The 57,671-nt window shown below is 33.6% G+C and carries 57 protein-coding genes (1 of these 57 running past the window's edge); 17 read left to right on the forward strand and 40 right to left on the reverse strand.

The annotated features are described in order from the left end of the window. Positions 1-222 precede the first annotated feature (222 nt). The 5 genes from ACFFLS_RS07090 to ACFFLS_RS07110 form a co-directional block, all read right to left on the reverse strand. Positions 223-864: a hypothetical protein gene (locus ACFFLS_RS07090; RefSeq protein ID WP_379685837.1), complete on the reverse strand. Its 642-nt coding sequence runs from the start codon at positions 862-864 to the stop codon at positions 223-225. 384 nt (positions 865-1,248) lie between these two features. Beyond that, positions 1,249-1,761 (reverse strand): phage tail-like protein, encoded by a 513-nt coding sequence (locus ACFFLS_RS07095; protein WP_379685838.1) that lies wholly within the window; start codon positions 1,759-1,761, stop codon positions 1,249-1,251. Between the two features lie 138 nt (positions 1,762-1,899). Beyond that, positions 1,900-3,999 carry an NIDO-like domain-containing protein gene (locus tag ACFFLS_RS07100; protein WP_379685839.1) on the reverse strand — a complete coding sequence of 700 codons (2,100 nt, stop codon included), beginning with the start codon at positions 3,997-3,999 and terminating at the stop codon, positions 1,900-1,902. Between the two features lie 48 nt (positions 4,000-4,047). Next, positions 4,048-4,848, reverse strand: coding sequence for a hypothetical protein (locus ACFFLS_RS07105; protein ID WP_379685840.1), 801 nt, complete (start codon positions 4,846-4,848; stop codon positions 4,048-4,050). Positions 4,849-5,067: 219 nt separating this feature from the next. Further along, positions 5,068-5,262, reverse strand: coding sequence for a hypothetical protein (locus tag ACFFLS_RS07110; RefSeq protein WP_379685841.1), 195 nt, complete (start codon positions 5,260-5,262; stop codon positions 5,068-5,070). A gap of 351 nt (positions 5,263-5,613) precedes the next feature. Between ACFFLS_RS07110 and ACFFLS_RS07115 the strand changes: the two genes are divergently transcribed. Next, the gene (locus tag ACFFLS_RS07115) at positions 5,614-6,000 is read left to right on the forward strand and encodes a helix-turn-helix domain-containing protein (RefSeq protein WP_379685842.1); all 387 of its coding nucleotides are present in this window, start codon (positions 5,614-5,616) and stop codon (positions 5,998-6,000) included. 183 nt (positions 6,001-6,183) lie between these two features. On the opposite strand, the gene ACFFLS_RS07120 is transcribed toward ACFFLS_RS07115, so the two are convergent. The 13 genes from ACFFLS_RS07120 to ACFFLS_RS07180 all read right to left on the reverse strand — a co-directional run bounded on the left by ACFFLS_RS07120 (position 6,184) and on the right by ACFFLS_RS07180 (position 17,983). Further along, positions 6,184-6,693, reverse strand: coding sequence for a hypothetical protein (locus ACFFLS_RS07120; protein WP_379685843.1), 510 nt, complete (start codon positions 6,691-6,693; stop codon positions 6,184-6,186). 122 nt (positions 6,694-6,815) lie between these two features. After that, the gene (locus tag ACFFLS_RS07125) at positions 6,816-9,953 is read right to left on the reverse strand and encodes a metallophosphoesterase (protein WP_379685844.1); all 3,138 of its coding nucleotides are present in this window, start codon (positions 9,951-9,953) and stop codon (positions 6,816-6,818) included. 190 nt (positions 9,954-10,143) lie between these two features. Continuing rightward, positions 10,144-10,698: a hypothetical protein gene (locus ACFFLS_RS07130; protein ID WP_379685845.1), complete on the reverse strand. Its 555-nt coding sequence runs from the start codon at positions 10,696-10,698 to the stop codon at positions 10,144-10,146. An 81-nt stretch (positions 10,699-10,779) separates the two neighbouring features. Continuing rightward, the gene (locus ACFFLS_RS07135) at positions 10,780-11,220 is read right to left on the reverse strand and encodes a hypothetical protein (protein ID WP_379685846.1); all 441 of its coding nucleotides are present in this window, start codon (positions 11,218-11,220) and stop codon (positions 10,780-10,782) included. A 355-nt stretch (positions 11,221-11,575) separates the two neighbouring features. Next, complete coding sequence (locus ACFFLS_RS07140) at positions 11,576-12,247, reverse strand: hypothetical protein (protein ID WP_379685847.1); 672 nt, start codon at positions 12,245-12,247, stop codon at positions 11,576-11,578. 4 nt (positions 12,248-12,251) lie between these two features. Next, complete coding sequence (locus ACFFLS_RS07145; protein WP_379685848.1) at positions 12,252-12,977, reverse strand: hypothetical protein; 726 nt, start codon at positions 12,975-12,977, stop codon at positions 12,252-12,254. After that, positions 12,968-13,132, reverse strand: a complete 165-nt coding sequence (locus ACFFLS_RS07150) for a hypothetical protein (RefSeq protein ID WP_379685849.1) — start codon at positions 13,130-13,132, stop codon at positions 12,968-12,970. The genes ACFFLS_RS07145 and ACFFLS_RS07150 overlap by 10 nt, the downstream gene beginning before the upstream one ends. Positions 13,133-13,297: 165 nt before the next feature. Then, complete coding sequence (locus ACFFLS_RS07155) at positions 13,298-13,522, reverse strand: hypothetical protein (RefSeq protein WP_379685850.1); 225 nt, start codon at positions 13,520-13,522, stop codon at positions 13,298-13,300. A gap of 234 nt (positions 13,523-13,756) precedes the next feature. Further along, positions 13,757-14,425 (reverse strand): hypothetical protein, encoded by a 669-nt coding sequence (locus tag ACFFLS_RS07160; protein WP_379685851.1) that lies wholly within the window; start codon positions 14,423-14,425, stop codon positions 13,757-13,759. Beyond that, positions 14,425-15,309, reverse strand: coding sequence for a hypothetical protein (locus ACFFLS_RS07165; protein WP_379685852.1), 885 nt, complete (start codon positions 15,307-15,309; stop codon positions 14,425-14,427). Before ACFFLS_RS07165 ends, ACFFLS_RS07160 begins: the two co-directional genes overlap by 1 nt. Beyond that, complete coding sequence (locus ACFFLS_RS07170) at positions 15,293-15,463, reverse strand: hypothetical protein (RefSeq protein WP_257683924.1); 171 nt, start codon at positions 15,461-15,463, stop codon at positions 15,293-15,295. The genes ACFFLS_RS07165 and ACFFLS_RS07170 overlap by 17 nt, the downstream gene beginning before the upstream one ends. An 11-nt stretch (positions 15,464-15,474) precedes the next feature. Beyond that, the gene (locus ACFFLS_RS07175; RefSeq protein WP_379685853.1) at positions 15,475-17,277 is read right to left on the reverse strand and encodes a type VI secretion system Vgr family protein; all 1,803 of its coding nucleotides are present in this window, start codon (positions 17,275-17,277) and stop codon (positions 15,475-15,477) included. Positions 17,278-17,293: 16 nt separating this feature from the next. After that, entirely contained in the window at positions 17,294-17,983 is a 690-nt protein-coding gene (locus ACFFLS_RS07180) for a hypothetical protein (RefSeq protein WP_379685854.1), read from the reverse strand. Positions 17,984-17,999: 16 nt separating this feature from the next. On the opposite strand from ACFFLS_RS07180, the gene prfA reads away from it, so the two are divergent. Then, positions 18,000-19,076 carry a peptide chain release factor 1 gene (gene prfA / locus ACFFLS_RS07185; protein WP_379685855.1) on the forward strand — a complete coding sequence of 359 codons (1,077 nt, stop codon included), beginning with the start codon at positions 18,000-18,002 and terminating at the stop codon, positions 19,074-19,076. A gap of 343 nt (positions 19,077-19,419) precedes the next feature. Beyond that, the gene (locus ACFFLS_RS07190) at positions 19,420-20,751 is read left to right on the forward strand and encodes a DUF5723 family protein (RefSeq protein ID WP_379685856.1); all 1,332 of its coding nucleotides are present in this window, start codon (positions 19,420-19,422) and stop codon (positions 20,749-20,751) included. A gap of 773 nt (positions 20,752-21,524) precedes the next feature. Here ACFFLS_RS07190 and ACFFLS_RS07195 read toward each other — a convergent pair. From ACFFLS_RS07195 to ACFFLS_RS07245, 11 genes are all read right to left on the reverse strand, one after another. Beyond that, positions 21,525-21,896 (reverse strand): hypothetical protein, encoded by a 372-nt coding sequence (locus tag ACFFLS_RS07195; protein WP_379685857.1) that lies wholly within the window; start codon positions 21,894-21,896, stop codon positions 21,525-21,527. A gap of 26 nt (positions 21,897-21,922) precedes the next feature. Beyond that, positions 21,923-22,282, reverse strand: coding sequence for a hypothetical protein (locus ACFFLS_RS07200; RefSeq protein ID WP_379685858.1), 360 nt, complete (start codon positions 22,280-22,282; stop codon positions 21,923-21,925). Positions 22,283-22,320: 38 nt separating this feature from the next. Continuing rightward, a complete protein-coding gene (locus ACFFLS_RS07205; RefSeq protein ID WP_379685859.1) occupies positions 22,321-22,605 on the reverse strand; it encodes a YtxH domain-containing protein in 285 nt (94 codons plus the stop codon). Positions 22,606-22,653: 48 nt separating this feature from the next. Beyond that, a complete protein-coding gene (locus ACFFLS_RS07210; protein ID WP_125719162.1) occupies positions 22,654-22,806 on the reverse strand; it encodes a lmo0937 family membrane protein in 153 nt (50 codons plus the stop codon). Between the two features lie 44 nt (positions 22,807-22,850). Then, entirely contained in the window at positions 22,851-23,495 is a 645-nt protein-coding gene (locus ACFFLS_RS07215) for a porin family protein (RefSeq protein ID WP_379685860.1), read from the reverse strand. Positions 23,496-23,514: 19 nt separating this feature from the next. Beyond that, entirely contained in the window at positions 23,515-24,093 is a 579-nt protein-coding gene (locus ACFFLS_RS07220) for a DUF4142 domain-containing protein (RefSeq protein WP_379685861.1), read from the reverse strand. A 133-nt stretch (positions 24,094-24,226) separates the two neighbouring features. Beyond that, positions 24,227-26,011 carry a CHASE3 domain-containing protein gene (locus ACFFLS_RS07225; RefSeq protein WP_379685862.1) on the reverse strand — a complete coding sequence of 595 codons (1,785 nt, stop codon included), beginning with the start codon at positions 26,009-26,011 and terminating at the stop codon, positions 24,227-24,229. Positions 26,012-26,021: 10 nt separating this feature from the next. Further along, positions 26,022-26,471: a response regulator gene (locus ACFFLS_RS07230; protein ID WP_379685863.1), complete on the reverse strand. Its 450-nt coding sequence runs from the start codon at positions 26,469-26,471 to the stop codon at positions 26,022-26,024. Between the two features lie 18 nt (positions 26,472-26,489). Continuing rightward, on the reverse strand, positions 26,490-27,041 hold the full coding sequence (locus ACFFLS_RS07235; RefSeq protein ID WP_379685864.1) for a helix-turn-helix domain-containing protein: 552 nt from the start codon (positions 27,039-27,041) through the stop codon (positions 26,490-26,492). A gap of 156 nt (positions 27,042-27,197) precedes the next feature. Continuing rightward, positions 27,198-27,383 (reverse strand): CsbD family protein, encoded by a 186-nt coding sequence (locus ACFFLS_RS07240; RefSeq protein ID WP_071636919.1) that lies wholly within the window; start codon positions 27,381-27,383, stop codon positions 27,198-27,200. 165 nt (positions 27,384-27,548) lie between these two features. Continuing rightward, on the reverse strand, positions 27,549-28,019 hold the full coding sequence (locus ACFFLS_RS07245) for a Dps family protein (RefSeq protein WP_379685865.1): 471 nt from the start codon (positions 28,017-28,019) through the stop codon (positions 27,549-27,551). A gap of 156 nt (positions 28,020-28,175) precedes the next feature. Here ACFFLS_RS07245 and pyrF point away from each other — a divergent pair, with 156 nt between their 5' ends. From pyrF to ACFFLS_RS07260, 3 genes are all read left to right on the forward strand, one after another. Further along, positions 28,176-29,003, forward strand: a complete 828-nt coding sequence (pyrF, locus tag ACFFLS_RS07250) for an orotidine-5'-phosphate decarboxylase (RefSeq protein ID WP_379685866.1) — start codon at positions 28,176-28,178, stop codon at positions 29,001-29,003. A gap of 126 nt (positions 29,004-29,129) precedes the next feature. After that, positions 29,130-29,930, forward strand: a complete 801-nt coding sequence (locus tag ACFFLS_RS07255; RefSeq protein ID WP_379685867.1) for an ABC transporter substrate-binding protein — start codon at positions 29,130-29,132, stop codon at positions 29,928-29,930. A gap of 763 nt (positions 29,931-30,693) precedes the next feature. Next, entirely contained in the window at positions 30,694-32,187 is a 1,494-nt protein-coding gene (locus ACFFLS_RS07260) for a catalase (protein ID WP_379689257.1), read from the forward strand. A gap of 156 nt (positions 32,188-32,343) precedes the next feature. On the opposite strand, the gene purU is transcribed toward ACFFLS_RS07260, so the two are convergent. From purU to ACFFLS_RS07280, 4 genes are all read right to left on the reverse strand, one after another. After that, positions 32,344-33,198 (reverse strand): formyltetrahydrofolate deformylase, encoded by an 855-nt coding sequence (gene purU / locus ACFFLS_RS07265; protein WP_379685868.1) that lies wholly within the window; start codon positions 33,196-33,198, stop codon positions 32,344-32,346. A gap of 104 nt (positions 33,199-33,302) precedes the next feature. Further along, positions 33,303-34,019, reverse strand: coding sequence for a DUF4197 domain-containing protein (locus ACFFLS_RS07270; protein WP_379689260.1), 717 nt, complete (start codon positions 34,017-34,019; stop codon positions 33,303-33,305). A gap of 195 nt (positions 34,020-34,214) precedes the next feature. Beyond that, the gene (locus ACFFLS_RS07275) at positions 34,215-34,631 is read right to left on the reverse strand and encodes a cytochrome c oxidase assembly factor Coa1 family protein (RefSeq protein ID WP_379685869.1); all 417 of its coding nucleotides are present in this window, start codon (positions 34,629-34,631) and stop codon (positions 34,215-34,217) included. Between the two features lie 123 nt (positions 34,632-34,754). Then, entirely contained in the window at positions 34,755-36,317 is a 1,563-nt protein-coding gene (locus ACFFLS_RS07280; RefSeq protein WP_379685870.1) for a L,D-transpeptidase family protein, read from the reverse strand. Between the two features lie 310 nt (positions 36,318-36,627). Here ACFFLS_RS07280 and ACFFLS_RS07285 point away from each other — a divergent pair, with 310 nt between their 5' ends. The 5 genes from ACFFLS_RS07285 to ACFFLS_RS07305 all read left to right on the forward strand — a co-directional run bounded on the left by ACFFLS_RS07285 (position 36,628) and on the right by ACFFLS_RS07305 (position 43,743). After that, positions 36,628-40,068: a methylmalonyl-CoA mutase family protein gene (locus ACFFLS_RS07285; RefSeq protein WP_379689262.1), complete on the forward strand. Its 3,441-nt coding sequence runs from the start codon at positions 36,628-36,630 to the stop codon at positions 40,066-40,068. A gap of 390 nt (positions 40,069-40,458) precedes the next feature. Continuing rightward, positions 40,459-41,085 carry a hypothetical protein gene (locus ACFFLS_RS07290; protein WP_379685872.1) on the forward strand — a complete coding sequence of 209 codons (627 nt, stop codon included), beginning with the start codon at positions 40,459-40,461 and terminating at the stop codon, positions 41,083-41,085. 178 nt (positions 41,086-41,263) lie between these two features. Beyond that, positions 41,264-42,229, forward strand: coding sequence for a hypothetical protein (locus ACFFLS_RS07295; protein WP_379685873.1), 966 nt, complete (start codon positions 41,264-41,266; stop codon positions 42,227-42,229). Positions 42,230-42,819: 590 nt separating this feature from the next. Beyond that, the gene (locus tag ACFFLS_RS07300; protein ID WP_379685874.1) at positions 42,820-43,230 is read left to right on the forward strand and encodes a hypothetical protein; all 411 of its coding nucleotides are present in this window, start codon (positions 42,820-42,822) and stop codon (positions 43,228-43,230) included. Between the two features lie 111 nt (positions 43,231-43,341). Then, the gene (locus ACFFLS_RS07305; protein WP_379685875.1) at positions 43,342-43,743 is read left to right on the forward strand and encodes a hypothetical protein; all 402 of its coding nucleotides are present in this window, start codon (positions 43,342-43,344) and stop codon (positions 43,741-43,743) included. 60 nt (positions 43,744-43,803) lie between these two features. Here the strand turns inward: ACFFLS_RS07305 and ACFFLS_RS07310 are convergent, their stop codons facing one another. The 4 genes from ACFFLS_RS07310 to ACFFLS_RS07325 form a co-directional block, all read right to left on the reverse strand. Beyond that, complete coding sequence (locus ACFFLS_RS07310; protein ID WP_379685876.1) at positions 43,804-44,181, reverse strand: secretion protein; 378 nt, start codon at positions 44,179-44,181, stop codon at positions 43,804-43,806. Between the two features lie 372 nt (positions 44,182-44,553). After that, positions 44,554-44,958: a T9SS type A sorting domain-containing protein gene (locus tag ACFFLS_RS07315; RefSeq protein WP_379685877.1), complete on the reverse strand. Its 405-nt coding sequence runs from the start codon at positions 44,956-44,958 to the stop codon at positions 44,554-44,556. Positions 44,959-45,510: 552 nt separating this feature from the next. Next, positions 45,511-45,876, reverse strand: coding sequence for a T9SS type A sorting domain-containing protein (locus ACFFLS_RS07320; RefSeq protein WP_379685878.1), 366 nt, complete (start codon positions 45,874-45,876; stop codon positions 45,511-45,513). An 841-nt stretch (positions 45,877-46,717) separates the two neighbouring features. Beyond that, on the reverse strand, positions 46,718-47,083 hold the full coding sequence (locus ACFFLS_RS07325) for a T9SS type A sorting domain-containing protein (protein ID WP_379685878.1): 366 nt from the start codon (positions 47,081-47,083) through the stop codon (positions 46,718-46,720). Positions 47,084-47,533: 450 nt separating this feature from the next. Between ACFFLS_RS07325 and ACFFLS_RS07330 the strand changes: the two genes are divergently transcribed. The 3 genes from ACFFLS_RS07330 to ACFFLS_RS07340 all read left to right on the forward strand — a co-directional run bounded on the left by ACFFLS_RS07330 (position 47,534) and on the right by ACFFLS_RS07340 (position 50,253). Then, positions 47,534-48,406, forward strand: coding sequence for an AraC family transcriptional regulator (locus ACFFLS_RS07330; protein ID WP_379685879.1), 873 nt, complete (start codon positions 47,534-47,536; stop codon positions 48,404-48,406). Between the two features lie 354 nt (positions 48,407-48,760). Further along, positions 48,761-49,627, forward strand: a complete 867-nt coding sequence (locus ACFFLS_RS07335; protein WP_379685880.1) for an alpha/beta hydrolase — start codon at positions 48,761-48,763, stop codon at positions 49,625-49,627. Between the two features lie 95 nt (positions 49,628-49,722). Further along, entirely contained in the window at positions 49,723-50,253 is a 531-nt protein-coding gene (locus tag ACFFLS_RS07340; protein WP_379685881.1) for a hypothetical protein, read from the forward strand. Positions 50,254-50,322: 69 nt separating this feature from the next. Here ACFFLS_RS07340 and ACFFLS_RS07345 read toward each other — a convergent pair whose 3' ends face one another. Continuing rightward, on the reverse strand, positions 50,323-51,288 hold the full coding sequence (locus tag ACFFLS_RS07345; RefSeq protein WP_379685882.1) for a TerC family protein: 966 nt from the start codon (positions 51,286-51,288) through the stop codon (positions 50,323-50,325). A gap of 123 nt (positions 51,289-51,411) precedes the next feature. After that, a complete protein-coding gene (locus ACFFLS_RS07350) occupies positions 51,412-52,428 on the reverse strand; it encodes a glutamine synthetase beta-grasp domain-containing protein (RefSeq protein ID WP_379685883.1) in 1,017 nt (338 codons plus the stop codon). Positions 52,429-52,857: 429 nt separating this feature from the next. Here ACFFLS_RS07350 and ACFFLS_RS07355 point away from each other — a divergent pair, with 429 nt between their 5' ends. The 3 genes from ACFFLS_RS07355 (at position 52,858) to ACFFLS_RS07365 (ending at position 56,910) form a co-directional block, all read left to right on the forward strand. Then, the gene (locus ACFFLS_RS07355) at positions 52,858-55,047 is read left to right on the forward strand and encodes a glutamine synthetase III family protein (protein WP_379685884.1); all 2,190 of its coding nucleotides are present in this window, start codon (positions 52,858-52,860) and stop codon (positions 55,045-55,047) included. A 217-nt stretch (positions 55,048-55,264) separates the two neighbouring features. Continuing rightward, positions 55,265-56,443 carry an AIR synthase related protein gene (locus ACFFLS_RS07360; RefSeq protein WP_379685885.1) on the forward strand — a complete coding sequence of 393 codons (1,179 nt, stop codon included), beginning with the start codon at positions 55,265-55,267 and terminating at the stop codon, positions 56,441-56,443. Between the two features lie 110 nt (positions 56,444-56,553). Beyond that, positions 56,554-56,910 (forward strand): hypothetical protein, encoded by a 357-nt coding sequence (locus ACFFLS_RS07365; RefSeq protein ID WP_379685886.1) that lies wholly within the window; start codon positions 56,554-56,556, stop codon positions 56,908-56,910. Between the two features lie 54 nt (positions 56,911-56,964). Here the strand turns inward: ACFFLS_RS07365 and ACFFLS_RS07370 are convergent, their stop codons facing one another. After that, positions 56,965-57,671, reverse strand: the 3' end of a protein-coding gene (locus ACFFLS_RS07370; protein WP_379685887.1) for a M16 family metallopeptidase. Its footprint extends 2,134 nt past the window's final position; 707 of the gene's 2,841 nt are visible here — the last part of the coding sequence; its start codon lies beyond the right edge, outside the window — the gene reads right to left on this strand; its stop codon occupies positions 56,965-56,967.

Below are 57,671 nucleotides of genomic sequence, written 5' to 3' on the forward strand. Positions count from 1 at the left end.
CGTGCACGTATAGTTTTTAAAATTGATTTAGATAGCGTTCACGAGCGAGACGCTCGCGCTAGCGGGGGATCCACAAAAGCCTTTTCCCACAGCTAGCGCGAGCGTCTCGCTCGTGCACGTATAGTTTTTAAAATTGATTTAGATAGTGTTCACGAGCGAGACGCTCGCGCTAGCGGGGTTAATTTGTAAACAAACACGACACTAAGTAGAAACATCTAAAACTTAGCAAGGAAACCACCAATGCATATAATATAATTTTCCGTTTTTAATAAATACTTTGACATGTCCATCAGAGATATTATTTTCGTCTTCTCTTAACTGAATTACTTGTAAAGTTCCTTCGCCGTAAACATCTAAGTTCCCCATGTTTTTAATCGCATTTGGAAAGAGTTTTTGAAGAACCGCTATGGTTGAATTGCCGTCTAGTTTTTTTCCTTTAAATAAAATAAAATTGTTTTTTGTGAATCTGAATTCATCAACAGCAACTTTGTCTTCTGTGTTTTCAAATCGCGAACCGTCTTTATAAAGATATTTGTCTTCAAGATTTTTACTGCCGTCTTCGTTTTCAAAAATATAGGAGCAAGGTTCTTCTTCAGACATTAATTTAATACTGTCGGTTTTTCCCAAGGCATTTTCAAATTCTTTTAGAGTGAAATATCTTTTTAGTTTTCCATTAAAAAGAATATCCTCTTCTTTCATGACTTCGTTTTTCGAATCTTTTACAACGATGCTGTCCGATTTAGGTTGATTTTCAGAAATTGTTTCCGTTTCTTTTGGCTGATCCGATTTTTCAACGGTTTTGGTAGTGTTGTTGTGGCAGGAAAAGGAGCATACAATAATAGATAAAAGGATTAATTTTTTCATTCGTTTGAGCTTTTATATTGATCTGCTTGTCTTGATAATACAGCGTAACCATTTGGATACGGATTTCCTAAAAAATAGATTCTGTTGGGTGTATTCATGTCTTTTGGTTTTCTACGACTAAAGATAGAAACAAAACGGATTCTTACAAATTTTTGTGGAATTGCAATTGCGTTTTCTTGTTTAAGATTTGTAACCGATAGCGCGGATTTTTACTTTGTGTCCCACGCTAGCGCCAGCCGTGGGCAAACATAGCCCGTGGTTTCAACCACGGGAACGCAATGGGTATCATCATACCGTTTCCTGCGGTTGAAACCGCAGGCTATATTTTATTGCGTTAGCAATGTTCCCCGCTAGCGGATAAACCAGAACGTTTTTACATTTATATTACTTCCAAAACGTCCATTCAGTACCATTGTAAACGCAGAGCAGTTTTTTTACTGTATCATAACAAATTGTTCCTGCCATTGGTTTTATAATGTTTAAGTGAGGCGAGGCGACTTTAGGCAGGATCAACGCTTTGTTGGAAGACTCCAAAACCAATACACCGTCTACAGCGCTGCTTTGCGCTCCTATTACCGTTCCTTTTGCATTGGTTTCGGGTACTGAGGTTTGGATAGACAAATCTACCGCACCTGTCTTGGTTGACAAATCTACCCAGCTCGTTTCATTATAATACATTACCTTTTTTAAGTTCGCATTATAAATCATGACGCCTCCTGCCAAAGCCGTTCCTGTTGGCAATGATGTAACCCACGGCAATACGATGCCCGCTTTGCCGCCTGCATTAAAGTCCAGAATTCCTGAACCTCCTGGCGGTGTGTTTTTGCCAATGCTCGATTGGGCATTTGCCCACGGCATCGCAAAAATGGCTAAAATCATAAATAGTATATTTTTCATACGTTTTTTTTGTTTTAAAAATTTGGTATTAAGCGTTAGACCTAATGGGTGGAAATGAATTAGTTGTTTTTATATCACATAACCCTTAACGCATAACTCATAACACATAACCCATAACTCATAACTTTTACCCCCCCCCTAATCTGGACAAGATTGTACTAAAACACGCCATACAGTACCATTATACATTTTGAGCACTTTAGCGACTGTATCGTACACCAGCATTCCTTCTACAGGAGTGGTGATAGCAGTTTCTGGTGAGGCAATTCTAGTGAGTACAAATCCTTTTGTGCTAGATTCGAGTATAAGGCTTCCGGCTCTTGGGTCTGACATATTGCGCGGTACAGCAACTCTATCGAGTGAAGAAATTATAGTTTTTATAGGTTCTGTCGTGCCTGCTGTAACACCTGTTTTGAAACAGCAGGTCGCATCATTACTTATAGTAATTGAAGCCGTAGAAGAAGCACAACCATAATCTGCCGCATAATAACTTACAGTGTATTTTCCTGTAGCCGTGACATTTGTCGGATCTGGCACAATGACTCCCGATGCATTTTTCCATTGCAGTATTGTTTCTGCTGGGGGCGTAGAGGTTACAAAGTTATTTAAATTAAATGTTGCTCCCGTGCATATTTTTGCCGTAGTACCCGTCAAAATTGGTGCTGTATCCCCAGCAGGACATGCATACACTAACATATTACTACTAGTAAAAGTACCAGGTGTCGAACCAAAATTCATTGATATACCAATACCATTGTCTATATTATTAGTTGGGTCAATTGTATTATTAAAAGCCATCCACGGATTTGGAGTTGTGCTGCCCAAATCACTACTTAGAGGTAAGGTTCTGGCAGAATAATAACCTGACCATGGTACACCATCAAGATAATGAAAGGCCTCATACTGTGAAGATATAGTTGCACCCACAGTAAAATATGGCGCAGTTCCTGCTACAAATCCTGGACAACGATCAGGCATAGAAGGGTCATAAGCATGGGCAAGGCGTACATTTTCGGTATTACTGTCAGGTATAGTTACTTTATAATCGATACGAAATTTTGAATCTGGATAAATATAGGTATAGGTAACTTCAAGTATATAATTCATGCCGTTTTTTACAGCCAATAATTTTATGACATTAGTATACGTATTGCCATTTTGAATATCAGATTGCTTTGTATTACTGATAATATTTAATCTTTGATCGAGAGTATTAGGATACAATTCTCCTCCCGCAAAAGTCGTACTTCCTACAGAAAGTACTAAACCATGAATTGTACCTGGTGTAAGATAAGGATCCGATGTACCTGTTGGGAGAATATCACCAGCATAGTAGACCTGACCTACATTTTTTCTATAAACCTGCATATTTCCTGCTCCGGTTAATATAATTTTCAATCCATCAGAACCATTTGTTAACACACCGCCATTTGGGTTTATCACTGTCCGCCCATAATAAAAGGTCCCTGCTGAATTGAGTTTAAAGCGATAAAGCTGTCCGCTTGCCGGGCGATCTATAATGGGAAGAACCAATGCTTCAGATTTTCCTGGATTTGATCCTGAGTCTGTAAGCCAAAGTTGCTTATAAATACGATTATAATTAAAATAAAGGCCAATAGCCGCCTCATAACCTGCTGATTTCACAACAGCATTGGCTTCCTGATTATAGACATATTCAATAGTATTGGTTCCTTCGTAAAGCTTTACTTGAAAACTGATTACAGCTGCTGTGGCTGTATAATCCCATTTCCAATTTTTCCATTCGGCAGTTAATACTCGATTAGGAGCTGTGCCGGTAGTCTTGTATGAAAAAGATCCTGTCGTTGCACCATTAAGGTCTGCCCATAAAGGAGCTAAAAGAGCTCTACCACTATTTACTGCTGCAAGCGCAGTTGCACTAGCAGTTGAATATGTGGTGCTTATAGAGCCGCCTAGAGTGATGTAACCATTTGAACTCGCATAAAAAGTGCTGTAATTTGCAGTTCCGATAGTAAAGTTAAAACCTATAGGCAATGAACCTTTTCCTGCATTATCTGCATTCACTGCACTTACCGCTGTACCTCCTGTTAAGGGTACAAATGTGCTGCTTTCAGCTTCATGTGTATAATACCAGAGAGGATCGTATTGTGTTGCTTGAGCTTCCTGCGCCTGTATTTTTGCAGGAAACCAAAATAGCATAACCAATAAAAGAGCGAAACAAAACCCTGTTTTTCCGGTTTTATTAAAATTTTGTATCATCTAAAAAATATTTGAAATAATTTATTCGGCTAAAAACTAGGGTTTTGCCTATTGTGCTAAGAGTTGCTTTACCAGTTTTTCAAGAGTTTCAACGCGGCTGTTCATCTCGCTGATCGTTTTTTGGTCGGCTTCGATTTGTTTGTTCTGCTCTATAAGGTGCAGGTACAATTCTTCGATTTTCTCCAAAGACTGAATCGACAGCTCGTTCATATTAAAAATGTATTGCCCTTTTTCGTTTCTTGCTAAATCTTTAATTCCTGTTACTCCAGGAAGATGTTTGTTTTGGAGAATAAACTGTTCAACTTCGGTCAAGGTCTTAAATTTGTATGCCGCCTTAATGTTAGATTGACCGTCTAAATAATCTTCAAAAACATAATCAGCATAATAGGAAGACGGAAGAATAATAGTGCCGTTTACGGCCAGTTTTACATTGGCGTCTACCGTGCCCAGCATATTGTTGGTACCAATGCCCACCTGACCCATCTGAAAGATATTATCGGTATTAGAGCCTGCTTTTGTGGTGGTCGATTTAATCTGCCAAGGCTCCAACTGCAAGGTCGATGCGGCTACCTTTTTTAAAATGCCGCTGGCATCTGTCACTAAAATATCATCTGCAGCAGCTCCTGTGCTTAAACCAGTAAAAGCCAGTGTATTTGTTGAAGAAGTCGTCAATTGTGCAGGACCGCTCAAAGTGCCTCCTAATTCTATAGAACCGTTATTGGCTGTTAATCCGTTGCCGATATTGGGGTTTATGGTCACTTTTTCTCCAAATTGGGTTACGACTGTTTTGGTTTGTGCCATGATAATCCCACTCTGAATTACCAATAGCATAAGTGTAATTTTCTTCATTTTACATGAATTTTTAAAAATTAATAATTGTACTAGTGTGGTATTTTTTTGAGGAGGAAATTTGTTTTCTGGGGCGTTGGGCTTGTAAGTGCTGTGTTTAAAAAATAATCAAGCTTATTAAGGATCAAAAGTGAGACTTAATAACGCAACGATTTATTATTTTGTCCCAATTCTGGTACAGGAAATAGCTAATTGTAAGGCGTAAAGGCTATAAATAATTTATAGTTTTTGAGACTCGATGAGAATTGTTTTTTTGACTTGATCGGTCAGTTTTTCGTATTCTGTCTTCATTCTGTCGGGAATCATACCGGTGCGGTCGCCGCGTATGGCTTTTCGGATATAATCAAAAGAAAAACCGTATTTTTCTTTTATCATAACTAATATCTCTTTGTTATAGTTTTGTTTTGCTTTCATTTTGCATAAACGATTTGTGTTTGTTTTCTAGAAAAGTGTGGAGCGTTTTATTCTGCTTGATTTTTTGGCTGTAATTCTCCTATTTATATGGTTTGGGCATTGCCAAACAGCAACAGGTATTTGTGACCAGCGCTTTAGTATTGCTGATCCAATTAGCTGTTTTAACACCCGAAGTGGTATTGGTGTTAATTTTTAATGGATTTTTGTCTTGGAAAGATTAATTTTACAAATCAGTTGCAAAGCAAGTAAAAGATTACAGGGTGCAGAACTAAACGGACTTGTATCGTACCAATTAATTTTGTTTTTTACCAATGGTCTTTTTGCATTACGAAATTTAAATATCTTTGATCAATGAGTACAACAGCAAAAACAAGACATATCGGACGTAATATCAATCGTATTAGAGAGCTCAAAGGCATAAAACAAGAGGCCTTGGCACTTGCTATTGGCGTAAGTCAGCAAACCATTTCTAACTTGGAAGCCAGCGAAAACATCGACGAGGAAAAACTCCTTGAAATCGCCAAAGCACTTGAAGTAAGCGTAGAAGCTATCAAAAATTTTTCGGAAGAAAATGTGATCAATTACTTTAATACTTTTAATGATTCTGATAATAATTTTAATAATTATAATGCCTGTACTTTTAATCCTATGGATAAAGTTGTTGAGCTGTACGAACGTTTGATCGCGGCAGAGAAGGAGAAGATTGCTTATTTGGAGAAGTTGTTGGGAGGGAAGTAGAGGTTTTATTTATGATATAATAATGGAAAATGCGCAAAAAGGGTTTTTTGCGCATTTTTTTGTTTTGATTAGCCTGTTGCTGGCGCGAGCGTCTCGATTGTGTACGTGTAGTTTTTAAAAATTGATTTAGATTGTGTTCGTGAGTGGGACGCTCGCTACAGTGGGGTAGAGCGGGTACTTCAATTACCTTTTTGGTACTATTTCGGATAATTTTACGATTCTATACCCTTTTCCGTCATAAAATGATTGAGATATCACAAAGTAAATTTGACCATCTTTATTTTTGAAATATGTTTCTACTCTTAAACCTTTCATATTGTCATATTCAATAACCAAATGTTTAAACTCAGAAAATGTTATAGAACTCCAGTCAATATTAAAAGATTTACCAGTTTCTTTAATATCATTAAAATCTCTTATTGAAGTATCTGTAAACGCTTCCTCTGATACAGATTCGAATTTGCTTTTTACAATTTCACCAAGTTTAGCATTTGGGTTATTGGCCAAATCTTTAAACTCCTGATAGGTCATTACTTCTTGCAGGAATTCTTCGTTAGTTTTTTTATCAATATTTTTAAGAACTTCGAATGTGTGGGCAGCCACTTTTTCGGGAGTTTCAAATGATTTGTCTACTTTTTTGCAGGATAAAAATGTTAAGAATGCAAAGAAAAATAAGGTTTTTATGATTTTCATTTTGGGTTGTTTTTGTTTGATTTTTTTTCAGTATGATAAATATATAATAAAAGCTGTATAAATTATACAGCTTTTATCATAGTATTTCTATTGTGTCTTATTGTTGCGGGCACGGATTGATACTAATCTAACAGGAATTTAGTAAACTGATTTTTCTTTTCTTTTAAATCCTTTATTATTGTATCTTTCATTCTTTTCGGCAATTTTTGTGTACGAATTTTCAAATCCGAAATAAGGTCAAGATATAATTCTTCATTCGGAGAATCTGGCTTTGAACGGCGATGTAAGTAATCTGTTAATTTAAATAATAAATAGTTCTGGGTTGGAACCGTAGAAGCAGATTTTACGAATTTTCGTAAATAAACATTAAAATTCTCTCCCTGTATGTCTGAATAAAGAGCTATTGATAGAAATTTTTCTATTTCAGTACAGTCTTTTGAATATTTAATACCATCACTAATAATTTTTTCTAAAATTACAGTACCAAGTTTTTGTGTGCCTAAATGTGTATAAATAGAATATTGAATATGATATGGCATATTTTTTAGAATTGATTCTAAAGATACATTTTGAGAAATTGATGGAGGAAGTTTTTCATTTTCCTGTATGTATCTGATAACAACTTGGGTATATAGAATAGAATATGTTAGGTTGTGCTTTATTATGTCTCTGTACGCTCTTTTTTTTAAATCAAGATCTTCTAATCCTTCAGAATTTCTTAATACGTTGCACATTATTAGCATCATTCTGTCAAAGTCTATATGTTTTTTTCCCTTAACTTCTTGTTTTTGATTAGATATTTTATCCAACTGCTCATCATATTGCTTTTCAATTTGTTCGTCTGTAGGTCTACTATCCTTAATTTTTGCAATTTCGATATTTCGAGCTATTGGTTCGTCGCTAATTTTTTGTCCTCCCTTTTCTATCTTAATATCAAAATAGTCATCTGGAGACAAATTTTTTAAAATAAAATTCATTGGATCAAAAAGCTTTTTAAACCTTTCATATATTGTTATAAAGGTTTCTCTGTCACTACGAACTAATCCTGTATAATAATCAATTTCTTTAGGATAGTTAAAGTATCTGCACTCATCTAAAATAAATTCTTTAAACATTGGATTGTCTTGCATTCTTCTTGCAGTAAAAAAATGCCTAAAACATACATGAGAAAATTTTACTTCATTGGCATTATTTTTAGTGAAAATTTTTCTTTCAAATAAGTAATTAATTACAATATTTACATCAAAATTAAATCCAACTTTATTTTTTAAATAATCCTCAATTGTTTTATAGAATTCAGTGTATGATAGATAATAAGTGTTATCTTCTTTTTCTATTATTTTTTCAGCTATCATTGAAATTAACTGAACCTTATTTTTAAAATCAAAACTACTTCTATAAATATTGTCAGTACTAAGTTTTTCTAAAATTAATTCGATATATATTTCCATCAAAACGGCCTGATTAATTGGCTTTGTATGACTTTCCAGACTCCATAAATAAAGATGTACTGACAATGCATTGTTAGGAAGATGATATGAGGAAAAAGTGTTAACTAATTTTTCGAGATTTTCTTCATTTTTTAGGACATCATCTGATGGCAACCATTGAGTCATTATTTGCTTTATCTCTTTTGTTTTCATTCCTCTTATATATTGATACGAAAAAGGAATTTTACAATGAGTAAATATTTCTGTTGGAAGCATTTCTAAGTTATCATGTGTATAACTAGTAATAATCCTATTTTTTGGATAATCGCTGTGAAATACATTAAGACGATTTATCTGAACTCCCAAGTTTTTTGACTCATGACAATTTAAATTATCTAGCAAAAGTACGAATTTCCCTTTTTCTAATAATATTTTTACTTTATCGGTGCTTAATCTTGTATATTCTTTGATTAATGTAATAAATTCTTTGTTTTTAATTTCATTGAAATCTATGAATACAGGAACCAGAGTATAAATATCAAATTCATCCACAAATTCGACAACTAATCTATATAATAAACTTGTTTTTCCTATCTCTTGTGGTCCCAAAAATATCATGTTTTCATGTGAGTTTAGGATATCGTTAAAATTAGTATTTGTTTGATTTTCATCGTAAAAACTTTTTCCATTATCGATTGGAGGAAAAATAAAAGCAGTTTTAACAGATAATTGAACATCTTGATTTTTTCCTTTAATAAAATGTAAATCCATGTCGGAGTAATGATCCTCTTTAATGTTTTCTATTGCATCTCGATAAATAGTTAATTCATCTTCAGACTCCGTTTGAGGTCTTAGAAATTTTTTTATTCCTTTCTCCACTACGTCTGTATTGTCTACAAATTTTTGCTGAGCATGATTATATTTTAAATAATGACAAGTTATAGAATCATTGTAATCAACTAATGTAAATCCGTTCTGAAACAGAGTTTTGTCACTTCGAATTTGATTTAATCCTGACGGTGAAACATTGTGAAAACATGACCCAGTAAAGCCAGTATGCATACTTGACATATGTTCATGAACATGACCTGAAAAGACAATGTCAAAATTTTTGTTGATATGTGAATGAATTGTTTGTTTTTCTACTTGCGATAACCAATCCAATTGGTGATGAACAATTGCAATTTTTAAATGACAATCCTTGATAAATTTAAAATTATTATTAACCTGATTTTCACCTATAAAAAGGTTGCCAAAATCATTATCATCATAACATCTCCATGAAGAGTTTAGAGAACTTATACCAACACTTTTTCCTGCTATGTTTTTAAAACGTAAGGAAAACTGAAATAGTGAATGTAATTTTTCATCTGCTACACTTTCATATAATGAAAATTCAAAATTTTTATATTCTTTAATTCTTTCTATGTGACGATAAGTTCCAGATTTTTCCGCCTTATCCATAAAATCTATAACTTCCTGTGCATTAGTGAGTGTGGATTTTAAACCGTTTTCGTCAATTTTACCATCGGCAAATCGATTTATATCATGATTTCCAGGAGTTATTATAAATCTTGAAATTTCTAATTGTAATAATTCTAATATTGGTAATATAACGTTTATCTTAAATTCTTCAAATCCTTTTGTTGCACCTTTGAAGTCTTTCCCTCCTTTATCAATAAGATCGCCAGTGAATACTATAAAATCGATTGGACGTATTTCATTTAACTCTTTTAATTTCTCGAGTAGAGCATCTTTATAAAAATTATTCCAATCTTTTAATGTTCTTGTATCTAAATGGAAGTCGGTAAGATGTAAAATTCTAATCATAATTTAAGCTTTGATTTCGGTGTGAGTTATTGGTATTAAGGCTTTTGTTTTTGATGAAAAACATGAATGTTGAAATAAATTAAAAAAGGCAAGTAGGTATTAGATTTTGTTTGTAAAACAGAACAAACATCGTGCATAATCTAAATCTATCGCTAAGTAAAAACCTCTGATTATTTGAGAAATAGAAAAATTATTTAATTTGTTTTAGCATAGTGAGCAATTCAGGAATTTTGCTTACCTGCGATTCTGTCCAGAAATAATGCCTATTATCTGTTACGCCATTATCTTTTAAATAAATAGAAATTCTTCGAGTACTATTTTGAATCTGAAAACGAAATACAATTTCTCTTGAATTAAAAATATATGTGGTTGATTGATTTTTTTCTGTTTTGTTTTTAAGATTTGGAACAACATATTGTTCAATAAAAATTATGAATTCTTCAACCTCATTCAAATCAATCCACGAAGACTTAAAATAATTATCGGTTAATGCCATGTCCATCTGCAATGATTTTATTGTGTTGTTTGACTTCAAATTGATTATCTCAATAGGAAAAAACATTACAACTTCATTAAGACCGGATGTAAACTCCGCTTTTTTATTCCAATCCCTATTTATTTGGGTGATTTCTGCATTCTCAATAAATTGGCGGGCGTCAGAATTGATTTTCGCTCCTCCTTGACAAAAACCTATCGAAACAATCGCAAAGAAAGATAATGTGATTATGAGTTTATTGACTTTCATATGACAGTATTTTTTATCGTTAAAACAAACATCGTATTTAATTTAAATTTCTCACCACGTAAAAACCCCTGATTTTAAATTTCAGTCCCCTTTTTTGAATACTTGAATATCTGTAGAGTTATCATCAAAAGTTTGAATAATCCGTATTTTGTCTCCTTTTTCTTCAAAAGTTATTTTTTCATCATATTTTGAATTTCGCCATCTTCCATCAAAATTTGCCCACATAATTTTGTTTCCGCTAAACTTTATTTTATAATCAAATTTCTGATTGTCAGATTTCCTGATGTAAGACACAAAATATAAGTTATCTTTTTTTCTTACTTTGATTGTTTTTGATGGTTGCCCCATAATAGTAGCCATGGTATATCGTGCGATATCTTCGTAAGTGAAATTTCTTAAAACTATTTGTTGTTCTTCAATTTTTGAAACATGAATTTCTATTGCTAAATTGGTTTCATTTTGCTCTTTCTGACTAAAACTCAAAATCATAAAAAGAATTGGGAAATATAAAGGTAATTTCATGGTGATTTATTTTTCGATAAAAGTAAAACCTTCACCTTCAATCCTATTACGGAAAACCATAATCGCTATTTTAAAATACAAAACCCTAGCCCTGATAGAAGTGGAAATCCTTTTGTGCCGGGGTTCGGCACAAAAGATTGAAACGGATAGCAGGAATTTGCTCCTAAAAACTCCGCTACCGCACGAATCCTTTCGCGTGGTAAGTTTCTACGTTATTTAATTTTTACTCATTTTGATATACTACACCTTTTAAGAATTAGAATTTCATCAGTATATCGCCACACGAAAGGATTCGTGCGGGAGCGGGGGTGATTACAAATCCGAACTATTGAAGCTGGGCGTAAAATATTTACAATTAATACGGTCTATACATCTTTTTTCCTGCATACCATTCAACTAATATATCAAAATAATGATTATCTGATAGATAATTCACAAACATATCATACGATTTATCTTTTTCACTGTAGTACAATCGAACTTTATGATTATCAATCATAAAAATAGTAGGATACTCTTTTGTACTTGTTTTAACTTGAAATACTGGTTTTATAGGAATCTGTATACTGTCATAATATCTTATAATTTTTTCTTCAGTTGAAAGATCAGCAATTTCTTTTTTTGGATAATCACGAGAAAATACCCGTATATCCTTAAAAAGCAAAGAATCATTTCTGAAGAGATAGGTTATAATCCTATCATTTAGATCTTTTTGCCTATATTCAAATCTTTTTTTTCGCTCAATTGAATCCATTTCTCGCATGTTTAAAAATTGAAGAGGATGTATTCTTCCATTATTATCTATTTCAGGTTTTACGTTCGAATACAATTCATATTCTACAAAAGATGCCACAGTATCCTTAATACCATCTTTATCTTCTATTTTATAAGTATATGAATATTTATAAAAACCATTATCAATCAATTCCTGTTGCGTTATTGGTTTGATTAAATAATGATTGATTTTGTCTGTTTTGGTACAAGAAAAAAATGCTGTTGCGATTAGCAATGTGGTTATAATTTTCATTTTTTTATTCGATTTTTACTCCATAATCTTTCACTATAAGCCTTAAAAGATCTTCTTCGGGATTAGTAATTAATGGCCCGTCTTTTCTTTGCTCAGACACATATCCATTGTAATTCTTCTTTTCATAAGCTTGAAAAAAAGTCTGATTATCAAGATAGACAGGGCCATTTATAGGGTAAGTATATTCTGCAAGACTAAACCGTGGCTCTATGGATATAGCCAATGCCAAAAATTTAATTGAATAATCAGCAATTTTTATTGCTTGCAAGTTTACAAATCCTACTAGACTGACGGCTATACCAAGTAAATTAAGCTTCTTGTTTAGCTCATCGCGATTTGAAGTTACTTTCAGATGAGTATAGTTTACATCAAGGCGACGATTGCAAATTGAAGCCTGAACAATATAGGTATGAAATGAATTTAGATTGTATTCCTTCCCGTTTCTGAATTTAATCTTTTTATTTTTTATAACATGATTATGTAATTCTTTGCCATCCACACAAAGTTCTACTTCCTTCTTTGTTTTAAATGATGAATCAAAAACATAACAAGGGTCAGGTTTATAATTGATATATTTTAGTTTAAATGTGGTAAGTACTTTTTCGCCTTTTATTATTTTGCCTTTATTGTCCATATAAATAGTCAAAGCACTCAAATAACATTTTCTCGGAACAGTATTTAGATATTCATCCTTTTCTACAGGATCACTAAAACATTCATTTAACTCCAATGATGTAAGTGCTGTAACACAATGCTTAAATTATTAATATCCATATCAATACTTTGTGCATAATATGCATTCCTTTGGCTTCTGTACTGTGATTCTTCCCAAGGCTCTGGTATTCTTTCCGGTTCATAATCTCCAAGACTAATTGATGTTCCCATTTTTTATAATTTTTTGTATACTGTTTAATTCTATATTTCCATATGTAGCAACTAACTTTATAGTCTCACTAGTTTTATCTATTTCTTTTGCCAAAACAACATGCCTCTTGTTTATTTTTAGAATGCTATTTTTGGCGTTTTTTATAATAGCCATAATTTGAAAATTTAGTTGAAATTGCTATTTTCTCCACTATTGGCATGAATCGTTTTTGAAGCTTTCAATACCATATCGCCTTTTGTAGCACTTATATTTATTTTCTCTGCAGTTTCGATACTTTCAGCAGAATTAATAGTTATTTTTTCGTCTATAAGTTCAATTTTTTCATCACCTTTTTCGAAAAGATTACCTTCTGCACTTATCGTAATGTTATTGCCTGCAATTTGTGTCATATCTCGATTAACTTTACTATCGATATCAGTCCCAGCTTTTAGCGTAATACTTTCACTATCCTCAAAAACAATATTTTTAGCCCGTATGGTTACAGTCTCTGGCGATGTTGCATTTATGTTTTTGTTCTCTTCATCCAGATGAATCTCATTCCTATTCGGGAAAATATACCAATTAGAATTTTCTCTTTTATATCATTCTAACTCAGTATTTTTCCAAATCAACAAGCTCTTATTCTATTCAAGGAACTTATAAAGTGAGTTTTCATTGTAAAAATCCCAAACAAGCTGGTCCTCATTTCCTGTTTTTTCTTTTAAATAATAAGTCACCATTTCATCTATATCTGATAAATAAAAGTAGGATTCATAATTATTTATTATAAATCTCACACGTAAGCCAATACTATCATAATGATTTCTAAGTCTTTCAAGGGGAACTTCTCTATAATTAATTTTTAGATCACTATAATATTTTTTAATATCCTCCTTAGTTTTAAAAAGTTCTTTTGGTGCGTTTATATTTTTAGGATTAGTCATTATGCTTTTATAAAATAATTTTTTGTTTCTAAAAAAGTAGGTGATAATTTTTCCTTTAATATCGTTTTCTGGAGTATCCTTAAATATAGTGATAGGTCCTTTAGGAATTCCATTAACTTTTCTTGGCCTAACATTAGAAAAAACATCAATTGTAACTTGATTGAATTTAGAGGCAACTGTGGGCTCAGATGATAAATTATAATCTTTTTCATCATCAATTATTCCCTCATATACTATTCTTTGATATTTGTAAAAGCCATTATCGAGCAATTCTAGTTCGCTTAAATTTTGATTTATGTAATGATTGATTCTGTCATTTTTCGTACAAGAAACAACTGAAACCAATAATATTAATAGTATTTTTTTCATTATTTAATCTTTTTTTTATATTCTATTACTGGTTCGATACCTTTTAAAATATCTTCTTCTCTTGGTTCTTGTATACCATCTTTCTTCTGGTAAAATTCACCATCTTGTCCTTGGACTGCTAAATAATCTTGATGATAGGATTTTTTACCTATTTGATATATGTCATACATTGGAAAAGCTTTATCCAATGTATTAATTTCAGGCTCCAGACCTAATAAAAAACAAAATACTGAAACAACTTCTTTAGCTACGATAGCTACTCCAGCAGTTTCGGAAAAAGGTATAAAACCTACTAAACCACCTGCTATACCAATTCTAGCTAATATTTTTTCAATTTTTGATTTATCTTCTGATATTATTATACGTGTATAATTTTGATCTAGTGTTCTATTAATTATCATTGCTTCTTTAATATAGTTAAGAAAAGAGTTTAAAATATGTTCCTTTCCATTTCTAAATCTTACTCTTCCTTTTTCAACTATAAGACGATGTAACTCTGGACCATCTATTAAAATCTCTTTTTCTCTTTTTACACCAAAACTTCTATCTAGTTCTTCTATACCTTTTGCATCTGCAATAGTCCTATACGTTGTCACTACACGATCACCACCAATTACTTCTCCAATATTATTTATGTAGATATTAAGAGCACTTGCATACACATCCTTATCCTGTTGATTGGGATAACCTTTGAATTTTTCATCTCCATATCCAGAATACTTTTTTAAACTTGTTAATGCTGTTACACAATGAGACTCTCCATTTATAGTCATCGAAATACTCTGAGTGTAATAAGCCCATTTAAGATTCACCCTTGGATGTTTTTCCCAAGGCTCTGGTATTCTTTCTGGCTCATAATCGCCAAAACTAACTGATATTCCCATTTTTTATTATTTTTTGCGTACTGTTTAATTCTATATTTCCATAAGTAGCAACTAACTTTATGTTGCCACTGATTTTTTCAATTTCCTTTGCTTTAACAATAGACTTTTTGTTTATTCGCAAAATACTGTTTGTAGCATTTTTTATAATAGCCATGATTTTAATTTTTAATTAATATTGCTGTTTTCGCCACTATTTATATGAATCGTTTTTGAAGCTTTCAATGTCATGTCTCCGTTAGTTGCACTCATATTTATTTTCTCCGCCATTTCAATACGTTCAGAAGAATTAATAGTTATTTTTTCGTCTATAAGTTCAATTTTTTCATCACCTTTTTCGAAAAGATTACCTTCTGCACTTATCGTAATGTTATTCCCTGCAATTTGTGTCATATTTCGATCAGCTTTACTATCGATATCAGTTCCAGCTTTCAGCGTGATACTTTCACTAGCCTCAAAAACAATATTTTTGGCTCGTATGGTTACAGTCTCCGGCGATGTAGCATTTATATTTTTATTCTCTTCATCCAGATGAATTTCATTTCCGCTTGGGTCAGAAAGCCATATGCCCACTTTTTCAATGAATTTAAACAACATTCCAAATCTAAATTTCCAGCCCTTAATTTTGTTTTCAGGGTCAAAAAACTCTGGTTTTTCTTTTCCGTTGTAATACGTTCCCGAAACATAAGGACATTCAACATTGCCTCCCTGAAAACTAACCTGCACTTCTTCTCCAATTTCGGGTCTGAAGTAACCGCCCTTTCCAGAACCGGCGTATAGCTGTGTTACGCGCATCCATTCGCTCTCATTTCCCCAGCCATTCCAGTAATATTGCACTTTAACACGTCCTAGACCTTCCGGGTCATTGTTGTCGGTTACTTTGGCAGGCTGGGCTTCGGCAAAAGCGAAGACGTTTACATTAGTATAATGCGGCGCAGTGACATCAGATGGAATGGCTTTGAATTCACATTTGTAATTTCCATTCACCTCAGAATGATGAATGACTTCTACAGCTATCAGGTTATGTTCGACCGTTTTGTTTAGAATGCTAAAAACCTGCCCGACACCAATCGGAAAATAGGATATGCCGCTGTAAAAAACGCAATTGGCATTATGCGCCGAAGTCTGCAGTTTGACCATTTCATCAATTTCCTCTTTGTTCTGCGCATTATTGGTATAAGTGCCTACACTTAATTCCTTTGTGGTTACAGCGGGCTGATTCCAGACCATTGAGGAGGTAAATCTGTCTCGGCTTCCGTTATCATTGACCAATGCTGCATTGCGAATATTTGATGCCGTGAGGTAATCATAGCCTCCAAAAGAAGTTTTATGCGAAAACAGATTGGTTTCTATCGTGAACTCATGCAACGATGAACCATTGATCAGTTTGATATTGGTGGCCTTGGTTTCTCCAAACTGCATTCGCATTCCGTCAAAGTAAAACCACTGCCCATAGCGCTCAGAAAGACGTTTCAAGAAATTAAAGCTTGTTTCGTTATACTGTGGCTTAAAAGAAAAACTTTTGGCATAAGTCGGCTTGATGGCCTGTCTCTGATAAAACTCATCCGAATGAGTTTCACCAAATATTTCAAGCGCAATCTGTTCCAGGTTTTTATTGAGAAAAATTCTTGATTTAGGACCGTCTTCTAGAAAAACAGTATGACTGATTCCATAAACATGAAGACCTGCCGGGCTTCCATGACGATCTATTGATTTGAGTCCTCGAACAATACCTTTGGACATTAACTTAATTCCGTTGACCTGAAAAGTAAAAATGACTTCACTCCCGATGTATTTTGAAATTGCATTAGCCTGGTCCTCCGGATTGATTACAGCTTCTGCGGTGTATTGCCAGGTAAAAGAAAAATAATGGTGGTCTGCCATTGACTGAGTCAGCTTTAAATCATAGTAAACAATGTTTTTTTTGAAAGTGCTGATAGAAATGTGAACTTGGTCTGAAAATTTACTCATAACTTAAAGTTTTTAGTTAATTAGAAGATATAAAAGCATCGATTTTATCGTATGCTTGTGATTTAAATTTTTGATGCATTCCACAGAATTTAGTTCTTCTGCCTCCTTCGTTTTCAAAAAATAATAACCCCTCCATTATTACAATCATTCCAAAGTAAGGATCAATAAACTTTTCAAAATATTCGATTGCCATTTTTACAACTTCTTCTTTTGTAGTAAAATGGTATTCTATGCCATCGCTTCGACTAATGGTGTCGCCAACCTTTGGATAATACTTTTTATCATTTATTATTAACGACTCAGGAATGGTTAGCCACATATTATCATCTTTGTCTTTAAAGGAGAACAAAAAATTGGCTTGAATAGAAAACATTGTCCCTGTAATAGAATCAACAATAACATTACTATTAAAGTTATTGGAATTGTTCATGATTTCTATAAATGGTCGATATTTTGAAGATAGCAGTTTGACAATTTTTTCTGTGGTTTGCATAATGATTGCTTTAGAAGAATAAGAAGTTTCTATAAAAATATGTTGAGCATTTCTATTAGCAGTACTGCTATAAGACATTAGAATGGTATAATAAGGTATAATTGATTTGAGAGCTCCTAAAAACCATCCTAATTCCACTAAAAGTCCTTCTACAAATTCCCAAAAAATGAATACTAGAATTTTCCGTAAAAATTTTGTAATTTTGCCGTCCAATAAAAAGGAATAGAAAATGTTAGATAGACTTCAATATGTAAAGCAGCGTTTTGATGAGATTTCGGATTTGATCATCCAGCCGGATGTTATTTCTGATCAAAAACGTTATAAACAGCTTAATCAGGAATATAAAGGCATAAAAGCGCTGGTTGAAAAGAGAGAAGAATACATTGTAGTTTTGGCAAATATTGATGAGGCTAACGAAATCATTGCAGACGGTAGTGATGCCGAAATGGTGGAAATGGCCAAAATGCAATTGGATGAAGCAAAAGAGCGTTTGCCAGAGTTGGAGGAGGAAATCAAATTTATGCTGATTCCGAAAGACGCTGAAGATGCGAAAAATGTTATGGTCGAAATCCGCGCCGGAACGGGTGGGGACGAAGCGAGTATTTTTGCTGGAGACTTGTTTAGAATGTACACGAAATACTGCGAAACAATGGGCTGGAGAACATCTGTTGTAGATATGAACGAAGGTACTTCTGGTGGTTTTAAAGAGGTTATTTTTGAGGTTACTGGAGAAGATGTTTACGGAACTTTGAAGTTTGAAGCGGGTGTACACCGTGTACAACGTGTGCCGCAGACCGAAACGCAAGGACGTGTGCATACATCGGCAGCAACGGTTATGGTTTTGCCAGAGGCTGAAGAGTTTGATGTTCAGGTGGATATGAACGATGTTCGTGTCGATTTCTTTTGTTCTTCTGGACCTGGAGGACAGTCGGTAAATACGACGAAATCGGCGGTACGTTTAACGCACATTCCAACAGGATTGGTGGCACAGTGTCAGGACGAGAAATCACAACATAAGAATAAAGATAAGGCTTTGACGGTTTTACGTTCTCGTTTATACGAAATGGAATTGGCCAAAAAGCAAGAGGAAGATGCTAAGAAACGTAGCTCTCAGGTAAGTTCTGGAGACCGTTCGGCTAAAATTCGTACCTACAACTACGCACAAGGACGTGTTACGGATCACAGAATCGGTCTTACGCTTTACGATTTAGGAAACATCATGAACGGTGATATCCAGAAAATCGTTACCGAACTGCAGTTGGTAAACAATATGGAGAAATTGAAAGAGGCTTCGGAAGTTTATTAAACGTAAACTTCTTAGTTGCTAAGATTCTGAGACTCTAAGCTTCTAAGTTTTTTCTTAAATTCCGAATTTTTTATCAGATTTTAAAAAAAATATTTAAGCCGGACAATTGTCCGGCTTTTTCATTTTAGTTTAAGGGCAATACTACACTTTTTTACTATCAGGTAAGATTTGTTATGCTTTTTTGAAACTTAGCAACTTAGAAGCTTAGTTTCTTAGCATCTTAAAAAAAAGACAGTCCGAATTGTAAAATCGGGCTGTCTTTTTTTTTGACTTTTTTTAGCTCATATTTGTGTACCCTTTGTCCCAAATAAAGGATTAACAGCCAACCAACTAAAAGAATTTTATGAAAAAAACTTTACTCTATTGCTGCTTCTTATGCGGTTTTTTTTATGCGAAAGGTCAGTCTTATTTTGGATTCCGTGATGATAATTATGCGGGTATTCAGGGCGTATTGTTTAATCCGTCTTCTATTGTCGATTCGAAGTACAGAGCCGATGTGACGATTTTTTCTGCCAGCGCGACGGGACAGAATGATTTGTACGGTGTAAATTTTAACGATTTTCTCAAAAGCAATTATGATATTGACAAACAGGCCAGCAAACACATCAAGACAAATAATAACGGAAATCTGAATGTTGATATTCTCGGACCGTCGTTTATGCTGAATATTACGCCAGTGCATAGTATTGCTGTTTATTCGCGTTTTAGAAGCTTAACCAATGTGGTAAATGTAAACGGCGAACTAATTGATGAGGTGAATAAAGATATTGATGCTTCAAACAGTTTTATGCTTTCAGGCGGGAGTCCGAATGGCGTTACCAATTCGTGGGCCGAAATAGGAGTGGGATACGGAACCGTTTTATTAGATCGTGATGAGCATTTTATAAAAGGTGGTATTACCCTTAAATACCTGATGTCGGGCGTAAACGGCTACATCAGCGGAAGCGATTTAAACGTGGCTTTTACCAAAAACAATGCTTTTCCTGAGTTGAGTGAATATTATTCGACAGGAACTTTAAAAACAGCTGCAAGCTACGATTATGCGAATGGCAATAATCCAAAGTTTGACGGTCGTCCGGCAGGTGTTGGCGCCGATTTGGGTTTTACATATGAATACCGCACCAACTGCCATACTTGCATCGGAAACCGTTATAAATTTAAAGCTGCAGCCGCAATTACTGACATTGGAAAAATAAATTATAAAGATCTTGTCGAAAATACGTATAATCTTAACGGTCGTGTGAGCCAGCAGGATATTGATGATGCTGGAGATATTTTTGAGTTTTTTGATGATAATTATACAAAAATTTCTTCGAGAAAAGGCGTAAAGGCCAATTTGCCAACGGCGCTACACACCAGTCTAGATTGGAATATCGATAATAAATTTTACCTAAACCTAAGCGGTGATTTCAGCTTGGTAGATGCTCAAAAGGTAAACGGAACCGCAATTGCGAATTCGGTTACTTTTACGCCAAGATATGAAACGAGACAATTCAGTTTTTATGTTCCAGTTACCTGGATGGAGTACAGCGGTACGCAAATCGGAGCCGGATTCAGAGCTGGACCGTTATTTGTCGGTTCCGGCACGCTGGTTTCTAATTTCTTATCAAACAATTCTAAAGGAACCAATGTTTATGTGGGATTAAAACTGCCGATTTATCAGAATTATAATTAATTTGAGTTTGTAAGTTTCTAAGATACTAAGATGCTAAGTGTCTAAGTTTTTTTGAATTTGAAAATATAGTTTGTGGTTTCAACCACGGGAAGATGCAGTGCGTCGTCTCTATTGCAGGTAATCTACATTATGTTACAAATTGTGGATGATATTCGTTGCGTCCCAATGGTTAAAACCATTGGCTATGTTTGCCAAACAAGCTGATTTGCTGAGGCTCTAAGTTTCGGACCTTTTTTGAATTTGAAAATATAGCCCGTGGTTTCAACCACAGGAAGATGTAGTGCGTCGTCTCTATTGCAGGTAATCTGCATTATGTTACAAATTGTGGATGATATTTCGTTGCATCCCAATGGTTAAAACCATCGGTTATGTTTGCCAAACATGCTGATTTGCTGAGACTCTAAGTGTCTAAGTTTTTTTTTGAATTTGAAAATATAGCCCGTGGTTTCAACCACGGGAGACGTATCAATTGCAGACGTAGGATATAAAACTCAGCATCTTAGTATCTCAGCATCTCAGCATCTTAGCAAAAAAAAAGCAAAATGTACTAAAAGTTCATTTTGCTTTTCCTCTAAGGCTCTAATTATGAATTAGATTTATAGTGATGGTCTTATCTCTATTAACCGTTTTTCTAGAACGTATAATAGATGTTAGATTCCCAGAAATACTCTTGTATATTCAAAACATTTATATAGGTTTGAGTAGATTGTTACACCATTTTTTATAATTATTGTATTTAACTTTTCCATAATTCATGTTTTTAAGTTAGACAATTACTCTTGCGATGGTTCGTATTTAGATGATTCTTCTTCGTCTGAAGACTCATGCGGTTTCGAAACCAAATTAGTAACGATAAGCTGCACCACAGATCCTAATATTCCTTTAAACATAGAATCTCCTTTGCCGACTATAAATCTTTTTGCTACATAGCCGATTGCGATACTAATTGCCGACTGCGCCATGTGGCTTTTAAAACCAACGGTTTCGTTGATTTCTTCAACCGTGTTTCTGATTAAGTTAAGAGGTTTTAGATTCTCCTTAATTTCATCCACCTGATTTTTGATAGCGCACCATTCGTCGTCTTGGCGGGTTTCTAAATATTTAATTCTCTGATTTAACTCATCAATAGTGTAAATAGGCTCCATAGTCTTTTTAGATATTAATTGGTAAATCAGTTTTGTTTCTCTTTTAAAATACTAGATATAATCGAATTTCCGATTGGAGTCTTAATCAGCTTATGATGTGCTTTGTGCACGATGATGGCTACTATAAGATAGAAAAGCGCCATTATAAAAAAGCCGAAATAATATTCTCCGAGTTCTTTTCCAATCCATAAACTCAATCCCACATTAAGGAAAAGGGTGAAAAATGCAACAACAATACCGACTGCTATCTTAGAAGCTAATGATGAAACACCATCGGCTACTGAACATACCGTTTTAAGTTTGAGTAATTCTAAACTCGTTTTTGTGTAGTTTTCAGCTTTTTCATAAAGATTTAAATTCTCGTTTGTTGTTGCATTTGGTTCCATGATAAAGGGGTTTTATGGTTTGAAAAAATCACTTTTTTTTAGTAGTTCGTTTTTACAGCTTTCGCTTCATCTTTGATAGAGTTAAAATCGTCTTTAACTTGGTTAAGTTTAGATTTTCCTTCTTCAATGATTTCTTTACCGTTAGAAGTGATTGTGTTTACAATACCATCAAATTTTGTTTTGATATTGTCGCCGTAATCTTTCGATTTATCTTTGATTTTTTTTCTTGTGTTAGAACCTTTGTCTGGAGCAAATAAAACTCCTAATAATGCTCCTGCCGCAGCGGCTGCTGCTATTCCTAAAATTGTGCTACTAGCTTTCATAATAAATTGATTTAATGATTAATATTTAATATTTGTTGATTTCTTTTTTTAAATTTCTCTGCCTTTGATAAGTCTAAGCAGAACCGCAATGATTGCAATTACAAGCAGAATATGGATAATGCTTCCAAAACTGTACACAAAGAACCCTAGAGCCCAAAGTATAACCAGAATTACTGCCACTGTGTATAATAAGTTTGACATGGTTTTTTATAATTTAGGTTAATAATTAATTTTGTTGCAGGCGATTAGTTTAACTTGTACGACAGATATAAAGTTAAGTTGCTGTTTTTTGCATCAGGAGCAGTGTAAGTTGTTCCTAAAACTGTTCTTTCTTTACCCACAGTTGTTAAACCGTAATTGTAACGTAATCCGATGCTGATTGGGTTAAAATCAACTCCTAAACCAGCAGAAATACCCGCGTCAAATTTGTTTAAATCGTCTCTGTCGATCTCCTCATTAAAATTAAAATCTCCGCTTCCTGTTACTTTAGAACTTACTAAATAAGAAGCATAACCACCGGCGTGTACATTAAAGTTTTTTGTTATGTTAACTCTAACAAGCAATGGAACTTCGATATAGTTTAATCTGAATTTGGCGTCTCCATTTAAAGCACCATTATATTCCAATTCAGCACCTTTCGTTGTAAATAAAAGCTCTGGTTGGATGGCTACAAAATCTGAAATAGGAAGTGTAGCGTAAAGTCCGGCATTAAAACCGTATAAGATATTGTTGTCATCTACATCATCTCCACTGTTGTACAGGTTAGACATGTTGAATCCTCCTTTTACACCAAACTCTGTGTTTACATTATTGTCCTGAGCGTGCAGCATTCCAAATGAAGCTGTCAAAAAAAGTGTTAAGGCGCATAAAAAATTTGATTGCATTTTCATAGTTAAAAAATTTAGTTAATTAAATGTTGGCTTTTACTTGTTTCCTAAGGCTATCTGTTTCCCTTAAGAGCTGATAATGTTCAGGTAAATAATGCAATACTAACTGTAAAATCGTTTTGTCATCTGTTTCTTTAGAAATGGTCTCAAATAATTCAATCTGTTCACATAAAGACTTTGTCAGAGAATCTAAATATTCGTTATTAAAATTAGACCTATCGGCATCGATAAGATCATATAGATATCGCTTGTGCGTGGCGTTGATTTCCGTAATGACAATGAGCCTTGATGTTGCCATCTTTGATATTTCTCCCAGTAATTGATTCTCGTGAATTTCGATTTTCTTGCTTAATTGCTGTATTGTACTATCTGAACTTTTTTGTTGCGCAATTTGACTTTTAGAAATAATAGATTTACTTACATTGGCGGTCGAGATGAAAAAAAAAGCTTCTACTTCTTCTTTATCATTTTTAAAAAAAACATCATTTTTTAGGGAACTTTCTATCTGATTATTTTTTCTGCAAGATGTGGTGCAGATTAGTATCACAAATAAAAAAAAGACCTTACAAACTGCTGTCTTTAAAATAGGACCTGCTTTCATTTTTACTTCTTAAAGTATTACATTACAAAGATGCTAACGAATGAAAGATTTTACCTTACACCATAAAAAAGAAACGTTATATAATTCCCATAATGGGTTTATATAACGTTTTTTATGTGTTTTTTGAAGGGTTTTAGTCAGGAAGGAAAACCGTAAAAACAGAGCCTTGATCGAGAGTGCTGTCTGCTGTAATATGCCCTTTATGGTTCTCTACGATTTTCTTACAAATTGCAAGCCCGATTCCGGTTCCTGGATAATCTGTTTTAGAATGAAGTCTCTGAAAAAGAATAAAAATGGTTTCTTTAAATTGAGGATCAAAACCCATTCCGTTATCGGTAAAAGTGATTTTATGGAATTTCTTTACAGTCTGTTCCAAAATCTCAGGATAATCGGCCGAATTTACTTTTTCGCTCGATATTGTAATTATAGGTTCAACATCAGGACGGCTGTATTTTAATGAATTTCCAATTAAATTGATAAAAAGCTGTTCGATCTGATACGGAATAACCGATAGTTTCGGAAGCTTTGAAACGGTAATTACCGCTTTCTTTTCTTCGATGACTTCAGCCAGTTCAGATTCTGCATTTTTTAAAAGTTCGTCAAGATTTACTTTAATAAACTCTTTTTTGGTTGTATTGGTTCTAGAGAATAATAAAAGGTCATCAATAAGAACGCGCATTCTTTTGGCAGAAGCTTCGATTTTGGTAATGTAATTTTTGCCGCTTTCCGACATTACCGCCTTATCTGCATCTGAAACCCTCGAAATAAAAGTTTGGATTTTTCTAAGCGGTTCCTGAAGATCATGACTTGCAACATGGTTAAAAGAAGCCAATTCTTTATTGCTTTTCTCCAGTTCTTTGTTTCGTTCTTGAAGTTCAATATTTAAAAGATGTTCATCTGTAATATCAAAATTGATTCCGAGCAGGATTTTGCTTCCGTGCTGGTCGGTAAGTAATTTTCCGGTTGATTTAAAGTATCTTATTTCACGATCAGGACGCACAATTTTATAGTAAACAAACGGAAGGGTTCCTTTTTCAAGGATACCATTCATAGATTCGGCTACCGTTTGCTTGTCATCATGATGAACAAAATTTAGGAATGTCTCTTTTTCGGGTACAAAAGAATCAGGTTTAAAACCCAATAATCGGTATTGATTGTCAGAATAATCGATTTTCTGAGTATCTAAATCCCATTGCCAAGTACTGAATTTGCCTATGGTTTCAGATTCTGAAATTAGGCCGCTAGAGATGAGAAGTTTTTTGTTGTAAATTTTTAATCGTTCAAAATCACGGCTAATTTGTCTATAAGCCAACAAAATAAAACTTAACGCAACCAAGAATAATGAAATTGAGAAAAGCGGGCTTAAAGATATTTCGGCATCATAGATTTTGAGCCTTTTTTTAAGATATGCCTTTTCGATATCATTCATTTCATCAACCTTAAAACGGATGTTTTCCATCAAAATCCGTCCTCCAAACATGTGGTTGTCGAGTTTTCTTTTATCGTACGTTTTCGGGTCGCTGTATTTCAGACAGTTTTCAAAAGAAACAAAACGCTGAATAATAAGTTTAAAAAGTTTTTCGAGGTTTTTCTGCTGTTCCGGATTGTCAGTAGTGAGTTTTTTCAAAGTGATGAAAGAAGTGTTTACTTTATCACGAGAATAAATGTAAGGAGTCAGGAAACGGGCATTGCGTGTTATGATGTAACCGCGTTGGCCCGTTTCTGCATCTTTTATGGCCGACATCAATCGTTCGAGCTGAATGTTTATTTCGTAGGTATGCATCACCAGCTTACTCGATTCATTCAGATCCTGATTGTGTTTGTAAGCAATGGAAGAAAGAAATAACAGAATGAAAACTGCGATTACAAAAATAACTCTCAAAGAGTTTGAAGAATTAAAATTTGGTATCCATTTCATTATTTGGCTCTTATTTTAGTCGCAGCAGGAAATTATCACGGTTTAGACCTGAGGTGTGATAGTGCCAGTTTACTGTCACGACTTCATTAATTATTTTTTTGAGTGTATTAAAGTCACTAGGCTTTTTAATATATATATTCGCACCTTGTATAAAGGTGTCTTCAATATCTTCTTCGGAAGAAGACGTTGAGTAAATGGCAATAATAATATCTTTTAAATGCTCTGTTTTTTTAATTTCGATAAGACATTCTTTTCCTGTTTTTTTCGGCATGTTCAAATCTAGAAACAAAATATCTGGAAGTTTATTGTCTGTATTCAGTAAATGATCCATCAGCTGCATTCCATCATGTACGAAACTAACATTGGTTTGGATTTTGATTTCCTCAAAAGCATCTTTAAAAAAAAGACGGTCATCTTCATCATCATCGGCCAATAAAATATTTAATGCGTTTTTCTGCATTTTAGTGTAGTGTTTGTTTTATTTTAAATTCTCTCTTCGTTTCTTAATTATTCTCTGAAAAGCCGATGGTGTAATTCCTGTAGTATTTTTAAATTGTGTGCTCAAATGCGCAACACTCGAGTAGTTGAGTAAAAATGCGATTTCAGTCAAACTCATTTCATTAATAATAATCAGTTGTTTGGCTCTTTCAATTTTCTGTAAAATGATAAAATTCTCGATAGAAGAATAGGTTACTTCTGAGAAAACATTTGATAAATAACCATAGCTGTGGTTTAGTTTTTCGGCTAGAAAAACAGAACTTTTGTAATTGTTGCTATCGTCCATAAAAACCAGCTCTGTAATGGCATCTTTTATTTTCTGAACCAAAACGCTTTTCTGATTTTCAACAACTTCAAAACCGCATGGGGCCAGTTTGCTTTTTAAATTTTCTAAAGCCTCTGCGTCAAGATTGTTTTCAATATCAATTTCTCCAAATCCGAGTGTACTAAAACTTATGTTGTTTTCTTCTAAATTTTGCTTCAAATATAGAGAACAGATGGTGTTAATGTCGAACTTTATGAATAGTTTCATTTTATTGAAATTTGGTTAAAGATACTTAATTTATTTTTTGTTACCGCTTTAATGGGACGTAGAATTTGCAGAATCATGGATTTTTTAAATAAAATCTTAAAAAAATACCGTCTAATATTTTTACTAGACGGTATTTCCTGATTGAGTTATAAGGATTTACAAATCTGATAGGATTTGATGAAATTCTTCTTTTGTTTTTCCTAGTTTCTGCTGAAGTTTTCCGTACATTTCGTCTTCTTTTCCTTCAGCAAACATCAAATCGTCATCAGTTAATTCTGCGTACTTTTGTTTCAGCTTTCCTTTTAACTCATTCCAGTTTCCTTTTATTTCTGTAGTATTCATAATATTTGTCTTTTGTTTATTTTGTAAAATTCTCAATTTTTACAACGCTTTACGTTACATTAATTTTGAACATCGTTGCATAATTCACATTCAGTTTTTTTGGCTTGTTTCAAGTTTTTTTAGTCTCAGTTTCAAGTTTAATCTAAATCTGAATTCTAAAATAAATTACTCCTGATAACGTCTTAAAATCCACGCCATTTTTTCGTGTTCTTGTAATAAACCTGTAACGAAATCGGCAGAACCAGCATCATTTGTTTCGTCAAAAGCCGGAATATAATCTCTAAATTCCGTTACGAGCTGTTCGTGGTTTTCTAACAATTCAGAAAGCATATTTTTTTGCGAAGCATATTCTTTTGGAGATTCTTTTAAGGTCGAATTGTCGATGAACTCTTTCATCGTACCAATTGTTTTTTCGCCAAGCTGGCTGATTCTTTCGGCAACTTCATCGATATTGGCTTCGAGAATTCTATATTGTTCTTCAAATAGTTTATGAAGTTCCATAAAGCTGTTTCCTGAGATATTCCAATGAAATTTTCTGGTTTTTACATATAATGTCATTTCGTTAGACAAAATGGTAGCTAATATTGTAGCGCTTTTTTTTAGGTTTTTTGGAGTAATTCCGATATTTGGAGTCATAATGTGTTTTTATTAATGTTGTTTTTCAAATTTAGACACGACGTGCTTCAATTTCTTTATATAATTTTTTTAAGATATTACAGGAATTCAATGTTGGGCTGAAATTCGTAAACCAATTATATTATTTGTAATTTTGCCGCACTAGCAAAAAACGATATGACTACACAGCAATTACACGAGCAGATTCTTCAAAAAAAATCATTTTTATGTGTTGGATTAGATCCAGATCTGACCAAAATACCTTCTCATTTATTAGAAAATGAAGATCCGATTTTTGAATTCAATAAAGCAATAATCGATGCTACTCACGATTTGACTGTAGGATACAAGCCTAATACAGCGTTTTTTGAAGCTTATGGAATAAAAGGATGGATGTCTTTGCAAAAAACAATCCATTATATCAACGAAAATTACCCTGATATTTTTACGATTGCAGATGCAAAACGCGGCGATATCGGAAATACGTCGAGCATGTATGCCAAAGCTTTTTTTGAAGATCTTAATTTTGATAGTGTAACTGTTGCTCCGTATATGGGAAAAGATTCTGTTGAGCCTTTTCTAGCCTTTGAAAACAAACATACAATTATGCTGGCATTGACTTCTAATGAAGGAGCATTTGATTTTCAGACTTTAAATACAAATGGAAAGGAGCTTTACAAACAAGTTTTAGAGACTTCTAAAACATGGAAAAACAGCGAAAATCTAATGTATGTTGTAGGGGCGACTAAAGCCGAATATTTTACTGAAATCAGAAAAATTGTTCCAGATAGCTTTTTATTAGTTCCAGGTATCGGTGCTCAAGGCGGAAGTTTGTCTGAAGTATGCAAGTACGGAATGAATGATAAAGTGGGGCTTTTGGTAAATTCGGCCAGAGCGATTATTTACGCCTCTAAAGGAACCGATTTTGCCGAAAAAGCAAGAGAAGAAGCTTTGAAAGTTCAGAAAGAAATGGAAGGGATTATTGGTTTAAAGTTTCAGGTTTAAAGTTTCAAGTTTTTACTTTGAACATAATTTAGTAGCAAAGTTCACAAAGTTTTTTCAGACAAAGCTCTGTGAACTTTGCGGTTAAATAAACATTCCGACAACTTGAAACTTGAAACTAAGACAAACATGAAACTATTAACCGATCAACTCGGAACAATTCATTCTTTTGAAACTGCTCCAAAACGAATAATTTCGCTGGTTCCTTCGCAAACCGAATTATTATATGATTTAGGCTTGGAAGAAAAGATCATCGGAATTACGAAATTCTGTGTTCATCCATTTCATTTTAAATCGACCAAAAAGATTGTCGGTGGAACCAAGAAGATTCATTTTGAAAAAATAAAGCTTTTAGAACCTGATATTATTATCTGCAATAAGGAAGAAAACACGCTTGAAATTGTAGAGCAGTTGCAAACAATCTGTCCGGTTTGGGTAACGAATATTGTTTCGATTGAAGATAATTTCAAGATGATAACCGACTTCGGACAATTATTCAACTGCAGGACAGAAGCTCAAAAGTGGAATGATAAATTGTCTTTCGCCTTGAGCGATTTCAAAAAATATATTGAGGATATTAAAATTAAGAAAGCGGCCTATTTTATTTGGAAAAACCCTTATATGGCAGCCGGTAATGATACTTATATAAATGAAATACTAAAGCTGAATCATTTTAAAAATATTTACGAAGATAAAGGCCGTTATCCGGAAATTGAATTGAAGAAAATGCGTCTGGAAGGCGATCCCGATATTGTTTTTCTTTCTTCAGAACCTTATCCTTTTAAAGAAGAAGACGCTTTTGAAATTGGAAGATTTACCCATCATGCCAAAACCATTTTTGTTGACGGTGAGATGTTCTCTTGGCACGGAAGCCGATTGCTAAAAGCTTTTGCTTATTTTAAACTGCTTCATGAAAGATTAAAGAATTAAAAAAGAAATCCCAATAATTTAAAATTCCAATTTCCAATTTTCCAGTTTCGTGAAATTGGAAATTGGATTTTTTTTTATTGGAATTTAACCAAAAAAAATGCCGACATCTCGAAGACGCCGGCATTATTTAACTAACCAAAACCAAAATAATAAATAACCAGTTTATTACATTACAAATGTCCGACATAAATTGAACTTATACTGTTAAGGTCTTGTTATTACTTTGTTGGATATAAGTTAATGTCTGGTTTTTTGTTTCAAGTTTCAGGTTTCAAGTTTCAAGTCGTTGGCAGACTTAACCGCAAAGAGCGCAAAGAATTACGCAAAGTTCGCAAAGTTTTTTTCACAAAGCTTTGCGAACTTTACGTTTTGTATAAAACCTTTAAATAAAAAAAACTTTGCGCTCTTTGCGGTAAAATTATGTTCAAAGTAAGGCAACCTGAAACTTGAAACAAAATAAACAAGTTTAAATAAAAAAAGAATGCCGGCATCTCGAAGACGCCGGCATCATTTAACTAACCAAAACCAAAATAATAAATAACCAGTTTATTACATTACAAATGTCCGACATATATCAACCTTATGCTGTTAAGGTTTTGTTATTACTTTGTTGGACTAAAGTTAAGATTTGAAAATCCCTTTTTTTGAGCATTCTACAGCATAAAATAACTTTTGTTTATTAAATCATAATAACAATCAATTTTTGTTATACGTATAAGAGAAATTTGTTTGTATATTTAGTAAAATATTAAATATCAGTATTATGGGATCAGATAAAAAATTAACAACTGTAACAGGAGCACCTGTTCCAGATAATCAAAACATTCAGACAGCTGGCCCTCGCGGACCAGTTTTACTTCAAGACTTTTGGTTTTTAGAAAAGATGGCGCATTTTGACCGTGAAGTGATTCCCGAAAGAAGAATGCATGCAAAAGGATCTGGAGCTTACGGAACTTTTACCGTAACTCACGATATTACTAAATACACCAAAGCCGATATCTTTTCGGAAATTGGGAAAAAAACGGAGATGTTTGTGCGTTTTTCTACTGTTGCGGGAGAAAGAGGTGCTGCCGACGCTGAAAGAGATATTCGTGGTTTTGCAATGAAATTCTATACTAATGAAGGAAACTGGGATTTGGTAGGTAATAATACTCCTGTATTCTTTTTTCGTGATCCGATGAAATTCCCTGATTTGAACCATGCTGTAAAACGTGATCCTAAAACCAATTTAAGAAGTGCTGATAACAATTGGGATTTTTGGACTTTACTGCCTGAGGCTCTTCATCAGGTTACGATTGTAATGAGCGACAGAGGAATTCCGAAATCGTACCGCCAAATGCACGGTTTTGGAAGTCATACATTTAGTTTTATAAATGCGCAGAACGAAAGACACTGGGTAAAATTCCACTTAGTTTCGCAACAAGGAATAGAAAATTTATCTGATGAAGAAGCAGCAGTACTCGTTGGTGGAGACCGTGAAAGCCACCAGAGAGATTTGTTTAATGCTATTGAAGAAGGCAATTTTCCAAAATGGAAAATGTTTGTTCAGATCATGTCTGAAGAGCAGGCGAAAACCTATCGTTTTCATCCTTTCGATTTGACTAAAGTTTGGTTAAAAGGTGATTTTCCGCTTATTACGGTCGGAGAATTTGAATTGAATAAAAACCCTGAAAATTATTTTGCCGAAGTTGAACAGGCAGCTTTTAATCCAGCACACGTAGTTCCGGGAATTGGTTTCTCTCCAGACAAAATGCTTCAAGGGCGTCTGTTTTCTTATGGAGATGCTCATCGTTACCGTTTGGGTGTAAACAATTATCAGATTCCAGTAAACGCATCAAGATGTCCTTACAACAGTTTTCACAGAGATGGCGCCATGCGTGTAGACGGTAATTTTGGAGCAAGAAAACATTATGAGCCAAACAGTTTTGGAGAATGGCAAGAACAACCAGAACATAAAGAACCGCCATTGGCAATCTATGGAGATGCTTATGCACATAATTTTAGAGAAGACGATAATGATTATTTTACCCAGCCAGGACTTTTGTTCAGATTGCTGACGGATGAAAAAAAGCAATTATTGTTTAAAAATACGGCAGGACAAGTAGGAGGGGCGCAAAAATTTATTCAAGTGCGCCATATCAGAAACTGTTATCAGGCCGATCCTGCATATGGAGAAGGAGTTGCAAACGCTCTCGGAATGACAATAGACGAAGTCAATGCTTTTGATGATCCTAGATTGGCGATTAAAGCGAGATAGGTTTTTTTCTTAGTCGCAAAGCGACAAAGATTCAAAGCTTTTTAACCTTTGCTTTAGATATAAAAAAACGACAGGTCTTTAAAGACCTGTCGAGTTGAATTTTGTAAGTCTAGGTAAGAAAACACTTTGAACCTTTGAATCTTTGTCGCTTTGCGACTAAGAAAAAACCACTGTCTTATTACTATACACCATTGTTTTTCTTTCGGCGTGAAGTTTAATTGCTCTGGCGAGGACAATTCGTTCTAAATCACGGCCTTTCATGATGAAATCTTCTACGGAATGAATATGTGAAACTCTTGCGATATCTTGCTCAATAATCGGGCCTTCGTCGAGTTCTTCTGTTACGTAATGGCTTGTCGCTCCGATGATTTTTACACCGCGTTTAAAAGCGGAATGATAAGGTTTTGCTCCTGGAAAAGCAGGCAAGAAAGAGTGGTGGATATTGATGATTTTATTTTCGTAAAGCGAAATCAGTTTTGGCGTGATGATCTGCATATAGCGCGCCAAAACAATAAAATTGATTTCATATCTTTTGAGCAGTTCGATTTGTCTCGCTTCTCCTTCTTCTTTATTGTCTTTTGTAAAAGGAACATAGTGAAACGGAATGTCAAAACGTTCTGCCACAGATCTTAAATCATTATGATTGCTGATAATTAAGGGAATTTCGACACCCAACTCATCGGCGCTATAACGTCCTAAAATATCAAATAAGCAATGGTCATATTTAGAAACAAACAAAGCCATTTTTGGTTTTTGTTCCTGATTGTATAAGTTCCACGACATATTAAAATCAGCGGCCAATGTCTGACTGAATTCTTCTTTTATGCTTTCGATACTCTTGTTTTGATTTGAAAATTCACATTCCAAACGCATAAAAAATACATTTTGTTCTACATCAACATGTTGGTCAATATAGATAATGTTTCCTTCAACTTTAGCAATAAATGTTGTCACTGCGGCGATAATACCTTTCTGGTCTTTACAGTGAATTAAGATGGTTATTTTTTGCATTTTTTTGGTTAGTTTTTTTTGGTTAGTGACAAAGTTGCAAAGAGACAAAGCAACAAAGGTTACTATGCACCTTTGTTGCTTTGTCTCTTTGAGCCTTGAAAAAATTATTTTCCATCCTGCATTGCAAAAACCTTTTGCAATAAAGGAGTTGTTCGGGCAGAAATATCGTTTCTGATTTCTTTTTCTTCAACTGCAATCATTTTAAAAACACCAGCAAGAGCTTGACTAGTGGTATAATCGGTCAAATCTGGATTTACTTTTTTTACCAACGGGATAGTGTTGTATTTGGTGATGATTTTTTCCCAAACAGCATCGGCACCCACTTTTGCAAATGAATTTTTAATTACAGGACTAAATTTTCCGTACAAAGCTGTTGTTGTACTATTTTGCAGATAACTTGTAGCAGCGCTGTCGTTTCCTAAAAGGATATTTTTAGCATCTGTAAAACTCATATTCTTTACAGCCGAAACAAAAATTGGTGTTGCTTCTTTTACGGCATCTTCGGCGGCGCGGTTCAGCATTTTGATTCCTTCATCGGCAAGAGAACTTAAACCGACTTTGCGCAAAGTGGCATCAACTTTCTGTAATTCCTCAGGCATCAAGATTTTTACGGCTTGATTTTTATAGAATCCATCAACGGCAGTTAATTTGCTTACTTGTTCTGTAATTCCTTTGTTCAAGGCTTCTTTAAGACCAGCAGCAATATCGACACTTCCAGAAGGAAGCTGGGAAGCAATCTGTGGTAACTGATTTAGAATTTGCGGAACTTGAGCGCAGGAGTTAAGAGTAAAGGCTATTACAAGAATAATAATTTTTTTCATTAGAAATGGAGTTTTTATAGGTTTCAAAAGTAATACTTATTCAAAAACAAAGACACAATTTTATTATTTGTGATGCAACATTTTGTTGAATTATTAACATACTTTGCCATAAACAAAAAATCATCTTTAAAAAGATGATTAAATGAGTATTCCAAGACGTTTAACATGTCTTTTAAAGAGGATATATTTAACGGATTATTTAATCAACAAATCAATTTCGTCGTCTGTCTTTTCAATATAAACCACCATTTCGCTATATTTCCATTTCACGCGTTTTGTTCCAGTAACAAAGATGATTCCAGTGCCTTTTGGACCCTTAATCGGAATTTGAATATTGCAGTTCCCAGTTTGGTCGTTTACCTGAATATTGCCCGAAATCATTCCGTCGCCTTCTATAGGATTGCCCAACTGTGCAATAACTTCTTTGTTGATTTTGGCTTTGGCGATTGCATCTTTATAAGCATCAGATTCTTTCATTAGAGAGGTAACACCAAAAAATATTCCTCCAATAAATAGTGCAGCGAGCACAAGTATGCTCAAACATCCTGTTGGAACAAACCATTTCCAGTTTCTGTCCAACCAGCTTTTTTTGGGTTGATATTCTTCTTGCATAAAATAAGGGGTAATTTCTTGATTTGGGATTTAAGTTTGAAAGATAGCTTTTTCTTTTCAAAATTATAAACCAAATTTTTGAAAATTACCCCTAAGTTTAAAATAAAACTACTTTTGCGTGTCTTACTGTTCTAATGCTACACTTAATTCTTTGCTTAACTCAGCATCTTTTTCATAAACATCTTTAAAGAAACCAATTTCACCGTTTTCGTTTACCATTGAAGTGAAATAGCAGATATAAATCGGTACTTTTTTAGTAAGTTTAAAACTGTTTTCTATTTTTCCGTCCATTGCTTTATCAATTTTTGCCTGAGTCCATTCTGGATAATCTTTAAGCATTGCAACCGCTAGTTCTTTTGCCATTTTTACGTTAATACAACCGTGGCTGAAAGTTCTTTTTTCGAAATCAAATAACGTTTTAGATGGCGTGTCGTGCATGTAAATATCATCTGGATTTGGAAACATAAATTTAACCAATCCTAAAGAGTTGTCTGGACCTGGTTTTTGTCTTACTTGTCCGTTAACGATTTCCATATTTTTTTCTGTAAGATAATTTGGATCGGCAGCTATTTTAGATTTTAATTCATTTTGTACAATACTTTGTGGAACTGTCCAATAAGGACTGAAAACGATTCGGTCAATTTCACCATTAAAGATTGTTGTTTTAGTTAAAGGTGCTCCAACAAATACAGGTGAAGTCATTTGCACTTTTCCGTTTTTAACATAAATCAATTCGTAAGACGGCACATTTACCAAAACATATTCATCGCTGTTTGCCATTTGAGCAGCAATCGTACGGCATCTTTCCATGTTAAGTTTTAGAGTCTGCATTTTTTCAGAAAGTGGTGTATTCATTTCCTGAATATGTTCTTCAGAAAGAATGTAATTTGGTTTAAATCCGTTGCGAACTTTGTATTTCATAACGGCGTCCATCAGTTCACGATCATAAACATTGCTTTTAGAGTCGTTTTTTAAATCGCCCATTAAATATAAATGATTTCTAACTTGTGCAATAGTGCTAGAAACAGCGTCTGGACGTAAATCTTTGTATGGAGTTTCTTCTGGAACAATAGCTTTCCATTTATGAGAACGATCCATTTTTTTGTATTTTTTAAGAACGTCTTCTAGTTTGTAATACTGATCGTACTGAACTTTAACATCTGCAGAGGTCGAAGCTGTAGCTCCCTCAATTGTGCTGTAATTCAAGAAATCTTTCAGCATGGTATCATAAGAGACTTTTTTCTTGCTATCAGAAATGTTTTTTTGGGCATATACAATATATAATGAACTTAAAAGCATGTCGGCATCTGTTTTAGAAAGACCATTTTCTGATGAATTATCAAAAAGCTTATCAATTTCAGTTTGGTACGGAATGTTCAAATCATTTGTTTGTTTCGCTTTTTCGTACAAAACAGTACCAAATTCATTAATTTCATTTTCATCATGCCAAATACTGCCAAGACTTCTATGTTTATACAAAGACATAATATCAGATTTGTATTTTTTTAAATCAGAATATCTTTTGAAGAAGTCGTTAGAAATGTTTTCTTTTACATCATCATTATCTGAATTGTAAGAAGAAATTTTGTTTGCGTTTTTATGTAGTGTGTTATTTTCAATTCTGTTAAAAGAAGATACAAAAAAACTCAAACTTAAAATTACGGTGAATAAATTGAATGTTCTCATTTTTTAAAATTTTTACGTTATTACTTTTCATTTTCATACTGCTTTTTCATTTAAGTTCCAGGTAAAAATTTGGGGCTTTTCTACAATGCTAAATTACTTTAGGAGTGCTCTAAACATGTTTTCTGATTTTATTTAAATGTTTCGAAATTGCCATGTCTTTAAGCTTTCTTTAACTATATCAGTTAGTTAGCGAAATTGTTACCCTTTAAGAGTACGAAATCGATTTATTTTTGTTAACATAAAGCTATAGTGTCGACCCAATATTAAAATATTTTGTAAATTGCCTCCATAAAATTATCATATTCATAAAATGGAACAACAAAAAATATATATTCCTAAAAATAAAGTAAGAATTGTTACTGCTGCTTCGCTTTTTGACGGACATGATGCAGCCATTAATATTATGCGCCGTATTATTCAGTCTACGGGAGTTGAAGTGATTCACTTAGGTCATGATAGAAGTGTTGAAGAAGTGGTAAATACCGCCATTCAAGAAGATGCCAATGCCATTGCAATGACATCATATCAAGGCGGACACAATGAATACTTTAAATATATGTATGATTTGCTTCGCGAAAAAGGAGCGGGACACATTAAAATCTTCGGTGGTGGAGGCGGTGTAATTCTGCCAAGCGAAATCGAAGAATTGCATGAATATGGAATTACCAGAATTTATTCTCCAGACGATGGCCGTTCTTTAGGACTTCAGGGAATGATCAATGATTTGGTAGAACGTGCCGATTTTCCTCTCGGAGATCAATTAAACGGAGAAATCAATCATATCGAAAGCAAAACGCCAACGGCAATTGCACGTTTGATTTCTTCGGCAGAAAATTTCCCGGAAATTGCAAAACCTGTTTTTGATAAGATTCATGAAAGTAATTCTGATTCTAAAATTCCGGTTTTAGGAATTACAGGAACAGGAGGAGCGGGAAAATCTTCTTTAGTAGATGAATTAGTTCGCCGTTTTTTAATTGATTTTCCAGAAAAAACAATCGGATTAATTTCTGTCGATCCTTCTAAGAGAAAAACGGGAGGAGCACTTTTAGGAGACAGAATCCGTATGAATGCTATTAATAATCCTCGTGTTTATATGCGCTCGCTGGCGACACGTCAATCGAATTTGGCTTTGTCAAAATATGTAGCCGAAGCGATTCAAGTTCTAAAAGCAGCGAAATACGATTTGATTATTTTAGAAACTTCAGGAATTGGTCAGTCTGATACGGAGATTATGGATCATTCAGACGTTTCTTTATATGTAATGACACCAGAGTTTGGAGCGGCAACACAATTGGAAAAAATCGACATGCTTGATTTTGCCGATTTAGTGGCTTTAAACAAATTTGATAAACGCGGAGCGCTTGATGCTTTGCGCGATGTAAAAAAACAATATCAAAGAAACCATAATCTTTGGGATAAAAATCCTGATGAAATGCCCGTTTTCGGAACTATTGCTTCGCAGTTTAACGATCCTGGAATGAACACGCTTTATAAAGCGATTATGGATAAAGTGGTTGAAAAAACGGCTTCAGATTTGAAATCGACTTTTACCATCACGAAAGAAATGAGTGAGAAAATCTTCGTGATTCCGCCACACAGAACACGTTATTTATCTGAAATTGCAGAGAATAATAGATCTTATGATGAAACTGCGCTTTCGCAACAAAAAGTAGCGCAGAAATTATACGGAATTTTCAAAACCATAGAATCGGTTTCTGGGAAAGTTCCTCAAATTAATAAAGCAGGAATCGACGATTCGACTGTTTTACCAAGTGGAATTCAGGAGCACGACGAAAACAGAATCTTTTTAAATCTTTTGCTAAATCAGTTTGATAAAGTAAAAATGGATTTAGATCCATACAATTGGGAAATTATCTTGAATTGGGATGAAAAAGTAGCAAAATATAAAAATCCAGTTTACTCCTTTAAAGTTCGTGATAAAGAAATTAAGATTGCGACGCATTCTGAAAGTTTATCGCATTTACAGATTCCTAAAATTGCGTTGCCTAAATATGAAGGTTGGGGCGATATACTACGTTGGAATTTACAGGAAAATGTTCCTGGAGAATTTCCGTTTGCGTCGGGATTGTATCCGTTTAAACGTGAAGGCGAAGATCCGTCAAGAATGTTTGCGGGCGAAGGCGGACCAGAAAGAACCAACAAACGTTTTCATTATGTAAGTGCCGGAATGCCTGCAAAACGTCTTTCAACAGCTTTTGACAGTGTAACTTTATATGGAAATGATCCAGATTTGCGTCCGGATATTTATGGAAAAATTGGAAATGCCGGAGTCTCAATCTGCTGTTTAGACGATGCTAAAAAATTATATTCAGGTTTTGATTTGGTTCATGCATTGACTTCGGTAAGTATGACCATTAATGGGCCTGCGCCAATGTTGTTGGGTTTCTTTATGAATGCGGCAATCGATCAGCAATGCGAGATTTACATCAAAACAAATGATTTAGAAAAAGAAATTGAAGCTAAAATCAATAAATTATACGCAGCAAAAGGAATCGAAAGACCGAAATACCAAGGCGATTTGCCAGAAGGTAATAACGGTTTAGGATTAATGCTTTTGGGCGTTACCGGTGATGAGGTTTTGCCTTTAGAGGTTTATAATGAAATAAAAGTAAAAACCTTAGCTCAAGTTCGCGGAACGGTTCAGGCCGATATTTTAAAAGAAGATCAGGCGCAGAATACTTGTATTTTCTCAACCGAATTTGCTTTGCGATTGATGGGAGACGTTCAGGAATATTTTATTACTAAAAACGTTCGTAATTTTTATTCGGTTTCGATTTCAGGATATCATATTGCTGAGGCAGGAGCAAACCCAATTACGCAATTGGCGTTTACGCTTTCAAATGGTTTCACTTACGTGGAATATTATTTGAGCCGCGGCATGAATATCAACGATTTTGGGCCAAACTTATCATTCTTCTTCTCCAACGGAGTAGATCCAGAATATTCAGTAATTGGTCGTGTGGCGCGTAAAATCTGGGCAAAAGCCATGAAAAACAAATACGGAGCCTACGAAAGAGCACAAATGCTGAAATATCATATTCAGACTTCTGGGCGCTCGTTACACGCACAGGAAATTGATTTTAATGATATTAGAACAACTTTGCAAGCTTTGTATGCGATTTATGACAACTGTAATTCATTGCATACCAATGCTTACGACGAAGCCATTACAACACCGACAGAAGAATCTGTACGTCGTGCCATGGCAATTCAGCTGATTATCAATAAAGAATTAGGTTTAGCTAAGAACGAAAACCCAATTCAAGGTTCTTTCATCATCGAAGAATTAACCGATTTAGTTGAAGCTGCGGTTTTACAAGAATTCGACCGAATTACAGAAAGAGGCGGAGTTCTTGGTGCAATGGAAACGATGTACCAGCGTTCTAAAATTCAGGAAGAAAGTTTGTATTACGAAACCTTAAAACACAACGGAGATTTCCCAATTGTGGGTGTAAATACGTTCTTGAGTTCAAAAGGTTCACCAACGGTAATTCCGGCTGAGGTTATTCGTGCAACCGAAGAAGAAAAACAATATCAAATTATGATGTTGGATAACTTGCATCAATTTCACGAAGAAAAAGTAAACGAACATTTAAATACGTTACAACAAGCCGCTATTAAAAACGAAAACTTATTCGACTATTTAATGGAAGCTACAAAGGTTTGTTCTTTAGGGCAGATTACTTCGGCGTTGTTTGAGGTTGGTGGGCAGTATAGAAGGAATATGTAGATTTTATTTTTTAATGATATGGAAAAGCCTCTCAAGATTTTTTGGGAGGTTTTTTGTTTTACAAAAATTGTAATACCTGATAAAATGGGATGTTTTGGTTTTTCTTTTTAACAAAAGATTTAAGTAAAATTTGCACTTCTAAATAATTTAAATGTTTTTTTTTTTTGTTTTTGTTATATGTTTTAAAATCAGGTATTTGTACTCTGTTTAAGTTTTTGGTAAATATTTAATTTTATGGAATATTTAAAAACATGTATTTTAAAAGGGGCATTTAAAGTGATATATCAAAATAAATTTATAGTTGCTATTTTCTGACGAATACAAATAAGTTAATGGCAAGCATGATAGAGGTATAAAAGTTGAAAATGTTTAAGATAAAAACATAATATTATGTCAGATATAACTCAATTAATTTTTAAAAACAGTATATGGCTTTTAGCAGGATTAGTTTTATACTATATTTTATCAACTATCAAAGTTTTTTTACTTGTCAAAATACAATCGCAATTGTTTCACTCTGAAGTATCCGAATTAAGTATTGAAAAACTTTTCCCTCAATATGCAAAAGATTTTATTGGGGATGCTATACTACACCAATGTACAATAAATTATTTAATTAATAAGGGTGGAAAGAGTACTTGGAAGCTTGTTGGAAACAAAAAAATAAATTTCTACTACAATTTTCTAAATGCTATTACAGTAATGTTGAAACCCTTTTTGATAATAGCAATACTATGGGGTATCCTAAAGTTTTTAATTTTAAAGCATATTGCTTTTGATGAATTGCATATCTCACTTGGGCAAATTCAATTAGTCGTTTCTTATCTAAAATCGCTAAAAGGTCTTGAGTTTTTTGACAATTATAAAGTTTTACTATTTGTTTTGATTGTTATTTTTTGTGGAATTTTGGGTGTAGTCAAAAAATTTGAAGCAAAAATTAATCGCTCTAGGTCAATAATTTATTACATGTTTTACAATACTTTCCATTTTATCAGGTCTAAGTTTCTTTGGTTCTAATTTAAATATAACAAAAAACAATAATCTTCATAAATTACGTGACTTAGATTTAGAAGTTAGAAAAATACATGAAAATATCTATCGTGATGTAGCTGAAGCCGTAGTTTATGAAGATTTATCACAGGCAATTAAAGAAGATATCAAAAATAACGAAAAGGAGAGCAAACGACTTGACTCTTTGTATAACAAAGCGTTCGAAATAATCACTCGCGAAGAAATTAAAAACAAGCTTTCTGAGAAGTTCACTACACAGAAAGAAGAGTATAATAAGTTAATTTCACTTGGAGTTACTAAAAAAGACTATGATAAAAATAATGCGGAAAGCAAATTTGTATTTTCTCAATTGATAAAAGGATATTTTCATAATTCTCAATCAAATAAGAATTCAATAGCTAAAAATTATTGGACAAACCAAAAAAAATGGAATAAAGTTACTGGTTTGGGGTTTACAAAATCAATTGAGGAATTAAAATCACATAAGTATTTTACTGGCGAAACTGAAAGTCAAGTTCGTATAGTTGTTGAGAATATCGTTGACTATCTCGTTGAAGAAATTATTAATAAATCGGCTAAATATTTTGGTATTGATAAATTAGAACTGCCTAAATCAATCACTTCATTTTTAACAATAGAAAAATGCAAGGAATGTTTCGTTCCAAGGATTATTAATGTAGTTAAAGTACTTGGAAATAAAACCAAACTGATTAAAGAACTAAAAACTTTTCGTTGTTTTAATAAAAAAGGTAAAAGCTTAGAACGTATAAATTTTATCAAATCAAAGCATAATGCAATATACAATGATGATTTAGCTCAAGCAGAGAAAGAGCAAAGGATTGTAATTGCAAATGAAAAAGTAGAAAATTTGATAAGAGAGAAAATAATCGGAATAGTCAAAGAATATCCTCTTGAAAATTCAGCTAAATATGAAAGATTTATTGACGAAGTGATAAAAAAGTATAAAACAAAAAATGATATAGGAAATATTTCTGAAAAATCTTTTAACAGATTAACTGCAACAAAACAAATAAGTGATGTGGTTTTAAAAGATATATTATCGAATGTAAAAATTGAGTTTCATCCTTTTCCACCACCACCAAAATGTCCAATTTGTGCTTTTCAAGATGGATCTAAACTTATCAAATAAACATTTCTCATAAACTTCTAGTGCGAGTGTTTCGTTCATGAACGCAAAGTAATGCACGAGCGAGACCCTCGCGCCAGCAAAACAACAAAATTCCATAAAGTTTGTTATTTCGATCGAAGGGAGAAATCTTCGTACGCTGTGCACATACTGTTGCGGAGCTACTTGCGAAGATTTGCTTCGCCAGATTGCTATCGCTCGAGTCTCCTCTGTCGAAATGAAAAAGATTGCGTAAAAACTTTGCGACTTAGCGCCTTTGCGAGATTTTTAGCGTTAGAACTTTCACCTTTGAATCTAAAATAGAAATCATTCAACAATCTCACTCACGCCAGCAACACAAAAAAAGCTTATTATCAAATATAGCCCGTGGTTTCAACCACGGGTACACAATGTGAGAAAGACAATATTGCGTTCCTGCGGTTGAAACCGCAGGCTATGTTTTCAAATTTGGACTGAAAAATTCGCAGAAGCGTTGAGTTTTGAAGTTTTTCTATTTATTTTGTGTGATTTCTCTCTTCAGTCAGAAATTACAATATTGTATGAAAAATCTTGAACTTATAGCGTATTAATTTGCAAACTGATAAAAAAGAAAAATGAGTAAAAAAGTAATAGTATTTCTTAGTTTGATATTTCTTTTTGGTTGTACTAAAGAGAAAAGTGATATTGTTCCTAGTGAATATATATCGATTGATAATAAAAATAAGATTTCAGCTTATAATTATAATGGAAATTTGGAAGTTTATATTCCTGTAAATTTAAATAATGAAAAGTTAGTTTTAAAAAAATACTCAGAATTAATATTAGTTATAAGAAATAAATGGAAGTTTTCAACTATTAATATTGAAGTTTTAAATGGATCAATGAACGTCGATTTTGTCAATAAAATTGAAAAAATAAATAGTAAATTGTTTTTGATTAATGACTTGCTTTACACTTATGATACAGATGGAATTTTTATAAATTTCCCAAAAGTTAGCGATCCAGTAATGTATGATAATGGGTAATATAACCTTTGTCGAATCCCGAGTGAGATTTCTCTCTTCGTTCGAAATGACAGTAATGGGGTGTATTTGAATTGGTAATTAACTAACTTTAAGTCCTATTTTAAGGAGATTATGACAATCCGGCAATACATAGAACAACTCAAGACTTCAAAAGATCTAAATCAAAATACGGATTTAGAGAATTCTGTTGCCAAAATCGAAGGTTTTCAATTCAGAATGGAAAATCTTTTTGAAAATCAAAAGCTAAATCCAGAAATTCTTTCCAAAATAGAGCAGATTTTGAACCTGATTTTCATAAAAGAAGAAAATACAAATAGCTGTTTTGCCAATAGCGAAGAAGTAAGGTCAGAATACAAACAAAGTTTCAAAATATTTGATTTATTGGATTATGTTAATGCTTTTACACATTCGTCATTTTACAAAGAATCGCATCAAATAAGTATAGGAACAGAAACCACATTCTTTTGGGAAATGGTAAAAATAGGATCTGATTTAAGAAAATCAGAGAAATAAAAAAAGCATTGGTCTAAACCAATGCTCTTTTAAATCTTTTTCAGGGCAAAAAAAGTGGTTTTAACGACGGAATCCTGGACTTTCGTTTACAGATTCATCCAACTTAACTGTTTTTACCTTTTTGGCAGCAACTTTAATTTCGTGTTTCGCGATTTTGTCGTTTGCTTTTACTTCCAAAACATAAGTTCCAGCAGGAAAACCTTCTAGACTTATCGTTTTTGAAACCTCTAATTGGTGTGCTGCAGAATCTCCCGCATAAAGTAAATTGTGATTTTCGTCATAGATAGAGAAAGAAGAATTGTCAACAGTAAAGCTAACTACTTTTCCGTTTCCGGTTTTTACATTTAAAATATAATCACCTTTTCCATCAATGGCATAAGTAAATAATGTTGCTAAAAAAAAGGCCGCAACTAACCCAGTTTTGGTAAATTTTGTCATGTTTTTTTTTATTGTTATTACTAAATGTGGAACGTCCAAAACTACAAATACAAATTTAATTTTTAGCAAAAAATTCACCTTTTTTGAATGATAAAATGCTGAATTAAAACTATTTCTGTGTTTTGTCTACGCTATGTACGTAAATACGGGGCTTGCGGATTTATCTTTTGTGAATTTTTTTTTAACATAAAAAAATATGTTAGAACAATTATTAAGAATAATTTTTCAAAATGTTAAAAGAGACTTTCAATTCTCCGATTAAGAGCAAAAAAAAACAGCTCAATAACCACAAAGAGCTGTTCTAAAACTATCAAAGTTTTTTAACTTACTAACTATCTAACCTCATTATACTTTATGAGAGTATAATTTTTTTTAGCGTGCTGCCATGCTAGTGCTTTTTGCAAAACCCGGTTTATAAACAGAAGAAATAGCATTTCTTGACAGAATAGATTTCTCTTCGTTTATAGTGATTTCGTATTTTGCTTTTTTGATATTGTCTTCTACTTCTAAATAGTAAGTTCCTTCTGGAAACTCTTCTAAGCTAAAAGTTCTTAAAATTCCTTCTTTACCAGATGCTCTTTCAGCATAAAGTAATGTTCCGTCTTTGTCATAAATAGCTAAACTCGCTTTCTGTGTTTTGTTAAGCGCAAAAGTGATTGACTTTCCATTAGCTTTTAATACATGAAGATTAAACTCTCCAGTTCCATCAATTGCGTAAGTGCTTATTCCTGAGAAAAGCAACGCCGCAGCTAAACTTAATTTTGCAATCTTTTTCATGGTACTCAGTTTTAAAATTAATAGTTCTAATTCTCTGATGCTAAATTACTTATATTGTAAGTGTAAAATCACAACTGTATTTTCCTATTTGTATGCTGTATTCTCATTTACGAAACCGTTATAGGTTAAAATTTGAATTATATTTATCGTTTTGGTTAAATCAGTTGTTATTTTCCAATGTTTTTGCTCAATTTTAATTTACATTGAGATAATGATTTCTTAAAAAATGTAAGAATTTCAGTTTTTGAGTTGCAAAGGTTCTAAGATTCTAAGTTGTTAAGTTTTTTGCTTCTTGTTTTTTTAACCGCAAAGGCACAAGGAAAAGCGCCAAGTCCGCAGAGCTTAAAAATAACTTTGCGAACTTGTCGGAATCTTAGCGTCTTCGCGGTTAAAAAATTAAGAGCAAAAAAAAACAGCTCAGTAACCACAAAGAGCTGTTTTAAAACTTAAAGTTTTTAACTTACTAACTATCTAACCTCACTTTTATACTTTATGAGAGTATAAAATTTTAAAGTGCTGTGAAGAATTACACTTTATTTTTAAATCTCTGAATTAGTTAAGAGTTGCTGTACCTTTAGAAGACAATACAGAACTGTTTGCATTTACAGTGATTTCATATTTTACTTTTTTAAAGCTGTCAGCAACTTCAAGGTAATATTTTCCTTGTGGAAATTCCTCCAGGCTGAAGTTTCTTAAGATTCCTTCTTTTCCAGAAGCGTTCTCAGTATATAATACGTTTCCGTTTGCATCATAAATACTGATAACCGCTTTTTGCAATTGGTTGATGCCAAAAGTTATCGTTTTTCCATTTCCTTTCAATACATGAAAGTTAAGAGCTTCATTTCCATCAATTGCATAAGTACTCATTCCAGAGAAAAGCACTGCGCATACTAAACTTAATTTTAAAACCTTTTTCATATTCTTTCTTGTTTAAATTCTTAGTTCATTTTTCTGATGTAAAATTACTTCAGAAGCTGTGTTATTTTAACAACTGTATTTGCCGATTTATATGCTATATTCTCATTTACGAAACCGTTATAGGTTAAAATTTGATTTTAATGTGATTTTTTTGTTAATTCACTTGTTATTTTTCAAAGTTTTTGCGAAAATTAACTTTTGAGGAATTGTCCTGATTTCTTACAAAAATGAGTAATATTTATAAAAAATGATTTGAAAATGCGATTTCTTGAAAAAATCTGCAATAAAAAAATGAGTCGTATAAAAAAGGGCTTTTTTCAGTGAAATCTGAAATGATTGAAATCTTAAATTTGATACAATATTCTTAGTTACAAAGTGCTTTTAGGCTGTAGTTTGGATTATTTTCATCATTTCGGTTGATTTAGCTATTATTCTTTAAGGTTTTAGCCAATCTTAAATTTGATAAAGATTTTTTTGAGTTGCAAAGGTTCTAAGATTCTAAGCTGCTAAGTTTTTTGCTCCTTGTTTTTTTTAACCGCAAAGGGCGCAAGGAAAAGCGCCAAGTTCGCAAAGCTTAAAATAACTTTGCGAACTTGGCGGGAGCTTAGCTCTTTGCGGTTTAAAAAAAAAACACAAAGTCCGCAGAGCTTAAAATAACTTTGCGGACTTTGCGCCTTCGTTTAAAAAAAGAGCAAAAAAAAACAGCTCAGTAACCACAAAGAGCTGTTTTAAAACTTAAAGTTTTTAACTTACTAACTATCTAACCTCACTTTTATACTTTATGAGAGTATAAAATTTTAAAGTGCTGTGAAGAATTACACTTTATTTTTAAATCTCTGAATTAGTTAAGAGTTGCTGTACCTTTAGAAGACAATACAGAACTGTTTGCATTTACAGTGATTTCATATTTTACTTTTTTAAAGCTGTCGGCTACTTCAAGGTAATATTTTCCTTGTGGGAATTCCTCCAGGCTGAAGTTTCTTAAGATTCCTTCTTTTCCAGAAGCGTTCTCAGTATATAATACGTTTCCGTTTGCATCATAAATACTGATAACCGCTTTTTGCAATTGGTTGATGCCAAAAGTTATCGTTTTTCCATTTCCTTTCAATACATGAAAGTTAAGAGCTTCATTTCCATCAATTGCATAAGTGCTCATTCCAGAGAAAAGCACTGCACATACTAAACTTAATTTTAAAACCTTTTTCATATTCTTTCTTGTTTAAATTCTTAGTTCATTTTTCTGATGTAAAATTACTTCAGAAGCTGTGTTATTTTAACAACTGTATTTGCCGATTTATATGCTATATTCTCATTTACGAAACCGTTATAGGTTAAAATTTGAATTTAATGTGATGTTTTTGTTAATTCAGTTGTTATTTTTCAAAGTTTTTATAAAACTTAACTTTTCGGGATTTGTCTTTATTTCTTGCAAAAATGAGTTATCTTTATAAAAAATGATTTGAAAATACGATATCTTGAAAAAATCTGTAATAAAAAAATGAGTCGTATAAAAAAGGAGTTTTTTTTAATGAAATCGGCTAAGGCTGAAATCTTAAATTTCATGCAATATTCTTAGTTGCGAAACCGTTATAGGTTAAAATTTGAATTATTTTAGGTATTTTTGTTAATTTTGCTATTATTTTTTAAAGAATTTATCATGAAGACAATTGCCCCAGCTCTTGAAGTGATAACTAACTCCTACGGAAGTTCTTTTACCTACACAAAACACGCCGAAAAGACCAATAGTAAAGCTCATTTATGGCATTATCATCCTGAGATTGAGTTGGTTTATATAAACGGTGGAGCGGGCAAAAGACAAATAGGAAGCCATGTTTCCTATTACACAAATGGAAGTTTATTGCTTATTGGAGCCAATTTGCCACATTGTGGCTTTACAAATGAACAAACGGGAAACACAAACGAAACCGTAATTCATATAAAACCTGAATTTTTGGGAGGTGATTTTTTTGCCGCTCCCGAAATGAAAAAAGTTCAAAACATTCTAAATCAGTCCAAAGGCGGAATTGCTTTTGGAGGAGAAACCAAAAAGCGAATTGGTAAGAAAATCGAAATGATGGAAAACCAGCTTCCGTTTGAGCGTTTAATGACGCTTTTGTCTGTTCTGGACGAATTGGATTCTTCTGAAGAATATACTGTCCTAAACGCCGATGGGTTCTCACTTGAAATGAAAACGCAGGATAATGACCGTATTAATGTGGTCTTTAATTATGTGAAAGATCATTTTCAGGAATCGATTTCTATTGATGAGGTTTCGAGTTTGGTAAGTATGACAACACCTTCATTTTGTCGTTATTTTAAAAAGATATCAAACAAAACTTTTACAGAATTTGTAAACGAATACCGTTTGGTGCATGCTTCTAAGCTTTTGGCAGAACAGCCTTTAAGTATAAACGAAGTTTGCTACGAAAGCGGTTTCAACAATTTCAGCCACTTTAGTAAATCGTTTAAACAATATACGGGTAAAAGTGCGTCGCAATACAGACTAGAACATAAAATTATTATCAGTTAACCCTTTGGCTGAAAATTGAATAATAGTTTTATGCAATAAAAATCTAATTTAATCTTCTAAATTATTTTAATTCAGATAGTTATCGGGGGCGAAAATGCTTTTTGTACATCGATTTGTTCACGCAGATTTATACAGATTTGAATCTAAGTTGTTTCGTGAAGTTGAAAAATAATAATTTCACCTAAAACGTTCAGTTGATATATTAGGTGTAAATTGTTCTAATTTATTTAGGCAATTTCAATCTCATAAAATCCCATAAGCAATCCGACCGGTTAATTTCCGTCGGATTTTTTTTATATCTTTTGTCCTGAAAAGGTTATATTTACAATCCCTAATCAGAAAAAAAAGAATAAAATGAGAAAAATAAAAATGCTTCTTGCTGCATTTTTGCTTTGTATGTCTTCGACTTATGCCGCAAAAGTGGATACGTTACAAATTGCCAGCGCCGCTATGAGTAAAACTTACAAAGCGGCGGTCGTTTTACCCAACTCTTATGCAAAAAGCAAAACCGCTTTTCCGGTAATGTACTTGCTTCACGGGGCATACGGGCATTTTGGCGACTGGCTTAAAAATACTCCAAATAAAAAACTAGTTCATAGTTTGGCAGATCAGTACAATATTATTATAGTGATGCCAGAAGGAGAAACGTTTAGTTTCTATCTGGATAGTCCGATAAATAAAGAAAGTCAGTTTGAGACTTTTATCACTCAGGAAGTCATTCAGAAAGTAGATAAAACGTATAAAACCATTGCCAGCAAAAGCGGAAGAGTCATTACCGGACTTTCGATGGGAGGTCACGGAGCGTTGTATCTTTCTGCCAAACATCCCGATTTGTTTTGCGCGGCCGGAAGCATGAGCGGCGCGGTAGATATGAGTGTAATGCTCAACAGAGATTCGTCTGCTCAGGTTGTAAAGTTAATGCAGCCGGTTTTTGGTGACAAAAGCGGTAGTACCGAAATGTACGAGCAACATGCCGTTTTAGGAATGATTGATAAGATTAAAGCCAATAAACTTCCGTTAATAATAGATTGCGGTGTAGACGATTTTTTGATAGAACCAAACAGAGAACTTCATAGAAGATTGGTTTATACAAAAGTCGACCACGATTATACAGAACGTCCAGGAGCGCATACTTGGGAATATTGGGAAAATTCTTTACCGTATCACATATTATTTTTCAATAAAATATTGCTTAAAAATCAGCTGGTTGCAAAGAAATAAAGTTGTTTCTAATGTAAAATTAATCTAATTCGCTTTTTTTGGTTTGATTTTTGGGATACCTTTATATATATATAAACCTTAAAAAAGATATAATTATGAAAAAGATACTTACCTTATTTGCAGTTGTTGGTTTAATTGCATTTTCTAGTTGTGAAGGACCGGAAGGGCCAGAAGGACCTCAGGGACAAGATGGATTAATTGCTGAAGTTTTTCAAGTCAAGGGTGTTAATTTTACAAGTAATAATGATTATAATCCAATAATCCCTTTGGATCCTACAATTGGAACTTCTGATATGGTGTTGGTTTACAGGCAGGATGGAACGGATGGAGGAGTGCCGGTTTGGAAAATGACACCAGAATTATATTATTTACCTGATGGAACATTGGATTTTGGTTATAATTCTAATTTTACTATTAGAGATGTTAGTATTTACATGGATGGAGGTGATTTAGGAAGTGTTTTAAGTACCTTTAGATTGAATCAAACATTCAGAATTGTTATTATTCCAGGGTATTTAACAGGAACTGCTAAATCTGCCAATAAAGCTGACTTTTCAGATTACAAATCTGTAATTGCAAGGTATGGAATTGATGAAAGTAAAATGAAAGAATTAAAAGTGAAATAAAACTTTAAATAAAAAAAGGAAATCGAAAAGAGATTTCCTTTTTTTTATGCATAATTGTCTCAAGAATAATTATTCTTCACTCGAATCCGTCAAAACCTTTTCTTCTCCAAACTGCAGTGAAACCAAAATTCCGAGTAAAAGTGAGAGTGCTATAAATCCTAAAGAAGCCCATTCGGGAACTTCGATGTAATCATGAAGAAGCATTTTTAGTCCAACGAAAGCCAAAATTGCTACTAAACTGTATTCTAAATAACTGAATTTTGCCAGCATGTTGGCAAGGAAAAAGTACATAGAACGCAATCCTAAAATGGCAAAAATATTAGAACTGAATACCAAAAACGGATCTTTGGTAATAGCAAGAATTGCCGGAACGCTATCAACGGCAAATAAAACATCCATTACTTCGATAACAATTAAGGCCACAAATAACGGTGTAGCGGCTTTTTTTGCAGTTTTAGTTGTAATAAAGAATTTTTCACCTTCCATTTCCGAAGTAATCGGCATAACTTTTCCTAATGTTTTATAAATAAAAGAATCTTTAGGATGAAAACTTTCGTCTTCGCCAGAGAATAACATTTTGATGGCAGTAAATATCAAGAAAATTCCAAAAATATAAGTTGTCCAAGTAAATCTGTTGATAAGCATGACACCAAAGAAGATCATTAAGCCACGGAAAACGATGGCGCCCAAGATTCCCCAAAACAAAACCCTGTGCTGGTATTTCTGCGGTATTTTAAAAGAAGAAAAAATAATTGCAATTACAAAAATATTATCTACGCTGAGCGATAATTCAATCAAATAACCTGTTATAAACTTCATTGAAGCCACGTCAGGAGCTAGTTTGTCTGGGTTGGCAATATAAGCTGTAGTGTATAGCCAGTAAATTACGCCAGAAAAAAGAAAGGACAAAGTTACCCAGATCAATGTCCATCTGCTGGCTTCCTTAGTACTGATGATGTGAGGGTTTTTGTTAAAAACTCCCAAATCTAAAGCAAGGAAAATACCGACTGCTGTTAAAAAGAGAATCCAAACCATTGTGGTATTTTTTTAGTGTATTACACAAAGATAGGATTTACAGCTAAATTTCTCATTAAAAATGAGTTATAAAAAAAATGCCATCAATTAAGATGGCATTTTGAATATAATTTATGCAGAGAATTATAGCGCTGATTTAACAGTTTTGATAATTCTAGCAGCAATTTTGTATGGGTCTCCGTTTGAAGCTGGTCTTCTGTCTTCCAACCATCCTTTCCATCCTTTTTGAACAGTCATCAAAGGAATTCTGATAGAACATCCTCTGTCTGAAACTCCATAAGAGAAATCGTTGATAGAAGCAGTTTCGTGTTTACCAGTTAAACGTTGGTCGTTGTAAGCTCCGTAAACCGCGATATGCTCAGCAGTAACAGGACGGAAAGCTTCGCAAATTCTTTCGTAAGTTGCTTGGTCTCCACATGTTCTTAAAACTTCGTTAGAGAAGTTAGCGTGCATTCCAGAACCATTCCAGTCTGTATCTCCTAGAGGTTTTGGGTGGTATTCGATATAGTAACCATATTTCTCAGTCAAACGGTCTAATAAGTAACGAGCAACCCAGATTTCGTCTCCCGCTTTTTTAGCACCTTTAGCGAATAATTGGAACTCCCATTGTCCGCAAGCAACCTCTTGGTTGATTCCTTCAAAGTTGATTCCAGCAGCGATACATAAATCAGCATGCTCTTCAACTAATTTTCTACCGTGTGTGTTTTTTCCACCTACAGAACAGTAGTACATCCCTTGTGGAGCAGGGTATCCTCCAACTGGGAAACCAAGTGGAAGTTGAGTTTTAGTATCCATGATGAAATACTCTTGTTCGAATCCAAACCAAAAATCATCATTATCATCATCAATTGTAGCTCTACCGTTAGAAGGGTGTGGAGTTCCGTCTGCATACATAACTTCAGACATTACCAACCATCCATTAATACGAGTAGGATCTGGATAAATTGCAACAGGGACTAAAAGACAGTCAGAAGAACCACCTTCAGCTTGTTTAGTTGACGAACCATCAAATGACCAGTTTCCAAGTTCTTCTAATGTTCCTTTGAAGTTTTCGTGCTCTTCAACTTTAGTTTTACTTCTAAGATTTTGAGTTGGTTCATATCCATCTAACCAAATGTACTCTAACTTAATTTTAGCCATAATAATATAAATTAATTTTTTTGTTTTTTTTCGTTGGGTCAAATATAGATTTATTTTTTTAGTCCTAAAAATTAGGGGGCTATTTTGTTTTGCGAAGTATTATTTTTTGGATAAGCGCAATTTAGGCAGGGGTATATTTTAAATTAAGCAATTTTTTATGGGGTAAAAATTGAAATTCGTAAAAAAAACGTGCTGTTTTTGAATTTTTGGGTTAAGGAATTATGAAAAAATGTTTATTTAATGGATAGTATTGCGGTATTTTGTTATATTTCTTTACAACGACTTCATTATTCTTTAAAAAAGGGGAGTTCTGTTGAAAAATCCTTTTGTTAAATTATGTTTTTTTAGTTTAAAACAGGGATTTTATTTGTTTATATTTGCAGATCATTTTTTATATGAAAAATAACACGAATTTTTAAAATTATAATCATGTCAACATTACGTTTCCAAGCCTTAAAAGAAGCTTCAAACAGAAAGCCGGTACATTTTGAAGAAATCGACAGAAAGTCTAGTCTATTTGGTTCAAACGTGTTTAATGAAAAAGCAATGAAGCAATACTTAACTTCTGATGCCTTTAAAGGGGTTAGAGATGCTATTCAACACGGAACTAAAATAGACAGGAAGATGGCAGATTATATTGCCATGGGGATGAAAGAATGGGCTCTTGCAAAAGGAGTTACACATTATACACACTGGTTTCAGCCTTTAACGGGAACAACCGCAGAGAAACACGATGCTTTTTTTGAAACCTCTTATGACGGAAGCGATCCAGTAGAAAAATTTGGAGGCGCACAATTAGTACAGCAAGAACCAGACGCCTCTAGTTTCCCGAATGGAGGAATCCGTAATACGTTTGAAGCAAGAGGTTATACAGCTTGGGATCCGACTTCTCCAGCATTTATATATGGTACAACTTTATGTATTCCGACTGTTTTTATTGCTTACACGGGTGAAGCTTTGGATAACAAAATTCCTTTATTGAGAGCATTATCTGCTATTGACGAAGCGGCAACGGAAGTTTGTAAATACTTTGACAAAAATGTAAAAAAGGTTACAGCAACTTTAGGCTGGGAACAGGAATATTTCTTGATTGATAAAGCTTTGGCAAATTCTCGCCCAGACTTAATGATGACGGGAAGAACTTTATTAGGGCATACTTCTGCAAAAGGGCAACAATTAGACGATCATTATTTTGGATCAATTCCAACTCGTGCGCTTACTTATATGAGAGATTTAGAGCAGGAATGCATGTTGTTAGGAATTCCGGTAAAAACACGCCATAACGAGGTTGCACCAAATCAGTTTGAATTGGCTCCGATTTTTGAAGAAACAAATTTGGCCGTTGACCACAACTCTTTATTAATGGATGTAATGCAGAGAGTAGCAGAGCGTCATGATTTTAAAGTATTATTTCACGAAAAGCCGTTTAAAGGAGTAAACGGTTCAGGGAAACACAATAACTGGTCATTGGCAACAGATACTGGAGTTAATTTGTTGAGTCCGAGTAAAACGCCAATGAGCAATTTACAGTTTTTGACTTTCTTTATTAATACAATCAAAGCGGTAAATGATAACGAAACTTTATTAAGAGCTTCTATCGCAACTGCAAGCAACGATCACAGGTTAGGAGCAAACGAAGCGCCGCCAGCTATTATGTCTGTATTTATTGGAGCGCAATTGACTAAAGTTTTATCTGAATTAGAAAGCGTAACTACAGGAAAACTTTCGCCAGAAGAAAAAACAGATCTTAAATTGAATGTTGTTGGTAAAATTCCAGACGTATTATTAGACAACACTGATCGCAACAGAACTTCGCCTTTTGCTTTTACAGGAAATAAATGGGAATTTAGAGCGGTTGGATCGAATTCAAACTGTTCTAATGCAATGACGACTTTAAATGCAATTGTAGCAAAACAGCTGATTGATTTTAAGAATGAAGTAGAAGGTTTGATTGAAAATAAAGACATGAAAAAAGACGATGCAATCTTTAATGTCTTAAGAGAATATATCAAACAATCTAAAAAAATCCTTTTTGAAGGCGATGGTTACAGCGAAGCATGGGAAAAAGAAGCAGCAAAAAGAGGCTTGAGCAACTTTAAAACAACACCTGAAGCTATTAAAGCAAAAGTTTCTAAACAAGCTTTAAGTTTATTTGAAGAACTTGGAATCTTTAATCACGTTGAAGCCGAGGCGCGTTACGAAATTGAATTGGAAGAATACACCAAAAAAATCCAGATTGAAGGAAGAGTTTTGGGAGATATCGCTAGAAATCACGTAATTCCGACTGCAATTCGTTATCAAAATACTTTAATTGAAAATGTAAAAGGTTTGAAAGAAATCTTCGGAAAAGAATTCGAAACCATTGCAAAAGAACAGATTGTCTTGATTAAAGAGATTTCTGGTCATATTGAAGGGATTAATTCTAAAGTATTGGCAATGACCAACGAAAGAAAAAAAGCCAATCAACTGACAGACGCTCAAAAAATGGCAGAAGCGTATTGCAATAACGTGAAACCTTATTTTGATGAAATTCGTAATCATTGTGATAAATTAGAACTTTTGGTTGATGACGAAAGCTGGACTTTAACTAAATACAGAGAATTATTATTTACTAAATAATAGTTTTTACTACTGTTTTTTTGCCACGAATTACGCGAATTTTCACGAATTTACTTTTTCATAAAATAATCTGATGTGGATGATTTTATCTAAAGAATAAAAATTTGTAAAAATTCCCGTAACTCGTGGCAAACTTTTTTTGAATCAAGCATGCGAATCATTCAAAGAATTAAAAAAAGGGATTATCTTTGCACCACATCAACACAAACTAATTTTCATGAGTTCAGATTCTAGCAAAAGATATGCACAAAGAGGTGTTTCGGCATCAAAAGAAGACGTACACAACGCTATAAAAAACATCGACAAAGGTTTATTTCCGCAGGCTTTCTGTAAAATTGTTCCAGATTATTTAACACAGGACAACGAACATTGCCTGATTATGCATGCCGACGGAGCGGGTACAAAATCATCTTTAGCATATATGTATTGGAAAGAAACTGGAGATCTTTCGGTTTGGAAAGGAATCGCTCAAGATGCCTTAATCATGAATATTGATGATTTATTGTGTGTCGGTGCAACAGACAATATCTTGCTTTCATCGACTATCGGAAGAAATAAAAATTTAATTCCAGCTGAAGTTATTTCAGCAATTATCAACGGAACTGAAGAATTGATTAACGAATTGAAATCTTTTGGCGTGACCATTCATTCAACTGGCGGCGAGACAGCTGATGTTGGAGATGTAGTTCGTACTATTATCGTAGATTCTACAGTTACAGCACGTATGAAACGTTCTGATGTTGTAGACAACGCAAACATAAAAGTGGGTGACGTTATTGTAGGTTTGGCTTCTTTCGGGCAGGCGACTTATGAAAAAGGTTATAACGGAGGAATGGGAAGCAACGGACTTACTTCTGCACGTCACGATGTTTTTGGTAGATATTTGGCTAAAAAATATCCTGAAAGTTTTGATGCTGCAGTTCCAGAAGAATTAATTTATTCTGGACAAGTTAATCTTACTGATGAAGTAGAGAACAGTCCAATCAATGCGGGGCAATTAGTGCTTTCTCCAACAAGAACTTACGCGCCGATTATCAAGAAAATTTTAGATAAATATACTCCAGAAGATATTCACGGAATGGTGCATTGCAGTGGTGGTGCACAAACTAAAATTTTACATTTCGTAAAAGACTTACACGTTATAAAAGACAATTTATTTCCAGTACCGCCATTGTTCAAATTAATTCAAGAACAATCAAAAACAGACTGGAAAGAAATGTATCAGGTTTTCAACTGCGGTCATAGAATGGAGATTTATGTTCCAGAAAATATTGCGCAGGATATTATTGAAATTTCAAAATCATTCAATGTAGATGCGCAAATCGTAGGTAGAGTAGAAGCTTCTGATGCTAAAAAGCTTACTATTACTAGCGAATACGGAACATTCAATTATTAACTTTTAAGTTACAAAGAGACAAAGGTTCAAAGTTACAAAGACTTAATCTTTTGTTTAAAATAATCTAAGAGGCACACTTTTGTGTGTCTCTATTTATAAATAGTCAAATTATGTACGAATTACTTTTTTGGAGATATCTAGATGAAATTTACCTGAACAATCAGGAGGTTTATGAGGCTCTTATAGAGAAACAAGAAGTTGAAGGTTTAGCTATTCTTCAAACAGAAGTAATCGTTAACAGAATCAATTCGGTATTTTCTGAATGGGAAAGAGTGGATGAAGACAGTTGGAAAAACACAAAAGGGAAAGGTGCCTTTCAGGTTATTACGACGCCACAAAGCATAAAAATCGATTGCTACGGAACAGAAGGAAAAACCATGAACAAACTTGTGGATATTCTAGAAGAATTCAAATGTCCGCTTTATGATCCGCAGATTCCAGAGCGTTACGATGAAATGAACGAATAAATAGTATAAAAAAACTGTCCCAATATCAGGGACAGTTTTTATTTATAAACGATTCTAATTTTTTGCCGTTTCTGTTGATGGATTTAAAAGAACGGGTGTTCCAAAACCTATCTGTTCTAATTTTTTCAATTGTGTTTTTGCATCGCCAACAACTAGATAAATCATTTCATCTGTGTTTAAATATTTGGCTGCAAGTTTTTGAATTTCTTCAATTGTGATGTTTTTTACAATTTTTTCTTGTTGCTTTGTATAATCATCTGAAAAATTATAATTGCTGATATTGTAGAGCATTTTCAATTTTGCTGTTAAAGTTTCAAATGCTCGTGCATTACTTTTGATAAGGTATTCTTTCGTAACTTCAAGATCAGTCTTATTAAAATTTTTACCGTATTGATTGATTATTTCTTTGATCAAAGCAACCGATTCATACGTTACATTTGATCGTACACCGCTTGCGATAGTAAATGAACCTTTATTATTTGTACCTTCAAAAGAAGACCTAATTCCATAAGTATAGCCTTTTCCTTCTCTTAATTGCTGTGTCAGTTGCGATGCAAATCCACCACCGCCTAAACGGTAATTCATTATCGTTGCTGGATAAAAATCTTTGTCAGCAGCTTTCATTGCAGGATAGCCAATGCGGATAACAGATTGTTTTGAATCGGGTACATCATAAAAATAAATTTTTGATTTGACAATAGCTTTAGTAGTCGCTATTTTAGGAAAAACTACGTTTTTAGCTTTCCATTCTTTGTTCAGTC

This window comes from Flavobacterium procerum (assembly GCF_042431625.1).
GTDB lineage: Bacteria > Bacteroidota > Bacteroidia > Flavobacteriales > Flavobacteriaceae > Flavobacterium > Flavobacterium procerum.

What these genes read in the sequence shown, in the direction of transcription:
- ACFFLS_RS07290 (WP_379685872.1), top strand. Translation starts at nt 40,459, where the DNA reads ATGTCAGATATAACTCAATTAATTTTTAAAAACAGTATATGGCTTTTA.
- ACFFLS_RS07190 (WP_379685856.1), top strand. Translation starts at nt 19,420, where the DNA reads ATGAAAAAAACTTTACTCTATTGCTGCTTCTTATGCGGTTTTTTTTAT.
- ACFFLS_RS07205 (WP_379685859.1), bottom strand. Translation starts at nt 22,605, where the DNA reads ATGAAAGCTAGTAGCACAATTTTAGGAATAGCAGCAGCCGCTGCGGCA.
- ACFFLS_RS07345 (WP_379685882.1), bottom strand. Translation starts at nt 51,288, where the DNA reads ATGGTTTGGATTCTCTTTTTAACAGCAGTCGGTATTTTCCTTGCTTTA.
- ACFFLS_RS07245 (WP_379685865.1), bottom strand. Translation starts at nt 28,019, where the DNA reads ATGACTCCAAATATCGGAATTACTCCAAAAAACCTAAAAAAAAGCGCT.
- ACFFLS_RS07110 (WP_379685841.1), bottom strand. Translation starts at nt 5,262, where the DNA reads ATGAAAGCAAAACAAAACTATAACAAAGAGATATTAGTTATGATAAAA.
- ACFFLS_RS07200 (WP_379685858.1), bottom strand. Translation starts at nt 22,282, where the DNA reads ATGGAACCAAATGCAACAACAAACGAGAATTTAAATCTTTATGAAAAA.
- ACFFLS_RS07260 (WP_379689257.1), top strand. Translation starts at nt 30,694, where the DNA reads ATGGGATCAGATAAAAAATTAACAACTGTAACAGGAGCACCTGTTCCA.
- ACFFLS_RS07315 (WP_379685877.1), bottom strand. Translation starts at nt 44,958, where the DNA reads ATGAAAAAGATTGCAAAATTAAGTTTAGCTGCGGCGTTGCTTTTCTCA.
- ACFFLS_RS07210 (WP_125719162.1), bottom strand. Translation starts at nt 22,806, where the DNA reads ATGTCAAACTTATTATACACAGTGGCAGTAATTCTGGTTATACTTTGG.
- ACFFLS_RS07365 (WP_379685886.1), top strand. Translation starts at nt 56,554, where the DNA reads ATGTACGAATTACTTTTTTGGAGATATCTAGATGAAATTTACCTGAAC.
- ACFFLS_RS07160 (WP_379685851.1), bottom strand. Translation starts at nt 14,425, where the DNA reads ATGAAAAAAATACTATTAATATTATTGGTTTCAGTTGTTTCTTGTACG.
- ACFFLS_RS07225 (WP_379685862.1), bottom strand. Translation starts at nt 26,011, where the DNA reads ATGAAATGGATACCAAATTTTAATTCTTCAAACTCTTTGAGAGTTATT.
- ACFFLS_RS07360 (WP_379685885.1), top strand. Translation starts at nt 55,265, where the DNA reads ATGAGTTCAGATTCTAGCAAAAGATATGCACAAAGAGGTGTTTCGGCA.
- ACFFLS_RS07330 (WP_379685879.1), top strand. Translation starts at nt 47,534, where the DNA reads ATGAAGACAATTGCCCCAGCTCTTGAAGTGATAACTAACTCCTACGGA.
- ACFFLS_RS07090 (WP_379685837.1), bottom strand. Translation starts at nt 864, where the DNA reads ATGAAAAAATTAATCCTTTTATCTATTATTGTATGCTCCTTTTCCTGC.
- ACFFLS_RS07255 (WP_379685867.1), top strand. Translation starts at nt 29,130, where the DNA reads ATGAAACTATTAACCGATCAACTCGGAACAATTCATTCTTTTGAAACT.
- ACFFLS_RS07170 (WP_257683924.1), bottom strand. Translation starts at nt 15,463, where the DNA reads ATGGCTATTATAAAAAATGCTACAAACAGTATTTTGCGAATAAACAAA.
- ACFFLS_RS07165 (WP_379685852.1), bottom strand. Translation starts at nt 15,309, where the DNA reads ATGGGAATATCAGTTAGTTTTGGCGATTATGAGCCAGAAAGAATACCA.
- ACFFLS_RS07305 (WP_379685875.1), top strand. Translation starts at nt 43,342, where the DNA reads ATGACAATCCGGCAATACATAGAACAACTCAAGACTTCAAAAGATCTA.
- ACFFLS_RS07280 (WP_379685870.1), bottom strand. Translation starts at nt 36,317, where the DNA reads ATGAGAACATTCAATTTATTCACCGTAATTTTAAGTTTGAGTTTTTTT.
- ACFFLS_RS07275 (WP_379685869.1), bottom strand. Translation starts at nt 34,631, where the DNA reads ATGCAAGAAGAATATCAACCCAAAAAAAGCTGGTTGGACAGAAACTGG.
- purU (WP_379685868.1), bottom strand. Translation starts at nt 33,198, where the DNA reads ATGCAAAAAATAACCATCTTAATTCACTGTAAAGACCAGAAAGGTATT.
- ACFFLS_RS07130 (WP_379685845.1), bottom strand. Translation starts at nt 10,698, where the DNA reads ATGAAAGTCAATAAACTCATAATCACATTATCTTTCTTTGCGATTGTT.
- ACFFLS_RS07310 (WP_379685876.1), bottom strand. Translation starts at nt 44,181, where the DNA reads ATGACAAAATTTACCAAAACTGGGTTAGTTGCGGCCTTTTTTTTAGCA.
- ACFFLS_RS07285 (WP_379689262.1), top strand. Translation starts at nt 36,628, where the DNA reads ATGGAACAACAAAAAATATATATTCCTAAAAATAAAGTAAGAATTGTT.
- ACFFLS_RS07300 (WP_379685874.1), top strand. Translation starts at nt 42,820, where the DNA reads ATGAGTAAAAAAGTAATAGTATTTCTTAGTTTGATATTTCTTTTTGGT.
- ACFFLS_RS07105 (WP_379685840.1), bottom strand. Translation starts at nt 4,848, where the DNA reads ATGAAGAAAATTACACTTATGCTATTGGTAATTCAGAGTGGGATTATC.
- ACFFLS_RS07095 (WP_379685838.1), bottom strand. Translation starts at nt 1,761, where the DNA reads ATGAAAAATATACTATTTATGATTTTAGCCATTTTTGCGATGCCGTGG.
- ACFFLS_RS07125 (WP_379685844.1), bottom strand. Translation starts at nt 9,953, where the DNA reads ATGATTAGAATTTTACATCTTACCGACTTCCATTTAGATACAAGAACA.
- ACFFLS_RS07340 (WP_379685881.1), top strand. Translation starts at nt 49,723, where the DNA reads ATGAAAAAGATACTTACCTTATTTGCAGTTGTTGGTTTAATTGCATTT.
- ACFFLS_RS07140 (WP_379685847.1), bottom strand. Translation starts at nt 12,247, where the DNA reads ATGAAAATTATAACCACATTGCTAATCGCAACAGCATTTTTTTCTTGT.
- ACFFLS_RS07350 (WP_379685883.1), bottom strand. Translation starts at nt 52,428, where the DNA reads ATGGCTAAAATTAAGTTAGAGTACATTTGGTTAGATGGATATGAACCA.
- pyrF (WP_379685866.1), top strand. Translation starts at nt 28,176, where the DNA reads ATGACTACACAGCAATTACACGAGCAGATTCTTCAAAAAAAATCATTT.
- ACFFLS_RS07120 (WP_379685843.1), bottom strand. Translation starts at nt 6,693, where the DNA reads ATGAAAATCATAAAAACCTTATTTTTCTTTGCATTCTTAACATTTTTA.
- ACFFLS_RS07155 (WP_379685850.1), bottom strand. Translation starts at nt 13,522, where the DNA reads ATGACACAAATTGCAGGCAATAACATTACGATAAGTGCAGAAGGTAAT.
- ACFFLS_RS07150 (WP_379685849.1), bottom strand. Translation starts at nt 13,132, where the DNA reads ATGGGAACATCAATTAGTCTTGGAGATTATGAACCGGAAAGAATACCA.
- ACFFLS_RS07220 (WP_379685861.1), bottom strand. Translation starts at nt 24,093, where the DNA reads ATGAAAGCAGGTCCTATTTTAAAGACAGCAGTTTGTAAGGTCTTTTTT.
- ACFFLS_RS07175 (WP_379685853.1), bottom strand. Translation starts at nt 17,277, where the DNA reads ATGAGTAAATTTTCAGACCAAGTTCACATTTCTATCAGCACTTTCAAA.
- ACFFLS_RS07215 (WP_379685860.1), bottom strand. Translation starts at nt 23,495, where the DNA reads ATGAAAATGCAATCAAATTTTTTATGCGCCTTAACACTTTTTTTGACA.
- ACFFLS_RS07335 (WP_379685880.1), top strand. Translation starts at nt 48,761, where the DNA reads ATGAGAAAAATAAAAATGCTTCTTGCTGCATTTTTGCTTTGTATGTCT.
- ACFFLS_RS07195 (WP_379685857.1), bottom strand. Translation starts at nt 21,896, where the DNA reads ATGGAGCCTATTTACACTATTGATGAGTTAAATCAGAGAATTAAATAT.
- ACFFLS_RS07230 (WP_379685863.1), bottom strand. Translation starts at nt 26,471, where the DNA reads ATGCAGAAAAACGCATTAAATATTTTATTGGCCGATGATGATGAAGAT.
- ACFFLS_RS07135 (WP_379685846.1), bottom strand. Translation starts at nt 11,220, where the DNA reads ATGAAATTACCTTTATATTTCCCAATTCTTTTTATGATTTTGAGTTTT.
- prfA (WP_379685855.1), top strand. Translation starts at nt 18,000, where the DNA reads ATGTTAGATAGACTTCAATATGTAAAGCAGCGTTTTGATGAGATTTCG.
- ACFFLS_RS07270 (WP_379689260.1), bottom strand. Translation starts at nt 34,019, where the DNA reads ATGAAAAAAATTATTATTCTTGTAATAGCCTTTACTCTTAACTCCTGC.
- ACFFLS_RS07100 (WP_379685839.1), bottom strand. Translation starts at nt 3,999, where the DNA reads ATGATACAAAATTTTAATAAAACCGGAAAAACAGGGTTTTGTTTCGCT.
- ACFFLS_RS07240 (WP_071636919.1), bottom strand. Translation starts at nt 27,383, where the DNA reads ATGAATACTACAGAAATAAAAGGAAACTGGAATGAGTTAAAAGGAAAG.
- ACFFLS_RS07320 (WP_379685878.1), bottom strand. Translation starts at nt 45,876, where the DNA reads ATGAAAAAGGTTTTAAAATTAAGTTTAGTATGCGCAGTGCTTTTCTCT.
- ACFFLS_RS07325 (WP_379685878.1), bottom strand. Translation starts at nt 47,083, where the DNA reads ATGAAAAAGGTTTTAAAATTAAGTTTAGTATGTGCAGTGCTTTTCTCT.
- ACFFLS_RS07235 (WP_379685864.1), bottom strand. Translation starts at nt 27,041, where the DNA reads ATGAAACTATTCATAAAGTTCGACATTAACACCATCTGTTCTCTATAT.
- ACFFLS_RS07115 (WP_379685842.1), top strand. Translation starts at nt 5,614, where the DNA reads ATGAGTACAACAGCAAAAACAAGACATATCGGACGTAATATCAATCGT.
- ACFFLS_RS07355 (WP_379685884.1), top strand. Translation starts at nt 52,858, where the DNA reads ATGTCAACATTACGTTTCCAAGCCTTAAAAGAAGCTTCAAACAGAAAG.